Origin of the sequence: Egicoccus halophilus (assembly GCF_004300825.1) — a bacterium.
Classification (GTDB): domain Bacteria; phylum Actinomycetota; class Nitriliruptoria; order Nitriliruptorales; family Nitriliruptoraceae; genus Egicoccus; species Egicoccus halophilus.
In genome coordinates this window covers 57,672-114,266 of sequence record NZ_CP036250.1, presented here as the reverse complement: position 1 = coordinate 114,266, position 56,595 = coordinate 57,672, and the positions used below count along the sequence as shown (strand labels likewise).

At 67.7% G+C, this 56,595-nt stretch carries 53 protein-coding genes and 2 pseudogenes (2 of these 55 running past the window's edge); 39 read left to right on the top strand and 16 right to left on the bottom strand.

Going from position 1 to position 56,595, the window contains the following annotated elements:
* Positions 1 to 656: pseudogene (locus ELR47_RS19295) on the bottom strand (helix-turn-helix domain-containing protein) (it extends 318 nt beyond the left edge of the window).
* Between the two features lie 123 nt (positions 657 to 779).
* Between ELR47_RS19295 and ELR47_RS00565 the strand changes: the two are divergent.
* Positions 780 to 1,802: an LLM class flavin-dependent oxidoreductase gene (locus ELR47_RS00565; protein WP_130648122.1), complete on the top strand. Its 1,023-nt coding sequence runs from the start codon at positions 780 to 782 to the stop codon at positions 1,800 to 1,802.
* Here the strand turns inward: ELR47_RS00565 and ELR47_RS00560 are convergent.
* Positions 1,768 to 2,247, bottom strand: a complete 480-nt coding sequence (locus ELR47_RS00560; RefSeq protein WP_165403750.1) for a transposase — start codon at positions 2,245 to 2,247, stop codon at positions 1,768 to 1,770. The genes ELR47_RS00565 and ELR47_RS00560 overlap by 35 nt on opposite strands.
* Positions 2,248 to 2,588: 341 nt before the next feature.
* Here ELR47_RS00560 and ELR47_RS00555 point away from each other — a divergent pair, with 341 nt between their 5' ends.
* From ELR47_RS00555 to ELR47_RS00540, 5 genes and pseudogenes are all read left to right on the top strand, one after another.
* Entirely contained in the window at positions 2,589 to 2,969 is a 381-nt protein-coding gene (locus tag ELR47_RS00555; protein ID WP_130648120.1) for a transposase family protein, read from the top strand.
* 166 nt (positions 2,970 to 3,135) lie between these two features.
* Positions 3,136 to 3,792: a transposase gene (locus ELR47_RS19290; protein ID WP_165403749.1), complete on the top strand. Its 657-nt coding sequence runs from the start codon at positions 3,136 to 3,138 to the stop codon at positions 3,790 to 3,792.
* Positions 3,704 to 4,024, top strand: a pseudogene (locus ELR47_RS19285) (site-specific integrase); the annotation flags it as partial. The gene ELR47_RS19290 and the pseudogene ELR47_RS19285, both read left to right, overlap by 89 nt.
* A gap of 256 nt (positions 4,025 to 4,280) precedes the next feature.
* A complete protein-coding gene (locus ELR47_RS18565; RefSeq protein WP_205745366.1) occupies positions 4,281 to 4,823 on the top strand; it encodes a tyrosine-type recombinase/integrase in 543 nt (180 codons plus the stop codon).
* Entirely contained in the window at positions 4,820 to 5,392 is a 573-nt protein-coding gene (locus tag ELR47_RS00540) for a hypothetical protein (RefSeq protein ID WP_130648119.1), read from the top strand. The genes ELR47_RS18565 and ELR47_RS00540 overlap by 4 nt, the downstream gene beginning before the upstream one ends.
* Before the next feature lie 337 nt (positions 5,393 to 5,729).
* Here ELR47_RS00540 and ELR47_RS00535 read toward each other — a convergent pair whose 3' ends face one another.
* From ELR47_RS00535 to ELR47_RS19280, 4 genes are read right to left on the bottom strand one after another with little or no spacing between them, the layout of a single operon-like run.
* Positions 5,730 to 6,338, bottom strand: coding sequence for an IS3 family transposase (locus tag ELR47_RS00535; RefSeq protein WP_229730417.1), 609 nt, complete (start codon positions 6,336 to 6,338; stop codon positions 5,730 to 5,732).
* The gene (locus ELR47_RS18780; RefSeq protein ID WP_229730415.1) at positions 6,308 to 6,559 is read right to left on the bottom strand and encodes an IS3 family transposase; all 252 of its coding nucleotides are present in this window, start codon (positions 6,557 to 6,559) and stop codon (positions 6,308 to 6,310) included. The genes ELR47_RS00535 and ELR47_RS18780 overlap by 31 nt, the downstream gene beginning before the upstream one ends.
* Positions 6,556 to 6,693, bottom strand: a complete 138-nt coding sequence (locus tag ELR47_RS18060; protein WP_165403747.1) for a hypothetical protein — start codon at positions 6,691 to 6,693, stop codon at positions 6,556 to 6,558. Before ELR47_RS18060 ends, ELR47_RS18780 begins: the two co-directional genes overlap by 4 nt.
* Positions 6,690 to 6,887, bottom strand: a complete 198-nt coding sequence (locus ELR47_RS19280) for a transposase (RefSeq protein ID WP_130648117.1) — start codon at positions 6,885 to 6,887, stop codon at positions 6,690 to 6,692. Before ELR47_RS19280 ends, ELR47_RS18060 begins: the two co-directional genes overlap by 4 nt.
* A gap of 89 nt (positions 6,888 to 6,976) precedes the next feature.
* On the opposite strand from ELR47_RS19280, the gene ELR47_RS19040 reads away from it, so the two are divergent.
* Complete coding sequence (locus ELR47_RS19040; RefSeq protein ID WP_268234427.1) at positions 6,977 to 7,099, top strand: hypothetical protein; 123 nt, start codon at positions 6,977 to 6,979, stop codon at positions 7,097 to 7,099.
* A 149-nt stretch (positions 7,100 to 7,248) separates the two neighbouring features.
* Here ELR47_RS19040 and ELR47_RS19275 read toward each other — a convergent pair whose 3' ends face one another.
* The 3 genes from ELR47_RS19275 to ligA are packed head-to-tail and all read right to left on the bottom strand — an operon-like array spanning position 7,249 to position 8,775.
* Positions 7,249 to 7,557, bottom strand: a complete 309-nt coding sequence (locus ELR47_RS19275; RefSeq protein ID WP_130648116.1) for a DUF2218 domain-containing protein — start codon at positions 7,555 to 7,557, stop codon at positions 7,249 to 7,251.
* An 8-nt stretch (positions 7,558 to 7,565) separates the two neighbouring features.
* Positions 7,566 to 8,411, bottom strand: coding sequence for a class III extradiol dioxygenase subunit beta (locus ELR47_RS00520; RefSeq protein ID WP_130648115.1), 846 nt, complete (start codon positions 8,409 to 8,411; stop codon positions 7,566 to 7,568).
* Positions 8,404 to 8,775 carry a protocatechuate 4,5-dioxygenase subunit alpha gene (gene ligA / locus ELR47_RS00515; RefSeq protein ID WP_130648114.1) on the bottom strand — a complete coding sequence of 124 codons (372 nt, stop codon included), beginning with the start codon at positions 8,773 to 8,775 and terminating at the stop codon, positions 8,404 to 8,406. The genes ELR47_RS00520 and ligA overlap by 8 nt, the downstream gene beginning before the upstream one ends.
* Positions 8,776 to 8,997: 222 nt before the next feature.
* Here ligA and ELR47_RS00510 point away from each other — a divergent pair, with 222 nt between their 5' ends.
* The 5 genes from ELR47_RS00510 to ELR47_RS00490 all read left to right on the top strand — a co-directional run bounded on the left by ELR47_RS00510 (position 8,998) and on the right by ELR47_RS00490 (position 16,654).
* A complete protein-coding gene (locus ELR47_RS00510; protein WP_130648113.1) occupies positions 8,998 to 9,684 on the top strand; it encodes an RraA family protein in 687 nt (228 codons plus the stop codon).
* Positions 9,685 to 9,784: 100 nt separating this feature from the next.
* Complete coding sequence (locus tag ELR47_RS00505) at positions 9,785 to 13,195, top strand: pyruvate carboxylase (protein ID WP_130648112.1); 3,411 nt, start codon at positions 9,785 to 9,787, stop codon at positions 13,193 to 13,195.
* Complete coding sequence (locus ELR47_RS00500) at positions 13,185 to 14,405, top strand: MFS transporter (protein WP_130648111.1); 1,221 nt, start codon at positions 13,185 to 13,187, stop codon at positions 14,403 to 14,405. The genes ELR47_RS00505 and ELR47_RS00500 overlap by 11 nt, the downstream gene beginning before the upstream one ends.
* A 76-nt stretch (positions 14,406 to 14,481) precedes the next feature.
* Positions 14,482 to 15,489: an NAD(P)-dependent oxidoreductase gene (locus tag ELR47_RS00495; protein ID WP_130648110.1), complete on the top strand. Its 1,008-nt coding sequence runs from the start codon at positions 14,482 to 14,484 to the stop codon at positions 15,487 to 15,489.
* A gap of 97 nt (positions 15,490 to 15,586) precedes the next feature.
* Positions 15,587 to 16,654 (top strand): cupin domain-containing protein, encoded by a 1,068-nt coding sequence (locus ELR47_RS00490; protein WP_165403746.1) that lies wholly within the window; start codon positions 15,587 to 15,589, stop codon positions 16,652 to 16,654.
* A gap of 48 nt (positions 16,655 to 16,702) precedes the next feature.
* Here the strand turns inward: ELR47_RS00490 and ELR47_RS00485 are convergent, their stop codons facing one another.
* On the bottom strand, positions 16,703 to 18,880 hold the full coding sequence (locus ELR47_RS00485) for an AAA family ATPase (protein ID WP_130648108.1): 2,178 nt from the start codon (positions 18,878 to 18,880) through the stop codon (positions 16,703 to 16,705).
* A 111-nt stretch (positions 18,881 to 18,991) separates the two neighbouring features.
* The gene (locus ELR47_RS18055; RefSeq protein ID WP_165403745.1) at positions 18,992 to 19,777 is read right to left on the bottom strand and encodes an SDR family oxidoreductase; all 786 of its coding nucleotides are present in this window, start codon (positions 19,775 to 19,777) and stop codon (positions 18,992 to 18,994) included.
* Between the two features lie 207 nt (positions 19,778 to 19,984).
* Here ELR47_RS18055 and ELR47_RS00475 point away from each other — a divergent pair, with 207 nt between their 5' ends.
* The 6 genes from ELR47_RS00475 (at position 19,985) to ELR47_RS00445 (ending at position 27,607) form a co-directional block, all read left to right on the top strand.
* Positions 19,985 to 21,169 carry an ABC transporter ATP-binding protein gene (locus ELR47_RS00475; protein ID WP_130648106.1) on the top strand — a complete coding sequence of 395 codons (1,185 nt, stop codon included), beginning with the start codon at positions 19,985 to 19,987 and terminating at the stop codon, positions 21,167 to 21,169.
* 87 nt (positions 21,170 to 21,256) lie between these two features.
* Positions 21,257 to 22,480, top strand: coding sequence for an ABC transporter substrate-binding protein (locus ELR47_RS00465; protein WP_338031010.1), 1,224 nt, complete (start codon positions 21,257 to 21,259; stop codon positions 22,478 to 22,480).
* A gap of 124 nt (positions 22,481 to 22,604) precedes the next feature.
* Entirely contained in the window at positions 22,605 to 24,395 is a 1,791-nt protein-coding gene (locus ELR47_RS00460; protein WP_130648103.1) for an ABC transporter permease, read from the top strand.
* The gene (locus ELR47_RS00455) at positions 24,392 to 25,729 is read left to right on the top strand and encodes an MFS transporter (RefSeq protein ID WP_130648102.1); all 1,338 of its coding nucleotides are present in this window, start codon (positions 24,392 to 24,394) and stop codon (positions 25,727 to 25,729) included. Before ELR47_RS00460 ends, ELR47_RS00455 begins: the two co-directional genes overlap by 4 nt.
* A gap of 67 nt (positions 25,730 to 25,796) precedes the next feature.
* Complete coding sequence (locus ELR47_RS00450) at positions 25,797 to 26,774, top strand: NAD-dependent epimerase/dehydratase family protein (protein ID WP_130648101.1); 978 nt, start codon at positions 25,797 to 25,799, stop codon at positions 26,772 to 26,774.
* Positions 26,771 to 27,607, top strand: coding sequence for an SDR family NAD(P)-dependent oxidoreductase (locus ELR47_RS00445; protein ID WP_130648100.1), 837 nt, complete (start codon positions 26,771 to 26,773; stop codon positions 27,605 to 27,607). Before ELR47_RS00450 ends, ELR47_RS00445 begins: the two co-directional genes overlap by 4 nt.
* Before the next feature lie 30 nt (positions 27,608 to 27,637).
* Here ELR47_RS00445 and ELR47_RS00440 read toward each other — a convergent pair whose 3' ends face one another.
* Together ELR47_RS00440 and ELR47_RS00435 are read right to left on the bottom strand one after the other, a co-directional pair.
* Complete coding sequence (locus tag ELR47_RS00440; protein ID WP_130648099.1) at positions 27,638 to 28,861, bottom strand: MFS transporter; 1,224 nt, start codon at positions 28,859 to 28,861, stop codon at positions 27,638 to 27,640.
* Between the two features lie 94 nt (positions 28,862 to 28,955).
* Positions 28,956 to 29,768, bottom strand: a complete 813-nt coding sequence (locus tag ELR47_RS00435) for an SDR family NAD(P)-dependent oxidoreductase (protein WP_165403744.1) — start codon at positions 29,766 to 29,768, stop codon at positions 28,956 to 28,958.
* 120 nt (positions 29,769 to 29,888) lie between these two features.
* On the opposite strand from ELR47_RS00435, the gene ELR47_RS00430 reads away from it, so the two are divergent.
* The 4 genes from ELR47_RS00430 (at position 29,889) to ELR47_RS00415 (ending at position 33,045) form a co-directional block, all read left to right on the top strand.
* Positions 29,889 to 31,163, top strand: coding sequence for a Rieske 2Fe-2S domain-containing protein (locus ELR47_RS00430; protein ID WP_130648097.1), 1,275 nt, complete (start codon positions 29,889 to 29,891; stop codon positions 31,161 to 31,163).
* Entirely contained in the window at positions 31,157 to 32,248 is a 1,092-nt protein-coding gene (locus ELR47_RS00425; RefSeq protein WP_130648096.1) for a zinc-dependent alcohol dehydrogenase, read from the top strand. Before ELR47_RS00430 ends, ELR47_RS00425 begins: the two co-directional genes overlap by 7 nt.
* 85 nt (positions 32,249 to 32,333) lie before the next feature.
* Complete coding sequence (locus ELR47_RS00420; protein WP_130648095.1) at positions 32,334 to 32,516, top strand: DUF4177 domain-containing protein; 183 nt, start codon at positions 32,334 to 32,336, stop codon at positions 32,514 to 32,516.
* Positions 32,517 to 32,610: 94 nt separating this feature from the next.
* A complete protein-coding gene (locus ELR47_RS00415; RefSeq protein ID WP_130648094.1) occupies positions 32,611 to 33,045 on the top strand; it encodes a universal stress protein in 435 nt (144 codons plus the stop codon).
* Positions 33,046 to 33,056: 11 nt separating this feature from the next.
* Here ELR47_RS00415 and ELR47_RS00410 read toward each other — a convergent pair whose 3' ends face one another.
* Both ELR47_RS00410 and ELR47_RS00405 read right to left on the bottom strand, forming a co-directional pair.
* Positions 33,057 to 35,924 carry an FAD-binding and (Fe-S)-binding domain-containing protein gene (locus ELR47_RS00410; RefSeq protein ID WP_130648093.1) on the bottom strand — a complete coding sequence of 956 codons (2,868 nt, stop codon included), beginning with the start codon at positions 35,922 to 35,924 and terminating at the stop codon, positions 33,057 to 33,059.
* 50 nt (positions 35,925 to 35,974) lie between these two features.
* Complete coding sequence (locus ELR47_RS00405; protein WP_130648092.1) at positions 35,975 to 36,886, bottom strand: aldo/keto reductase; 912 nt, start codon at positions 36,884 to 36,886, stop codon at positions 35,975 to 35,977.
* A gap of 209 nt (positions 36,887 to 37,095) precedes the next feature.
* On the opposite strand from ELR47_RS00405, the gene ELR47_RS00400 reads away from it, so the two are divergent.
* From ELR47_RS00400 to ELR47_RS00360, 9 genes are all read left to right on the top strand, one after another.
* Positions 37,096 to 38,319 (top strand): MFS transporter, encoded by a 1,224-nt coding sequence (locus tag ELR47_RS00400; protein ID WP_165403743.1) that lies wholly within the window; start codon positions 37,096 to 37,098, stop codon positions 38,317 to 38,319.
* A 101-nt stretch (positions 38,320 to 38,420) separates the two neighbouring features.
* Positions 38,421 to 39,761: a Rieske 2Fe-2S domain-containing protein gene (locus ELR47_RS00395; RefSeq protein WP_130648090.1), complete on the top strand. Its 1,341-nt coding sequence runs from the start codon at positions 38,421 to 38,423 to the stop codon at positions 39,759 to 39,761.
* A 50-nt stretch (positions 39,762 to 39,811) separates the two neighbouring features.
* Entirely contained in the window at positions 39,812 to 40,237 is a 426-nt protein-coding gene (locus ELR47_RS00390) for a hypothetical protein (RefSeq protein WP_130648089.1), read from the top strand.
* Between the two features lie 43 nt (positions 40,238 to 40,280).
* Complete coding sequence (locus tag ELR47_RS00385) at positions 40,281 to 41,615, top strand: Rieske 2Fe-2S domain-containing protein (RefSeq protein WP_130648088.1); 1,335 nt, start codon at positions 40,281 to 40,283, stop codon at positions 41,613 to 41,615.
* 67 nt (positions 41,616 to 41,682) lie between these two features.
* On the top strand, positions 41,683 to 42,741 hold the full coding sequence (locus ELR47_RS00380) for an aldo/keto reductase (RefSeq protein WP_130648087.1): 1,059 nt from the start codon (positions 41,683 to 41,685) through the stop codon (positions 42,739 to 42,741).
* A gap of 64 nt (positions 42,742 to 42,805) precedes the next feature.
* Entirely contained in the window at positions 42,806 to 43,996 is a 1,191-nt protein-coding gene (locus ELR47_RS00375) for a type 2 periplasmic-binding domain-containing protein (RefSeq protein ID WP_165403742.1), read from the top strand.
* 167 nt (positions 43,997 to 44,163) lie between these two features.
* Entirely contained in the window at positions 44,164 to 45,630 is a 1,467-nt protein-coding gene (locus ELR47_RS00370) for a tripartite tricarboxylate transporter permease (protein ID WP_130648085.1), read from the top strand.
* A gap of 43 nt (positions 45,631 to 45,673) precedes the next feature.
* Positions 45,674 to 46,222 carry a hypothetical protein gene (locus ELR47_RS00365; protein WP_130648084.1) on the top strand — a complete coding sequence of 183 codons (549 nt, stop codon included), beginning with the start codon at positions 45,674 to 45,676 and terminating at the stop codon, positions 46,220 to 46,222.
* 51 nt (positions 46,223 to 46,273) lie between these two features.
* On the top strand, positions 46,274 to 47,320 hold the full coding sequence (locus ELR47_RS00360) for a Gfo/Idh/MocA family protein (protein ID WP_130648083.1): 1,047 nt from the start codon (positions 46,274 to 46,276) through the stop codon (positions 47,318 to 47,320).
* Between the two features lie 11 nt (positions 47,321 to 47,331).
* Here the strand turns inward: ELR47_RS00360 and ELR47_RS00355 are convergent, their stop codons facing one another.
* The gene (locus tag ELR47_RS00355; RefSeq protein WP_130648082.1) at positions 47,332 to 48,540 is read right to left on the bottom strand and encodes an MFS transporter; all 1,209 of its coding nucleotides are present in this window, start codon (positions 48,538 to 48,540) and stop codon (positions 47,332 to 47,334) included.
* A 213-nt stretch (positions 48,541 to 48,753) separates the two neighbouring features.
* Between ELR47_RS00355 and ELR47_RS00350 the strand changes: the two genes are divergently transcribed.
* The 8 genes from ELR47_RS00350 to ELR47_RS00315 form a co-directional block, all read left to right on the top strand.
* The gene (locus ELR47_RS00350) at positions 48,754 to 49,527 is read left to right on the top strand and encodes a FadR/GntR family transcriptional regulator (protein ID WP_130648081.1); all 774 of its coding nucleotides are present in this window, start codon (positions 48,754 to 48,756) and stop codon (positions 49,525 to 49,527) included.
* 580 nt (positions 49,528 to 50,107) lie between these two features.
* The gene (locus tag ELR47_RS00345) at positions 50,108 to 50,881 is read left to right on the top strand and encodes a FadR/GntR family transcriptional regulator (protein WP_130648080.1); all 774 of its coding nucleotides are present in this window, start codon (positions 50,108 to 50,110) and stop codon (positions 50,879 to 50,881) included.
* Positions 50,882 to 50,898: 17 nt separating this feature from the next.
* Positions 50,899 to 51,825 carry an NAD(P)-dependent oxidoreductase gene (locus tag ELR47_RS00340; protein WP_205745365.1) on the top strand — a complete coding sequence of 309 codons (927 nt, stop codon included), beginning with the start codon at positions 50,899 to 50,901 and terminating at the stop codon, positions 51,823 to 51,825.
* Positions 51,826 to 51,848: 23 nt separating this feature from the next.
* Positions 51,849 to 52,283 (top strand): (2Fe-2S)-binding protein, encoded by a 435-nt coding sequence (locus ELR47_RS00335; RefSeq protein WP_130648079.1) that lies wholly within the window; start codon positions 51,849 to 51,851, stop codon positions 52,281 to 52,283.
* Positions 52,274 to 53,146: an FAD binding domain-containing protein gene (locus ELR47_RS00330; RefSeq protein WP_130648078.1), complete on the top strand. Its 873-nt coding sequence runs from the start codon at positions 52,274 to 52,276 to the stop codon at positions 53,144 to 53,146. The genes ELR47_RS00335 and ELR47_RS00330 overlap by 10 nt, the downstream gene beginning before the upstream one ends.
* Positions 53,143 to 55,302 (top strand): xanthine dehydrogenase family protein molybdopterin-binding subunit, encoded by a 2,160-nt coding sequence (locus ELR47_RS00325; RefSeq protein ID WP_130648077.1) that lies wholly within the window; start codon positions 53,143 to 53,145, stop codon positions 55,300 to 55,302. Before ELR47_RS00330 ends, ELR47_RS00325 begins: the two co-directional genes overlap by 4 nt.
* Positions 55,295 to 56,482, top strand: a complete 1,188-nt coding sequence (locus ELR47_RS00320; RefSeq protein WP_130648076.1) for a Gfo/Idh/MocA family protein — start codon at positions 55,295 to 55,297, stop codon at positions 56,480 to 56,482. The genes ELR47_RS00325 and ELR47_RS00320 overlap by 8 nt, the downstream gene beginning before the upstream one ends.
* Positions 56,483 to 56,528: 46 nt before the next feature.
* On the top strand, positions 56,529 to 56,595 hold the beginning of the coding sequence (locus ELR47_RS00315) for a class II aldolase/adducin family protein (protein ID WP_165403741.1). The gene runs 671 nt beyond the window's last position; only the first 67 of its 738 coding nucleotides appear in the window; the start codon lies at positions 56,529 to 56,531; its stop codon lies off the right edge, out of view.

The window sequence follows — 56,595 nt, the reverse complement described above, 5'->3', positions numbered from 1 at the left end:
GTCGCGTGGCGGCAGGTCGAGTCCTTCGATCGCGGCGAGCCAGACCTCCTTGGTGAAGACCTGGTGGTCCAGCACCGCCGCGATCGACTCCTCCGGCCCGTCCCAGGACAGCAGGACCGCTCCCGGCGCACGCACGGCGGCAGCTCCGCGTCGGTCAGGCCCTCGGCGATCTCGAGCAGCGTCCGGGTGTCGTCGAGGTCGTGGGCGACGAGCTGTTCCACGAGCGGGTTCATCGGCTGGGCCTCGGCTCGGACCCACAGCGACGTGGGCGGGTGGAAGTGGATGCCGTTGGGGGCCGGGAGCCAGTGGCTCCCGACCGTCGGGCTGGACGGCGGGCGACCGAAGGCGCGGGCGAACGCGCGGCTGAACCCTTCGAGCGACGCGTACCCGGCTGTCCGGGCCGCGTCGGTCACCGACGTGCCGTCGGCCAGCTGCCAGGCGGCGCGCTCGAGCAGTACGCGCCGACGCATGGCGACCGGCGGCTCGCCGGTGGCCTGCGACAGCAACCGGCTGAAGTGGTACGGCGAGCTCGCGGCGTCGTCGGCCATGTCGCCCAGGCGGCGCGGGTCCTCGTCGGCCGCGGCGTCGGCGTCGTCGGTGCCTGCGAGGACCGCGTCGAGCAGTTCGCGCAGACGGTCACGTCCGTTCTCGGTCATGGGGCGAGTGTCGCCCGCCAGCGTCCGACGCGCCTGACCGTTCTTGCGGCGATTCGCTCGCGGCGGCGGACGGAGGGGAGCGGGATGGGAATAGCGCAGGCACGGTTTCCCGTTGTCCCGCCCATGAAGACCATCGGATTCCTCTCGTTCGGGCACTGGACGCCGCAGCCCGGCTCCCACGTGCGTACGGCCGCCGACGCGCTGCTGCAGTCCGTCGAGCTGGCGGTCGCCGCGGAGGAGCTGGGCGCCGACGGCGCCTACTTCCGGGTGCACCACTTCGCCCGGCAGCTCGCCTCGCCGTTCCCGCTGCTGACCGCGGTCGGTGCCCGGACCTCGCGCATCGAGATCGGCACCGGTGTCATCGACATGCGCTACGAGAACCCGCTGTACTTCGCCGAGACGGCCGGCGCCGCCGACCTCATCGCCGGGGGACGGCTGCAGCTGGGCATCAGCCGCGGCTCGCCCGAGCAGGTCGTCGACGGGTGGCGCTACTTCGGCTACGAGCCCGCCGAGGGCGAGACGGACGCCGACCTGGGTCGCCGGCACGCCGAGGTGCTGCTCGAGGCGCTCGAGGGTGAAGGCTTCGCCGAGCTGAACCCGCGGCCGATGTTCCCCAACCCGCCCGGCCTGCTGCGGATCGAACCGCACGCACCCGGTCTACGGGAGCGGATCTGGTGGGGGTCGGGGTCCAACGCGACCGGCGTGTGGGCGGCTCGGCTCGGGATGAACCTGCAGAGCTCCACGCTCAAGGACGACGAGACCGGCGAGCCGTTCCACGTCCAGCAGCGCAAGCAGATCGAGGTCTACCGGCAGGCGTGGGCCGAGGCCGGGCACGAGAGCGAACCGCGGGTGTCGGTCAGCCGCAGCATCTTCGCGTTGACCAGCGACCTCGACCGCGCCTACTTCGGTGCCAGCGGCGCCTCGCGCGACCACGTCGGCATGCTCGACGAGCGCACCCGCGCCATCTTCGGGCGCTCGTACGCCGCGGAGCCGGACGTGCTGGTCGAGCAGCTGCGTGCCGACGAGGCGATCCAGGCCGCCGACACGCTGCTGCTGACGGTGCCCAACCAGCTCGGCGTCGACTACAACGCCCACGTGCTCGAGAGCATCCTCACCCACGTCGCGCCCGCGCTCGGCTGGCGCTGACGGCGGCGCCCGGGCGGTCAGGCGCGTCGCTCACACGCGACCTGGGCTCTGCCGCCCTTGGTGTAGGCGATGTCGGTCCAGGCTCATCGTCGATGGCGTCGATCGCCGCGACGATCTTGGAGGTTCGGCGCACGGTGATGGAGAACTGCGCGTCGTGGTTGGTGCACGCCTCGATGACCTTCGCCGACCAGAACCCCGAGTCGGTCCGGAATACGATCGTGCCCGTGGCTCCGGCACGTCGGACGCGACCGATGGTCTCGCGCACGAACCGCTGCGCCCCCCGGCCGGTGCTCGCCGTCCCTTTGCGCATCCGGGCGTGCAGGACCTCGCCGGTGTCCGCGCGCGTGGCCAGCAGCGGGGGCAGCCCGAGCTGGTGGGTGTAGCCGTAGGCGGCGCCCTGCTTGGCGTAGCCGTGGACCTCACAGACCGTGGAGTCCACGTCCACGATCAGGTCGGCATCACCCGGTCCCGCTCCGGCGGCCCACGCACGGGTAGCATCGTCTCGGTCACACGGTCGAGCTGGCGAATGTGGGGACTTCGCCACGGTGGTGGGTGAGCCGGTCTCGGAGGCTTGGTGAAGACACGTACGGCCTCGATGCTCGAGGTGTCTACCCCACCGAGCTACCGAGGCCGTACGCGTCGCGGGGCAGCTCGACATGGGCGAAGAGCTCGTCGTCACCATCGATGTGAGCGTCGGTCAGGACGAACTCGGGCAGGGCAAGCAGCAGCTCGCTCCACCCTGAACAGGGGTAGCTTGGGAACATCCAGCCGTGCACCCGCTGCGGCGTGCTGGACGAGCACCGCATCCACGACCGGCGACGTCACACCGTCCGTCACCTGCCCGTTGCCTGGCGCGCCACGAGGGTGGTGTGGCACAAGCGGCTGCTGGCCTGCATCGAGGGCTGCGGCACCTTCGCCGAGCGGGCCGCGTCGATCGCGCCCGGCGCAGTCTGGTCGCGAGCGGCGGCGCGGGCAGCCGTGGCGATGTCGGCTGGCAACGTCCCCGTGGACCAGATCCGCAAGGAGTTCGGGGTCGGGTGGTGGACGGTGATGCGGGCCGTGCTCGCTGCCGCCGACCTGGTCGTGCCGGTCAACCCGACGCGGGTGGGAATCGACGAGACGGTGATGACCACTGGTCGACTCACCGACGCCACCGTCAGTTTCTGACCGCGCTGGTGCCTGGAGACCAGCCTGGTCGTCGCCGTCACCCAGGGCCGCGACCAGGCCTTTGCGGCCGCGTTGCTGGCCGAACACGCCCCCGACGCGACCGTGGTCGCCTGCGATCTGTTCATCGGGGTTCAAGTCAGCCGCCGACACCCTCGAGGCCGCGGTCGTGGTCGCCGACGCGTTCCATCTGGTGCGGTTGGCGTTGAAGATGATGGACGAGGTCCGTCGACGTCGCCAGCAGCAGATCCACGGCCACCGCGGCCGCAAGGACGATACGCTGTTCAAGCTCCGGTGTGTGTTGCGCGTCGGCCGTGAACGCCTCGACGAGGACCGCCTCGCCAAGATCTCGACCGGCTGCGTGCCGCGGACACCGACGACGAGGTCGGCTCCGCGTGGATCGCGGTCGACCTGCTCCGCCAGATGTACGCCGCACCCGCGACACCGCCCACCGCCGACTGATCGCCTTCTACGAGTGGGCCGTGGAGGCGAGATCGACGAGATCCTGCGGCTGGCCCGCACGCTCGACACCTGGCAGGAAGAGGTGCTCGCGGTCTTCGACACCCGCGCCACCAACGCGGCGACCGAGTCCGCGATTATCGGGAGTCCTGTTCGGGGTGTCGTCGACGTGGCTGACGGAGCGGTGCGGCCCCGTCGACGACGCGTTATCTGGAGCGCGTGTTCGACGTCCCCCACGTGGCGGCGGCGCGGGTGTAGACCTCGTCAACTCGACCACCATGTGGGCCGGGCCAGAAGGCACGGACGTGCGGGTGCAGCGGGTGGTGATGCCGGTCACCGGGGTCGAGTCGTGGACGGTGCTCGATGACGAGCTGACCACGGTCGCCCTGGCCGAGCGGTTCCTCGCGCACCTGGCAGCGTTGGAGCGTTCCCCGAACACGGTGCGGGCCTACGCCCACTCGTTGGCGCTGTGGTTTGAGTGGCTCGCGCTGCGCGCCTGGGATGTCGCCGAGGTCGAGGACGTGGCGGAGTTCGTCCGCTGGCTTCGTGCCCCGGCGGAGAACGTGATCGTGCTGGATGCCTCGGCCGCGCGCCGTTCGGAGTCCACGGTCAACCGGCATCTGGTCGCGGTGTTCGGCTTCTACGACTTCCACGCCCGTAGCGGCGTGGTGCTCGCCGAGAGCCTGGTGGCGTGGCGGCGGGTCCCACGCGGGTCCTACAAGCCGTTCCTCCATCACGTCACCGCGGGGCGGCCGATCCCGACTCGGCCGGTAAAGCTCAAAGCGCCGAGGCGGCTGCCGGGGAGCCTCACGATCGAGGAGGTCACCACGATCCTGGCCGCGTGCGTGCGGCTGCGTGACCGGCCGGTTCTTGTTCGCGTTGCTGGCCGAGACCGGGATGCGGATCGGGCAGGCGCTGGGGCTACGTCACGGCGACTTCGTCTCGCGACGGCGCGAGGTCACGATCGTTCAGCGGTCCGACAACGCCAACGGCGCGCGAGCCAAGACCCGCACGGCGGTCACGCTGCCGGTTTCCGCGCCGCTGGTCGGTCTCTACTCGAGCTATCTGCACACCGAGTACGGCGACCTCGACTCCGACTACGTGTTCGTCAACCTGTGGGCCGGACCGGCGGGGCGTCCGCTCCGCTACCAGACGGTCGCCAAGCTGGTCGGCTGGCTGCGGACGACCACGGGGATCGCGTTCACCCCGCACCTGCTGCGTCACACGCGGGCGACCGAGCTGATCCGGGCTGGGGTCCCGATCGAGATCGTCTCGAAGATGCTCACCCACCGTTCGGTGACCACGACCTGCGACACGTACCTGCACCTGTCGGTCGAGGACGTCCGCGCCGAACTCGTCCGCGTCGGCATCTGGGATCAGGCCGAGGAGCCCCGATGAGCAGCGTGGTCCATCCGCTCCGACCCGCCGCCCCTTCACCGCTGTTGGGCAAGCTTCTGGCTGCGGTCCGCCCCGAGTTCCAGCTCGAGTTGATCCGCATCGACCCTGACCATCCGGTGTTCGCCCGCGGCCGCTGCACGGTCGTCGGCTGTGAGCGGGGCGGCTGGTCCAAGCAGCTGTGCGACGCTCACTACAACCGCTGGCGGCTGGCGGGCCGGCCGTCGCTGGCCGGCTACTGCGCCACGACCGGCCCCATCCGCAGCGGCAAGACGTTGAACCGCACCGATGCGTTCGATCTTCGTGCGCTGCCCCTGCAGCTGCGGCTCGAGGTCGCCTACTCGATCCAACGCCGCCACGACGAACGGCGGGTGCGGCTGATCCCGGTGCTGGTCTACCAGCTGGTCGCACTGCTGTCCAACGGCGGGGTCGAGTCGCTGCTGGACCGCCCGATCCAGGACTGGGTGGCCGAAGCCAACGAGACCGGCCGAGCACGGGCCGGGTCTCGCACCATCGGCCGGCCGGCTCCGCTACGCCTACCGGCATCTGCAAGACCTGGCCGAGGGCGCTGACGCGGAGAGCGAGTTCGCCCGCGACCTCTGGCGCGCGTCGATGCTCGGCCTAGACGACACCCGCCCGCCACGCGCGGTCTCGTTCGCTGAGATCTCCCAGCTCTGGCTGCAGGGCGAGCACGCCGCAACGGGTGCAGGGACGCTCGCTGCGGGGCATCACGATGCGGACGATGGTCTCCTCGACGACTCCCAGACGTCGGCGATCTCGAACTCGGGCAGGGCAAGCAGACAGGTAGCGTGGGTCACGTAGGGCCTCGTGGATGGGTGGCGTAGACACCTCCATCCTCGCGGGCCCTACACCCCTCTCACGGCATCCCCGGCAGCGGCCCACCCACGTTCATCTCGAAGGGCCCCCAATGGTGGTGTGCCGTCGTCGGTGGTTGTAGCGGTGGACCCAGGCGAAGATCGCCCGGCGGGCTTCAGCCCGTGAGGCGAAGTGCAGCCGGTGGACCAGCTTGACCTTCAAGGCCGCGAAGAACGACTCGGCGACCGCGTTGTCGAGGCACGACCCGGTCCGAGACGACGACTGGGTGACCCCCAGCTGCCGGCAGGTGGTGCGGAACGCGTCCGAGGTGTACTCCGAGCCGCGGTCGTGGTGGAAGATCGTGCCGTCCATCGCGCTGCGGCCGCGGGCAGCGACGGCCATCTGCAGCGCGTCGACGACCAAGGTCGCGTCGTGCCGGTCGCCCATCGACCAGCCGATCAGCCGACGTGAGGCGAGATCGATCACGGTGGCCAGGTAGAGCCACCCCTGACCGGTGCGGATGTAGGTGATGTCGCCGCACCACACGGTGTCGAGCAGCGACGGTTGGAACCGGCGACCGACCAGATCCTCGATCGGTGCCGCGCCCTGGTCGGGGCGGGTCAGCGACCGACGACGGCGAGGACGATGCCCCTCAAGGCCCTCCTGGCGCATCAGCCGGGCGGTGCGCTTGCGGTTGACCACCCACCCCTTGCGACCAGTTCGGCGGTGATTCGCGGCTCGCCGTAGGTCCCGTCCGATGCGGCGTGGATGTCGCGGATCTGGTTGGTCAGGTGGGCCTCGTCCCACTCGGCCTCGGTCGGCCCGGCGGGCCGCTCGAGCCAGGCGTAGAACGCCGAACGGGAGACCCCCGCGGCATCGCAGGCAGCGTTGACGTTGAACCCTTCGGCCTTCCGGGCGGTCACGCAGCGATAGCGCGTAACTGCGGCGACTCCTTCACCCAGAAGGCCACGGTTCGTTTGAGCAGATCACGCTCCATACAGAGCTTGGCGTTCTCCGCCTCGAGCTCCTTGAGCCGGGCCCGCTCGTCAGCGCTCACGCCGACGCCGTCGGCCTGCTCGTCGTGGTGGCGGCGGACCCAATTGCCGAGCGTGGAGTCGTAGACCCCAGCTCGGCAGCGACCTCAGCGACCGGCCTGCCGGTGGTCGCCACCAGGTCGACCGCGTCACGCTTGAACTCCTCGGAGAACTTCCGGCGCGGTCGTGGTTGTCGTCGTTCGTTGTCGTGTCCCATGCGGACATCCTGTCATCCAGGCTGTCCGGCCGCAGGGGGGAGGCCCATCGGTCGCCTGCTCGAGACGGAACTGTGCCATCGTCGTGCCCGTGAGCAGCAGCCCCGCATCGGCCACCGCACGCTCGTCGTCGAACCTCACCGCGATGCTGTCGATGCTCTGCGAGGACTGGCATCCTGAAGGTGCCTCCGTTGCGGTGGACTGGTTGGCGTAGGAACCGCCATTCTGACCGCTTCGGAGGCACTTTCGCGTCAACCGCGGCCGTCATATCGGTGGATTCAGGCTGAGCTGCTACCGGCGACAAGAACGACAGGCACGGCTGTCTCCATGAAGACGGCTGCAGGCTTAAGCGCCACAAGTTTGCTATCCGCTGTTGCTCATTGGATCTCCGCGCCACGTGACGGAAAGGTCGTCATGGCGACCGAAACGTTCCAAGTGGTTGCCCATGACACGTTGCACGTGTTCGAGGTCTTCGCTGGTAGCCGCGGACGCGACGAGGGTCAGCAAACCGGTTCCGGACTGGACCTGCATGGAACACCGCCCATAGGGAAAGACGAGATCCCAGCGGTCATCATACTCTCGGATTTCATTCTTGCGTCCGAGGTGTGATGCGAGTTGCTTGCGGTACCGCGCCCCAGCTGCGGTCTCTACGTGTGCGTGTGAAATCAACATGGTGACGCCTATCGATCGGAATTCTCGTAGGCGATCAGCCCGACGGCGCTGTTCGAGGCGGGGACGTGGTAATGCCGGTGGACTTCCCGAACCTCAGGGTCTAGGGCGCCCCGCATGATGAACCACATGACGAGTTCGATGCCTTCCGAGCCGGCTTCGCGGATGTACTCCGTCGGCGAGATCGATAGCAGTTCCTCCGGCTGGGGGCCTAAGAGGTCGAGGAACTTCTTGTCGAAGTCTGGATTGGTCCAACCTGCACGTTGGCCCTGCAGTTGGTGGGACATGCCCCCGGTGCCGAAGACGGCGACCTTGAGATCTTCATCATAGGATTCAACGGCTCGGCGGATCGCTCGGCCGAGGTCGTAGCAGCGCTTTCCGCTTGGTGGCGGAAACTGAATAACGTTCACCGCGATCGGAATGACCGTAACCGGCCACTCGTCCGGTTGCCCGAACATGATGGAGAGCGGAACTGAACAACCGTGATCGACCGGCATCTTATTGCAGATGGTCATGTCGAATTCGTCATCGATCAGGGACTCAGTGAGATGCCAGGCGAGGTCGGGATGCCCTTTGATCATGGGGATCTTTCGCGGGCCGTATCCCTCGTCGGCTGGAGGGAACTCTGGGGCTACGCCGATGGCGAATGTTGGAATAATATCGAGATCGAAGGCGGAGGCGTGGTCGTTGTAGATCAGGATTACGACATCGGGCTTGACGTCGTCGATCCACTCTCTTGCCGGTTCGAAGCCTGCGAAGAGCGGCTGCCAGTACGGCTCATCCGTCTTGCCATTGTCCATGGCTGCGCCGATGGCGGGAACGTGTGAGCTCCCGACGCCTGCAATGATCCTAGCCATCCGTCTCCCTTCGGCCACCGCGTAGCATCATTTCGCGAAATTCTTCTTCGGTCATCCCCGACATCTCCCCACCGACGTGCTGCATGGATTTGCCGTCAAAGATGGCCAACTTGAACGTGAAGTACATGTTGCCGCCGAGTTCGAGTAGTCGCAGCCACTGTCGTTCCAGAACGGCTTCTCGTTGTTCATCGGTGAGATCAAAGCTCGAGAGATATCGCGCTTCGTCGCGCCGGAACTGTTCTCGGTTCTCGGCCACATCGAGTGATTTGCAGAACATGTTGAGGGCATAGCCCTGTTTGGCTCGGCGTGCGTCGAACACGAACGTGCCGGGAATGTCGTCATAGTCACGCTTGGGTTTCGCCATGGCGCTCTCCCTCGGTCGACTGCGGGCCAGTTCACGTACTCCGCCGGCACGCAACCGCGCGTGACGCGATTGGACTAACCATAGCAGCGGGTTGGCGTGACGTGAAATGGTGGCGACGTGCATCCCAGCCGCATCCCGGCGCCGAGCCGCCGGGAGTGGGGTTGAGTTTTGGTAGGACCAAATATTAGACTGGCCTTCCGGTCCGTCAAGGAGCATCAGTGCATGGACGTCACTGAAGTACTTTCGAACTTCGGTCGACCCGGCGGGCTCGACCTCGAGGCCATCTCCGATGCGTGCGACGCGTTGGGAGTTGGAAGTGTCGTCACGGGGCTCGGCCCCCTGTGGGCGGACGCACCGCCGTTCGCCGGTCCTGCGGTGACGATGGAGTTGGTCTGCGGGGACTTTCCGGTCGACTCCACCTACCACCTGGGCGTCGACCCCATCCTGCAGGCACGGCCGGGGGCCGTGATCGTGATCGACCACCGGGGGCGAGAGCACGCGGCGGGCTGGGGCGGTCTGCTCAGCCGCGCGGCCAAGCGCGCTGGAGTACGCGGCGTCGTCATCGATGGTGCCGCGCGTGATGTCCTTGAGGCGGGCGAGATCGGGTTGCCGATCTACGGCACGGCCACCGTGTCACGGACCGCGCGCACCCGGGTGGTGCAGCGCGCGACGCAGCAGCCGATCGATTTCCGCGGAGTTGCCGTGCGTCCGGACGACGTCGTGTTCGCGGCTCCCGGTGGGGTCGCGGTCGTCCCCGCCGAGGCGCTCGAGCGTGTGCTCCAGCAGGCGCTCGACAACGCGGCCGTCGAGGCCACCATGGCGCAGGGGATCGATGAGGGCCAGGATCTCACGCGGGTCCTGGGTTCCCGCTACGAGCTGATGCTGGAGCGCTCACGCGCGAACGAGTAGGGCTGAGCCGACTGAGCCCGACGCCACGCTGCGTCGAGGTCCGCACGTACGGGACATCGCGAGCCCCCCAAACTTGCCGCGGGAAATTTCGGAGGTCACGATGGACAAGCTCTTGGTCGCCAATCGTGGCGAGATCGCGGTGCGCATCATGCGAGCGGCGAACGAGCTGGACATCCGTACCGTCGCCGTCTATTCACACGAAGACCGTTCCTCGCTCCACCGGCTGAAGGCCGACGAGTCCTACGCAATCGGCGACGCGGGTCACCCCGTGCGGTCGTACCTCGACATCGAGGCCATCGTCGGGCTTGCGGAGCGGGTTGGCGCGGACGCGCTGCACCCCGGGTATGGGTTCCTCTCGGAGAGCGCCGACCTCGCCGAAGCGTGCGCACGGGCGGGTGTCACCTTCGTCGGGCCGACGCCGGCGACGCTGCGCTTGACCGGCGACAAGACCCGGGCCCGGGACTCCGCCGCGGCTGCCGGCCTGCCGGTGCTGCGCGCCTCGGCTCCCGTCGCCGGCGGCTCCGACGCGGTGGACGCCGCCGCCGACCTCGGCTATCCCGTGTTCGTCAAAGCAGCGGCGGGCGGTGGCGGACGGGGCCTTCGTCGGGTGACCGATCCTGGAGAGCTCGTCTCCGCGGTCGAGACCGCCATCCGCGAGGCGGAAGGCGCCTTCGGCGACCCGACCGTCTTTCTGGAACAGGCGATGATCAGGCCTCGTCACATCGAGGTTCAGATCCTCGGCGACGCGGCGGGCAACATCATCCACCTGTTCGAGCGGGATTGCTCCGTCCAGCGCCGCCACCAGAAGGTCATCGAGGTCGCTCCGGCACCGGCACTGGCCGCGGAGCTGCGAGAGCGGCTCTGGCAGGACGCGGTCACCTTCGGGCGTGCGACGAGCTACGAGAACGCCGGCACCGTCGAGTTCTTGGTCGACGAGGCGGGCGACCACCGCTTCATCGAGATGAACCCCCGCATCCAGGTCGAACACACCGTGACCGAGGAGGTCACCGACGTCGACCTGGTGCAGACACAACTGCGACTGGCCGATGGCGCGAGTCTCCCGGAGCTCGGCCTCGAGCAGGAGGCGGTGCGGTGTCGCGGAACCGCGATCCAGTGTCGGATCACCACGGAGGATCCCGCCAACGATTTCCGTCCCGACCTGGGTCGGGTCTCGGCGGTCCGTGACGTCGGGGGCGCCGGGATCCGGGTCGACAGTGCCTCGGTCGAGGTTGGCATGGAGGTCACCCCGTATTTCGACCCCCTGCTCGTCAAGTTGACCGCGCGAGGTCCCGACTTGGCGTCGGCGGCCCGGCGTGCGCGTCGAGCGGTGACGGAGTTCCGGGTCCGCGGCGTGCGCAGCAACACCGCGTTCCTCGCCGCGGTGCTCTCCGAGCCTGACTTCCTCGAAGGCCGCGCCACGACCGCGTTCATCGATGAGCATCCGGCGCTGGTCCGTACAGCCGCCTCCGGGGACCGCACCTCGCGGCTCCTGGAATTCCTCGGCTGGGTCACGGTCAACCATCCGAACGGCGCACGGCCGGCCGGGGTGACCGACCCCGTGCCGAAGCTTCCGGTCGTCACCAGCCGCGGAACGGACGCCGGCCCTGCCGAGGACGCGGGCAGCCGGGTGTTGCTCGACCGCCTCGGGCCGGATGCCTTCGCCGCCCACCTCCGGGAACGGCAGTCACTCGCGGTGACCGACACCACCTACCGCGACGCACACCAATCCCTTCTGGCCACGCGCGTCCGCACCTTCGATCTGGTGACGGCCGCTCGGGTCCAGGCCGGGCTGCTGCCGGGATTGTTCAGTCACGAAGTCTGGGGGGGCGCGACGTACGACGTCGCGCTGCGGTTCTTGCACGAGGACCCGTGGGAGCGCCTTCGCCAGCTTCGACAGGCGTCACCGGACATCTGCCTGCAGATGCTTCTGCGCGGCCAGAACACGGTCGGGTACGGCACCTATCCCACTCCGGTCGTCGAAGCGTTCGTAGACGAGGCTGTGGCGAGCGGCATCGACATCTTCCGGGTGTTCGACGCGCTCAACGACGCCGACCGCATGGCGCCGGCCATCGCGGCGGTCGTGGCCGCCGGACGGGTCGCCGAGGGGACGCTCTGCTACACGGGCGACATGCTCGATCCCGCCGAGACGACCTACGATCTCGATCACTACCTCGGCGTGGCCGACAAGCTGACAGTGGCCGGGGCGCAGGTGCTTTGCGTCAAGGACATGGCCGGGCTCCTGCGACCGCCGGCGGCACAGGTGCTGGTCGAGGCCTTGCGTGAGCGTTTCGCGGCGCCGGTCCACCTGCACACCCACGACACCGCCGGTGGCCAACTCGCGACCTACCTTGCGGCGATCGACGCAGGAGTGGACGCCGTCGACGGCGCCATCGCGTCGATGGCCGGAGGAACGAGCCAGCCCAGCCTGGCCGGCATCGTCGCCGCCACGGACCACACCCGCCGCGCCACAGGCCTCGATCTGGCGACGGTCGGCGCTCTGGAGCCGTACTGGGAAGCCGTGCGGGCCCTGTATGCGCCGTTCGAGGCCGGCCTGGTCGCGCCGACCGGCCGCGTCTACACGCACGAGATCCCGGGGGGACAGCTGTCGAACCTGCGCCAGCAGGCTGCGGCGATGGGCCTGGCCGACCGGTTCGAGGAGATCGAGGAGCTCTACGCGCGCTGCAGCCGGCTTCTCGGGCGCCCAATCAAAGTCACCCCCACCAGCAAGGTGGTCGGCGATCTCGCCCTCTACCTTGCGTCCGCCAACATCGACCCCGACCTGTTGCAGGACCAACCGGAGCGGTTCGACCTTCCCGAGTCCGTGTTGAACTACCTGCGCGGTGATCTCGGAGAACCGCCAGGTGGGTGGCCCGAGCCGTTCCGGTCACGAGTGCTCGATGCACACGGGCGATCGGTCACGGGCCAGCAACCGGACGCGGACGTGCTGCGCAAGGTCAAGGCTGGCAGCGAACGTCAGTCCGCGCTCAGCCACCTGCTGTTCCCCGGCCCGGCGACCGAGTACGTCCGGCATCTCGAGGCCTACGGCGACGTCTCGGTGCTGCCGACGGCGGCGTTCCTCTACGGCCTCGAGGTCGGCGAGGAGGTCGGCGTCGATCTCGGTGCAGGCGTTCGGCTGTACGTCGAACTCGAAGCGGTCACGTCGGCAGACGAACGGGGCATCCGAACGGTCGTCCTGCGGGTGAACGGGCAGACGCGTTTCGTGGAGGTGCTCGACGAGGCGGTCGGCGGCCAGCGGCCCAGCGTCGTGAGGGCCGATCCGAGCGACGCCAGTCAGGTCGCCGCCCCGGTCACCGGTGTGGTGACGGTCGACGTCGGCGAAGGGGATCGCGTCGATCGGGGGCAACGGCTCGCGACGATCGAGGCCATGAAGATGGAATCGGCCGTCGGCGCGCAGATCACGGGCACCGTCGTGACGCTGGCGGCATCGAGCGGCGATCATGTCGAGGCCGGCGACCTGCTCATGATCCTGGGGCCAACCGATGACGGTTGAGACGAATCCAGCCGAAGCCTTCCGTGATGACGGAAATTTCGGCTGGCAGTCGGGCCGCGTGGCGACGATCGCCACGTTGGCGACCGTGGTCAGCGTGCTCCCGATCTTCCTGCTTGGCGGTCTGGCATCGCTCGTTCGGCGAGACCTCGGATTCGACGAAGCCGTCCTCGGCCTGATCACGAGTAGCTTCTTCGCTGCCTGTGCGGTGTTCTCCACCGCTGCTGGCAGTCTGGCCGACCGGATCGGTTCACGCCGTGCGGTTCCGTTCGCCCTCGGACTGAGCATCATCGCGCTCCTCGGCATCGCCACCGTGGCACGATCGTGGGCGGCGCTGGCCGGCTTCATGCTCGTCGGCGGCGCGGGCAACGCCCTCATGCAACCGGCGGCGAACCTCGCCTTGGCGCGTGGCGTGCGGGTCAGGCGTCAAGGCGTGGCCTTCGGCGCGAAGCAGGCCGCGATCCCGGTCGCCACGTTGGTCGCTGGCCTCGCGGTCCCCGTCGTCGGGCTCACCGTGGGCTGGAGATGGGCGTTCGGGGTACTCGCGCTGGCCGCTCTCCCGCTCGCGCCCGTCGCCGCCCGTGGCCTGGCCCCGGAGCCCAAACCCGTCAGGACCAGACGACGTCGAGGTTCCAACCGTCCGCATCGAGGCGACCACCGGCCCCGCGGGCTCCTGGCCGTCGCCGTGGCCGGTGGCTGTGGCGCCGCGGCAGCGAACTCGCTCGGCGCCTTCACCGTCGAGTCGGTCGCCGCTGCCGGTCAACCTCTGGCACGCGCGGGTTTGCTCCTGAGCCTGGGCAGCGTGTTCGCGATCCTGACGAGAGTGTTCGTGGGCTGGTATGCGGATCGCAGCATGGTCGACCAGTTCCGTGTGCTCGCGTCGATGATGATCGTCGGGAGCTTCGCCATGTTCGCGCTCGGCGGTGTGACTGCGATTGGTGTCTTGACGATCGCCGTCATCGCGGCATTCGGCGCGGGCTGGGGGTGGCCAGGGCTGATGCACTTCGCCGTGGTCCGCGAGCATCGTGAGCGTCCGGCCGCAGCGATCGGGATCAGCCAAACTGGTGTCTACATCGGAGGGATCGTCGGTCCCGTGTCCTTCGGATGGTTGGTGAGGACCTCCGGTTACCGGACGGCCTGGACCGTCGCGGCCATCGTCCTGTTACTCGGCGGGACGCTTCTGCACCTCCACCGATGGCTGGCGAGTCGTTGAGCGGCGCCGGTCACGTCTGCGCCTGTCGTCCCGGCATGCCCTCCGCGCCTCGTCGGGGAGAGGGGCTCGTGTGTCCATGACCGGTCCGACCCCCGTGCTCGGGGTGACCTGGAACCCGCACGAGCTCGAACGTGCGGAACTCGACCGTCTCCCCGAGTGGCGGGTCCTCGAGGCGGCCGGTGAGCGCTCGCCTGTGTGGGACCGCGTCGATGCGCTCGCGGCGCTCGCCCGTCACATCAGCCCGGACCTGCTCGATGCACTCCCCGCGCTGCGGCTCGTGCATCTGCCCAATCATGGTGTCGACGGTCTCGAGCGGCCGGACATCGTCCGGCGGCTGCGGGATCGCGGCGTGCAGGTCGCCGCTGCCGCCCAGGCTGGGCCGCCGATCGCCGAGTTCGTCATGATGTGCCTCGTCGCGCTGACGCGACGCCTGGCACTCACCCACGCCGCGATGATCCTTCAGGGGGGCGACCGGTCCGCGGGGTTGCGTCGCCAGCGAATGGACGGGGCCTGGGGCGGTGAACTCCAGAATTCCCATCTCGTCGTGCTCGGCTACGGCACGATCGGGCGGGAGGTGGCTCGCCGGGCGTCGGCCTTCGGGATGCGGGTCACGGCGGTCAAGCGGCGGCCACTCGGGGACCTGCGGGACGAGCCGATCGACGCGTGTCTGCCGAGCGGGCAGATCGAGGTGGCGCTCGAGCAGGCGGACCATCTGGTGGTCTGCGTGCCCCTGAGTCGAGAGACCGAACGACTCCTCGACGCCAGGCGTCTGCGCCTGCTGCCACGGGGCGCCTGCCTCGTGAACGTGGCGCGAGGACGGGTCATCGACGAACGGGCGGCGTTCCAGCTCGTCGCCGACGGCCACCTGGGTGGTGCGGCGTTCGACGTCTGGGCCAACGACGAGGGCGCCGACGGCCTGCAGCCAGACCCGGCGTGGCAGCACCTCAACGTCCTGGCCACGCCCCATTACGCCGCTTCCACCAGGGAAGCGCGGGTGCGTTCGATCCGCTTCATCGCCGACAACGTGCAGCGGTTCCGGGCGGGCGCGACGCTGAGGAATCCCGTGGAACTGGGCACCAGGTGAGGGGAGAGAACACGAGGAGGCCCGGGTGGCGTCCCTCTCGGGACGGCAATCATCGAACGCTGACGAAACGACAAGACGACGGTAAGGAGACATGATCGTGGATGCCGAGCGAACGAAGTCACTGAGCAAGGAACAGACGAAACAGAACGTCCACGTCTACACCGAGCACTACGAGAAGGAACGGATCTACGTCCGCCAGGTGGGCAGCAACCGCTACAGCCTCGCCGCGGAGCGGCGTGAGCGACTGGAGGCCGTGCCGCGAGTCATCACGACGCAGCTCGGCGACGGGCTGCACGACAACTGGCACATCATCGAGCCTGGCGACGACGTCTTCCGCTCGCAGACGCTGCACCTGCACTTCGTCACCATCCAGCCCAACGGTCGCAACGACGGGCATGGGCACCAGAACGAAGCCTTGTTCTACGTGCTCGACGGTCATGGCTACGAGATCCACGACGGCAAGCGCTACGACTGGAAGAAGGGAGACGCGGTCGCCGTCCACAACGACTGTGTGCATTGGCACAACAACCCCGATACGGAGAAGCGCGCCGTCTGCCTGGTGATGAAGCCCAAGCCGCTGTCGCTGTTCCTCGGTCTGTCCTATCAGGGAAAAATCGGCTACAAGCCGGAGAACGATCACCTGTGGGAGCCCCGCTCGGAGTGGCTCACTGCCCGGCCGGAGGGCGATGCCGAGGTTCCGAAGGTCTTTCCAGCGGAGGCCACCCCGTTCGAGTGGGGGCCTTTCGGGTACACGCGACAGATTGCCGGCGAAGGCGTGCCCCTGCGCATCAAGGGCACCGACGCCTACCTGCAGCACATCCCGGCGGGGAGCCGCTCCGGGCGGCGCTGGCGGATGCCCGACGAGATGCTGCTCGTGCTCGAAGGCGAAGGGTACGACCTCCACTGGGACGTCGAGGTTGAGATCGACGACCAGTTCTACGCGCGCATCGCCAAGAAGCCGACCAGATGGGAGTGGAAGGCCGGCGATGTGATCTGGGTACCGCAGAACACGGTGGTGCAGCGGTTCAACACCGGCGAGGGGACTGCCGAGCTCGTCGGCGCGTCCAACCGCGTGTTCAACCAGCTGGGGTACTCGCGCATCCACTACTTCGAGAATGCGCCGGAGTACGACGAATCGCAGGCCGGCGCGGACGCGTCGCGCTGAGACCGACCGTCGTTGTTGCGGAACCCGTTCCTCAGCGGTCTGTGCGGGCTACGGGCTCCGCAACTCCTCGAGGGCCTGCGCGAAGTGCGTGAGCTTGACCGGCGTGTTTCGTTGGAAACCCGCCTCCTGCAAGGCCAGCAACGTCGCGTTCTGGCAGAGGAATGCCAGGTCGGCACCCACCAGTCCGTCCGTACGCGCCACGAGCTCGTCGACCACGGCCGCGACGCCACGGGGATGATCGACGTCGGCCTTGGCGAGGTGGCGTGCCAGGATCTCCGCACGGTCTTGCGCGTCAGGCGGATCGACCCGGAGGTGGACGCCGAAGCGGCCCGGTCGCAGGGCCGCCGGATCCACCTGCGACAGCCGGTTTGTGGCACCGATCACGATGACCTGTTCGCGGTCTTCCATCCCATCGAGCTCTGCAAGCACTTGGTTGACGACACGCTGGGGTGCACGGGTTCCTTCGTGCTCGAGATCGCTACGCATAGGAAGAACGGCGTCGAGTTGGTCGATGAAGATCACGGACGGCGCCGCCCGCCGCGCGACCCCGAACACGTGCCGCACGCTCTCCTCGGATTCGCCCAACCACTGGGAGAATAACTCCGGCCCTTGGATCGGGATGAAGTTGGCGCCGGACTCCCGCGCGATCGCCTGAGCCAGCATGGTCTTGCCGGTGCCGGGGGGGCCGTGGAGCACGACACCGACATTCGCGGACAGACCGGCCTCGGCGAACAGTTCAGGATGCTGGAGCGGCGTTTCCACCAGCTCGCGTAGGCGCTGCTTGACGCGATGCAGTCCGCCGATGTCGTCCCAGGTCATCTCCGGGTACGCGAGAAGCGACTCGCGCATCGCCGAGGGCCGCACCTGCTCGAGCGCGTGCTGGAAGTCGCCGGAGGTCACCACGAGTTCGTCGGGCTCGGGATAGCTCGCGACCGATGGCGCTTCCACGAATCGCGAGGCCGCGCGTCGAAGCGCGTTGAGGCCGGCTTCCCGTCCGAGCTCCATCAGGTCGGCGCCGACGTAGCCGTATGCGCGCCGTGCGACATCGGGAAGCGAGTCGATCGCATCGTCACTGAGCGGCATCTCGCGCGTCTTGACGCGCAGGATCTGCTCTCGGGCAGCGGTGCTCGGGGTCGGGAAATATACCTCCCGGTCAAATCGTCCCGCGCGCCGCAACGCCGGATCGATGGTGTCGATCCGGTTGGTGGTCCCGATCACGATCACGCCCTCGACCCTCGTGAGACCGTCCAGCAGCGCCAGCAACTGGGTCACCGAGCGGGCGTCGGACTGCGTGGACGCCATTCGTCGAAACGGCGCAATCGCATCCAACTCGTCGATGAAGATGATCGACGGCGGATTCAGGCTCGCTTCGGCGAAGACCTTGCGTAGGTTCGCCTCGGTCTCTCCGGAGAATGTCCCGACGATCTCGGGGCCGTTGATGTAGAAGAGCTGGGCATTGATCTCGTTGGCCACGCTGCGTGCGAGCAGCGTCTTGCCCGTCCCCGGCGCACCGTAGAAGATCACGCCCCTCGGCGGGTCGATGCCCAGCTGACGGTAGACCTGCGGGAACACCAAGGGCAGCTCGACGAACTCCCGGACCTCCCGGATCTGCTGGTCGAGCCCGCCCACGTCCTCGAACGTGGTGTCGATGACCGTCTCGGCCGCTGCGTCGTGGTCGTGGTCGTGGTCCGAGTCGCCGTGATGGTGGTGGTCCTGATCGATCAGCCAGATCGTGGTCTGATCGGTGACGACCCCCTCGTTGTGCTCGTCTCCCTGGACGAAATGGACGTGGAAGTTGATGCCGGCCAAAGCGTCGCTGGTCGGCACGTAGAGCATCATTCCCGAGCGCACGGCGATGCGTTGCTCGACGAGTTCGCGCTTCAACGCGCTGACGATGTTCGAATCACCGTGCGCGCTGAGGTCGACACCGGGGATCAGGCCGAGTTCGGTCGCCGAGCCGGGCTCGACCACCTCCAACGCGATCTGCTCGTGGGGGAACGCCTTGAGCGCCTGACGGGTGAAGCGGTCGATCCGTAGCGACCGGCCGTGCGCGGTGGTCTCGTCGGCCACGCGGCAGAGCGCCTGGCGGCCGCGCTCGGTCGTGATCCTCACCACCTCCCCGTCCGCGTTCCCCAGTTCGGCGCGTACGGAGGTTCCGAGCGCCGCGCGGCACAGCAGATTGCTGCGGTAGTCGAGCGGTCGCGGGTCCACGATGGCGGAGATCATTTTCTGTTCGGCCTTCGTTACTCGGCACCCCGGGCGTCAGGACTGCGGCCAGACGTCCCGGGGCCTGGTCAGGCGGCGTCCACGCGGCGGAGGTGCGGGCGGTTCGGTCGATCACGCCCAGGGTCGACCCCGGGTCAATCCTCCGTCGACGAGGATCGTCTGCCCGGTGATGTAGCCGGCCTCGGGGGACGCCAGGAACGCGACCAGGGCCCCTATCTCCTCGGGTCGAGCGATCCGGCCCATGGGGATGGCCGCAGCGGACGAGCGCCGGATCTCCTCCAAGGTCGCACCACGTCGATCGGCGGTCGCCTCGTCCGTGGCGCGCAGACGCTCGGTGTCGGTTCTTCCGGGCCCGACCAGATTGAACGTGATTCCCGCCGGGCCCAGTTCCACGGCCAGCGAGGCGACGAGGCCCTTGAGGGCGGGTCGTAGTGCGTTCGAAATCGAGAGGCGCTCGATCGGTCGTTCGACGCTGGACGAGCCGATGACGATGAAGCGTGGCTGGGCCGAGTCGCGGAGTCGATCGAGAAAGGCGCGCAGGTAACGCAAGGGCCCGAGCAGCAGTTCCTCGAACCCGTCCTGCCATTCGGCGTCGGTCAGATCCTGGACGAGTCCCTTCGGTGGTCCGCCCGAGTTGATGACGATGGCATCGAGGCGCCCGAGCTGGTCGTCGACGGTGGTCACCAGCTGGTTGAGGTCGTCGACCGACGTCACGTCGGCGACGACGGGGACGACCCGACCGTCGTGACGTCGGAGCTCTTCGGCTGCGGCCTCGAGCGAACCTGCGCTTCGCCCCGTTATGCAGAGATCGAAGCCATCGGCCGCCAGCGCTTCGGCGCAGGCTCGGCCGATCCCTTTGCTCGCGCCGGTTACCAACGCGACTGATCGGGCACCCAACGGACCATCCTCTGCCTCGGCGACACGGAGCGGCTTGCCAGCGCAGGCCGCGTTGGTTGACGGTAGTCGATGGTTAGACCATAATCCATTGCCCCGGGAGTGGACTGCTGCTCGACGGGACCGCACGGGAGGCCGGAGGGACACGGCGCACGCGCCCGAGACCGCGTCAGATGCTTCCCGCAGTATCCGCGCCAGAGGGAGAAGTGGATGCCACAGCCAGATCAAACCGATCGAGCCGACGCGGCCCGGACACCAGTGCTGCGCCTGCGCAACGTGGAGAAGGCGTTCGGTGACGTCCGTGCCGTCAACGACGTCAGCTTCGATGTGCACGAGGGCGAGATCCTCACCCTTCTGGGTCCGAGCGGCTGCGGAAAGAGCACCACACTGCGGCTCGTCATGGGTCTGGAACGTGCCACCGGTGGGCAGATCGAGTACCAGGGCAAGGTCTTGGATTCCGACGATGGTTTCGTCCCGCCGCACAAGCGGTCGATGGGGATGGTGTTCCAGAGCTACGCCATCTGGCCGCACATGACGGTCGCCAAGAACATCGCGTACCCGCTCAAACTGCGCAAGCGTCCGAAGAAGGAGATCGACGCGGCCATCGAGCGGGTGCTCGCGCTCGTGGGCATGGAGGGCATGCAGGACCGCCCTGGGACGAAGCTCAGTGGCGGTCAGATGCAACGCGTCGCGCTCGCCCGCGCCCTCGTCTACGAACCCAAACTGCTGCTGCTCGACGAGCCGTTCAGCAATCTGGACGCCCAGCTACGAGAACACATGCGCGCCGAGGTGAAATCGCTGCAGCGGCGCCTCGGACTGACGGTCCTGTTCGTCACCCACGACCAGACCGAGGCCCTCAGCATGTCCAACTCGATCGTGCTGATGCGTACGGGGAGGATCATCCAGGTGGCCGATCCCAAGACGATGTACAACGAACCGACCGAACAGTTCGTTCGCGACTTCGTCGGCCACACCATCATCCTCGCCGGAGAACTGGTCGGCGTCGGTGAGCAGACCGCTCGTGTGCGGTTCCCCAGCGGGGACGAGGTCTCCGGGCAGATCCGCCACCGTGAGACGCTCGAGGTGGGCAACCGCGCCGAAGTGGCCATCCGACCCGAGAAGGTCCAGATCCACCCATGCGACAGCGGCGCGTCCGGCGTGCCGGCCGAGGTCGAGGTCGTGCTGTTCATCGGCAACCACTACGAACTGCAACTCAAGACCTCGTGGGGCCTGGAGTTCTTGGTGGTCGTCGGTGTGGAGCGGGAGTGGCACGAAGGCGAACGCGTCATCGTGGAATTGCCACCCGAGTGGACGCAGGTGTGGTCGGTGACCGACATCGACGGCACGGAGCAGTCGAGCGCGCAGCGCCAGGCAGCAATGGAGGGAGTCGTCTGACGATCGCGATCGTCGGACGACCACACCAGTGGTACGCACGTCGGATCGCCCGACGCGTTGTCGGCAACAGGGAGAGACCCCGTGAGCATGGCCAAAACTGCAGCACCCATTCGCCGAGTGCGCCGGGCGACGGTGGGCCTTGTCGCCCTGGCGCTGGCGCTCGCCGCCTGTGGCGGTGACGACGCCTTCGAGGAAGAGATCGGAGGCGACACCGGTGTTACCGACACCGACACCGACACCGACACCGACACCGACACCGACACCGACGAAGCCGCTGCAGGGACGAACGATCTCGGCGTCGCTGGAAGCTGGGACGAGATCGTCGCAGCCGCTGCGGACGAAGGGGAGTTGGTCATCTCCGTGCACCGCGGTTCCGGTTACGAGGACTGGTGCCAGGAAGTCATCGCCGCGATGGCGGACTATGACATCGACGTCGACTGCACCGCCAACTCCCCGAGCGACTACGTCGGACGCGTGATCGCTGAACAGCAGGCGGGCGAGTTCCTTTGGGACCTCGTGGTGGCCGCCACCGGCAACATCCAGGCCTCGCTCGTGCCCATCGCGGGGGTCCAGGAGCTCGGGCCTTGGCTGGACGTCCTAGAGGATGAATCCATCCGCGAGGAGGACAACTGGGTCGGTGGCCTGGTCTACAGCGACGAGTCGAACCGGGTTTTCCTCCACGAGTACGTCCTCAGTGGGGGTGCCTACGTCAACACCGACCTCCTGGGCGAGGATGCCCAGCCAACCGACTTGTACGACGAGTCTCTGCAGGGGCAGATCGTCTCGCGGGACCCCACGAACGTCAACGGGGGCAGCATGAGCCTCGCGTGGTTCCTCGCGCAGCCGGAATTCGGTGAGGAGTCCTTGCGTGAACTCGTCCACGACCAGCGAATGGTCTTCGTGGAGGATCCGAGCACGATGCTGCAGTGGGTCGCCGATGGTCGCGCGGCCGTGGGCTTCGGTGCCAACGTTGACGACCTCGAGGATCTGCAGGACGCGGGACTCGCCGAGAACGTCATCCAAACCGATTGGGCCCAGTACGTCGTGGCGTACGGTACTGCCGTGCTCGCCGACAATCCCAATCCGAACGCCACCGCGGTCTTCCTCAACTGGCACCTCAGCCAGGAGGGCCAGCAAGTTTGGACCGACGTGACGCGCTTCAACTCGTCGAGCCGTCGGGTGGGTGTGGAGTTCCCCGCCCCCGACGCCTCGCCGCAGTACGACGACATGTCCCAGTACCCGCCCGTCATCGGGACCGCCGAGGGGACCGAGAGTGTCGAGCGGGTGAACGAAATCGCCCTGGACGGCTGAAGCCGTCCCGCTGCCCCCGCCATCCAACGCGACGGCGGGGGCAGCCAGGGCCAGATGTCGCACGAGACGTCGTGGCGTCGGCGCATCGCGAGGCGCACCCCGCCGTCACGGAAAGAGACCGAGGATGTCGCAAGTCACGCCAGAGACGGTGGCTGAAATCGAGGAGCTCACGCCGCACGATGGTATCGGCTCGCCCAAGCGCGGCTGGCGTCAGCGGCTGTTCGGGCGCGTGACCCGAGGCGCAGGCCAGCACTGGTCGGTGCCGTTCCTGGTCCTTGTCGCCTTCATCGCCTTGCTCGTCATCGGGCCCATCCTCATCATGCTGCAGATCTCGCTGCAGGAGGGAGCTTTCGGTGCCAGCACGGGCTATGGCTTCGAGGCTTGGCGGGAGGTCATGGCCAACTCCCGCATCCGCTCGTCCTTGTTGACGACGATCAACATCTCGCTGACGCGACAAACGATCGCGATGATCGTCGGGGTCTGGCTGTCGTGGGTGATCGCCCGCACCGATCTGCCGTACGCGAAGGTGCTCGAGTATGGCTTCTGGGTGGCCGTATTCCTGCCCGGGCTGACCGTCACGCTGTCGTGGATCATGGTCTTCGACCCCTTCTACGGCGTCGCCAACCGCGCACTGGAAGCACTGCCCTTCATCCAGAACGGACCGTTCGACATCTACTCCTGGTGGGGCATCGTCTGGGTTCACCTGGTCTCGGGGACCCTGCCGGTGAAGGTCATGCTGTTGACCCCGGCGTTCCGCAACCTCGACGCGGCGCTGGAGGAGGCATCGCGCTCCTCGGGGGCCACGAGCGGGCAGACGATGCGGCATGTCGTCATCCCATTGGTGGCGCCCACGCTGCTCGTGGCGCTTGTGCTCGGGACGATTCGCTCACTCGAAGCATTCGAGATCGAACTCATCCTCGGGACACCACGTCGGATCGACGTCCTGAGCACCGAGATCTACCGCCTCGTCCGGCGTTCGACTCCGCAGTACTCGACCGCCACCGTCGTCGGCATGATCTCGCTCGTCCTCATGCTCCCCGCCGTGGTGTTCCAACGCATCTACACGGCACGTCGCGGGCACGCCACGCTGACAGGAAAGTCGACCAACGTCCCCCGGCCGCTGGGCAAGTGGAAGTGGCCGACCTTCGCGCTGATCGCGAGCATGGTTTTCATCATGACCATCTTTCCCATGGCGATGGTCATCATGGGGACGTTCATGAACATTTTCGGCCGTTTCGACGCGACGCCGACCTGGACGCTCGACAACTGGACGACGATCCTCAACAACCGCGCGTTCACCGGCGCGCTGTGGAACTCCACCGTGCTGTCGTTCGGCACGGCCTTCGTGGCGATGGTGATCTTCTCCGTGATCGCCTACACGGTCGTGCGGACGCAACTCAAGGGACGTGTCTTCCTCGACTACATGGTGTGGTTGCCATCGATGCTTCCGGGCATCGTGATCAGCCTCGGCTACCTGATCCTGTTCATCAACGTGCCCTTTCTGCGACCGATGTTCGGCACGATGTCGATCCTGATCGTCGTAGCCGCGCTCGGTGCGATGACGCTGACCACCCAGATGGTCAAGGCCAGCCTGATCCAGATCGGCGCAGAACTCGAAGAGGCATCGCGCGCGTCCGGCGGAAACTGGTTCTACACCTTCCGTCGCGTGGTGCTGCCGCTGATCGCGCCCACCTTGGCGGTGGTCGGCGTCTTGGCGTTCTCCACCGCGGTCAAGACGACCGGCCACGTCGCCCTGCTCTCGACCAGTCGGAACCAGCCACTGTCGATCCTGCAGCTCAACCAGATGGCTGACTTCAACCTCGAGGCCGCCTCGGTGGTGGGTGTCTTCATCCTGATCGGCACCGTGGGCGTCGCCCTGGTCGCACGCTTGCTCGGCTTCAAGGCCCGAGGTTGACCAACCCCTGCCCAACCGAAGCGGAGGGAGCGGGAAAGCGCCCCCTCGACGCGAAGTCCTCCGGCACGCCACCCGCGTCGCGCCGGGCGGACGGCGAAGACGACCGCCCGAGCACATCAGCCGCGACCGAGCCGCGTAGTGCCTGGCAGCTTGTGTTCGACCGGGCTTACGGGCCATTCTTCGCCAGCAAGCTCGTGACCTCCACGGCGATCTGGCTCACCAACGTCGTGTCCGCCATCCTGATGTACGAGTTGACGCGATCGGCCATAATGGTCGGTGCGGTCAGCATGGCGCAGTTCCTCCCGCAGACGCTGCTGGCACCGTGGGCAGGCGCCCTCAGCGACCGCCACCCGAGGCGCGCGGTGCTTGGCGCGAGCAAGCTGCTGACCTCGGGGAGCTTGTTGACGCTGGCGGCCCTCATCCGGTTCGACGGTGTCGAGGCGCTCGCTGGGGGACTGCTCATACTCGTGGCGACGGCCATCATCGGCGTCGGTCTGGCCTTGGCGAATCCTGCCATGCAGGCCATCATCCCGAGCCTGGTGAGCGCCCGCGACCTTCCGGTCGCTGTGGCACTCAACTCCACCACGGCGGCAATCGCCCGTGCGGTCGGGCCCGCGCTCGGGGCGCTGCTCTACGCCGGTCTCGGGCCGGCGGCCGGCTATACCGTGGCGGCGGCCGGTCACGTCCTCTTCGTCATCACCGTGCTGTGGATCATCCATATCCCGAGCGTCGATGCAGCCACCGAACGCTCGGTCTGGGCGGGGCTCCGCTACGCCTGGTCCCATCGGGAGATGCGCGCGTTGCTGCTGGGCGTGGCGGTCATCGGGATCGTGGTCGACCCGGTCATCACCCTGACACCGCCACTGGCCGATGCCCTGGGTGCGTCCGAGGTACTGGTCGGCGTCATGGCCTCCGCATTCGGCATCGGCTCGTTCCTGTCTATCACCGTCTTCGCCGCGATCCGCCGGCGCGTCGGGATCGCGGGTGTCGGCGCGACCGGGTTCTTTCTCCTGGCCAGCGGCAACGCCGTGCTCGTCGTGATCGCGTCTCCGGCGTTGTCGGTGCTGGGGATGTTCATCGCCGGAACCGGCTTCCTGCTCGCGACGAGTTCGCTGACGACGCGGATCCAACTCATCGTCCCTGAACAGCTTCGCGGCCGCGTGATGGCCCTGTGGGGCGTCGCGTTCCTGGGGACCCGGCCGTTCGCCGCTGCGGTGAACGGGCTCGTCGCGGACGTCGCGTCGCTGCACGTCGGGTTCGGACTCACGGCGGCACTCGCCCTGGGGGCGGCGGTCACCCTCGTGCGTCATACGGCGCGGACGTCGACATCGTGAGTGGACCTGCACGGACTCGCCCGGGTGCCTGCGAGGCAGCCGTGCGCGCAACTCGAGGGAGAACGACATGACGGCAGAGAAGATTCTCGTCACGGGCGGTTTCGGCGCCATCGGCTCGTGGGTGACACGGTTGCTGGTCGAGGACGGCCATGACGTGACGGTGTTCAGCCGGCGTCGTGACCTTCGTCTCCTTCCAGAGATGGGGGACGCGGTCCAGCACGTCGCGGGCAGCATCCTGGACCGGGAGACGATCGACCGAGCACTCGCCACCAGCTCGATCGACCGGGTCATCCACTGCGCGGCTGCACTCTCGTCCAGTGCCGAGAAGGACCCGCGTCTGGCCTACGAGACCAACGTCATCGGGAGCCTGAACATCTTCGAGGCCGCGCGGGATGCGGGCATCGGCCGCGTCGTCTACACGTCCACGAAGGGCGTCTACGGACGGCTGCCTGCCGAGCATGGCCCGCCGCAGTTCGCCCCGATCCATGAGGGGGTCGAGGGGACGCCGATGCACGTGTACGGCGCCTCGAAGAAGGCACTCGAGGCGGCTGCGGATCACTGTCGCAGGCTGTGGGGCCTGGAGATCATCGCGCTACGACTCGGTTCCACGTTCGGTCCGGGAAAGGGGGGGCAGCACGCGGGGTACGCCGGCCTGAAGGCACAGATCGTCGATGCCGCCCTCGCCGGCCGTCACCTGAGGATCGACAATGCCGACGTCGCAGATGACGTCGTGTACAACGCCGACGTCGGTCGCGGCCATGTGCTCGCGGCCTTCGCGCCGCCATCGACCGATGGGGTTTTCAACATCGCGAGTGGTCAACTCACGACCCTACGGGCGTGGGCCGAGGAGGTGATGCGACAGTGTCCCGATCATCGACTGGAGTTCGGTGACCACGACGAGACGAAGATCGCGAGTGCGACGCAAGGCGTGATGGACATTCAGCGCGCACGGCGTGAACTCGGGTATGAGCCGGCGTTTCCCGGGGTGAGCGGGGTCGCCGACTACGTGACGCGTGAACGCGCCGTCCGTGGAGGGCTGGTATGAGTCGCACCGACGATGCGTTGGAGATCGACTGGCACCGTGTCGTCCTGCCTGGCCTCGGCGCGGAATCGACGGTGTTGGTGGCCGGGGCTGGGGGCGCGATCGGTCGGCGGGTGGCCTTCGCTCTGGGGGCGCTCGGTGGGAACGTCGTCCTCATGGGACGGACCGAACCCGGACTCGAGGAGACTGCCGATCTGATCGCTGCGCCGGACCGCGTCGCGATCGTTGCGGGGGATATCGCCGCGGAGGCGGATGGCCGCCGTGCCGTCGAGGCCGCGGTGGCGAGGTTCGGTGGTCTGACGGGCGTCGTCAACGCTGCCGCCGTCAGTGACGCCGGCCTGCCGTTCGGGTCCATCGATCGCGCGGCGATCGACCAGGTCATGGGGCCGAACCTCTTCGGCGCGATCTTCCTGAGCCAGGCGGCGTTCCCGGCCCTGCGAGAGAGCGGGGGCGGCAGCATCGTGCACGTCGGCTCCGTCGAGGCGTACCGGGCCCAACCCGGCAAGCTCCTCTACGGGACCAGCAAGGCGGCGCTCCTGCGGGTCGCGTCGCAGCTGGCGATCGAGGGCGGCCCGGACGGCATTCGTGTGAACTGCGTGAGTGCTGGCCAGACCCCGACGCCACTCATCGCGCACGACGCCACGCCGGGCTCGCCGCGTCTGCGCCCCGCGTCGAACGCGGCTTCGCTCGGAGCCGAGTCGATCCCGATCGGGCGGCGGGGGGTGCTCGACGACTATGTCGGGGTCACCTTCTTCCTGCTGTCCGATCTGGCGGCGTACGTGACCGGCAAGGATGTGCCCGCGGAGGGCGGCGTCCTGAATCGGCGCCTGCGCTGACCGACACGGCGTCGTCGCGCCTCGCCGGGACTACGCACTCGTCGGGACGTCGTAGGCCGGCAGGGTCCGGGTGAACTTGGCCACGGCTCCGGCCACGAGCACGGGCACCACGCCACCCAGGGTCAGGGCGAGCGTCGGCCCGAGGACCCCGGCGACGGCCCCGATGTGCAGGGTCCCCAAGGCCGGGCCGCCGCGCGTCGCCATCTGCTGGATGGATGACACCCGGCCCCGGAGTTCGTCGGGGATCTCGACCTGTACCGCCGCCTGCCTGACGGTCGAGCCCATCGCGTCGAACGCCCCGATGGCGAGGGCCGCCGCGATCGCCAGCAGCAACCCCCGGGACTGCGCCAACATGATGCACGCGAGCCCGTACGCAGCGACGGACCAGATGACGACGTGCCCGCCTCGCAACCGGTGCATCGACCGGAAGATGAACCAGGACCCGAGGAGCGCTCCCGCGGGGACGGCCGACATCAACAACCCGTAGCCGGTGGGGCCGACACCGAGGATGTCCTCGGCGATCGCGGGGATCACCGCCATGTAGGCCCCGAACAACATGGCGACGACGTCCATGCCCAAAAGTTGCCACACGATCGGCCGACGACGTACGTACCCGAAGCCGTCGAGGATGCTCCGCGCCAGAGTCGGATGATCACTGCGACGTGGTGCCGGCGTGATCTTCAGCACCGCGAGACTCACGATGAGTACGAGGTAGGTCCCGGCATCGACGGCATACATCAGCCCCGGCCCGCCAATCGCGACGAGCACGCCGCCGAGGGCGGGGCCGACCATGAACGCGAGTTCGCGACCCGGGGTGACGAGCGCGAAGGCCTTGACAAGCTGGTGTCGGGGGACGATGCCGGGTATGAGCGCCCGACGGGCCGGCATGTCGAACGTCGACGCCCCGGTGTTGAGCAGGACGGCCACGTAGATGTGTAGCGGGGTGACCACGCCCAGGTAGGTGGCCGCGGCCAGTCCAGCGCTGGTCAGGAGCGACACGCCCTGCATGACCTGGACGAGGGTGCGGCGATCGACACGGTCGGCGATGGCACCGCCCAGGGGACCGAGCGAGATGACGGCCACGAACTGGAACAGACCGACCAGGCCGACGAAGAGACTCGACTCGGTGAGCAGGTAGACATGGTAGAGGTTGATGGCAAGCGTGCCACGGACGCCGACCTCCGAGAGCGTGACACCCGCGAAATACAGCAGGAAGTCGCGGTCTCGGACCGGGCTGTCGCTGACTCGTGACATGTGCACCCCCTGCTGCTCGACGGGTTGGCGGCACCCGGTCCGGGTGACCGCCGACGTCGGCTCGCCCCCAGGCCGTGATGGCCCCGGCGACGAGTCAACGGCCGGATCCGGCCCGCCCGGTCGGTGACGACGAATTCGCGTGGGAGCCCCCGACGCGTGGGCCGGGGAAGCCGTCGACGGCGGCGGCGTGCATGCGCCCGCCGTCGACGGTGACGAACGAATTGGTGAGATAGCTCGCGTCGTCCGACGCCAGGAACCGGACGACGCTCGCGATCTCTTCGGGGCGGCCGATCCGACCCAGCGGGATCGTTGGTGTCGACGTTGACCGGCGACCGAGCTCGCGCTGCCCGACAGGACTCCCGACCTGGCCCGACACGACGGCGTTCACGCGGATGCCCCGACCCGCCAGGTCCAGTGCCGCCTGACGAGTGAGTGCGTCCATTGCGGCCTTCGACGCCGCATATGCGCCGCGCCCGATGGCTGGTTGGGGGACGAGAGAGGTCGTGATATTGACGATGGCGCCGCCGTCGGGCATCAAGGGCACGGCCTGCTGGATGGTGCGCAGGACGGCGGTGGCGTTGATGGCCATGGCGCGCGTCCACTCCTCCAGTTCGAGCTCGAGCAGGTGAGTGCGCGACGTGGTGGCCGCGGAGTTCACGAGAATGTCGAGACGTCCATGGCGCCGCCCGATTTGCTCGAACATGGCGTCGATCTCGTCGAGGTTCGCGAGATCCCCGGTGACGACGTCGCCGTCGAGCTCCGCGGCAACGGGCTCGGCACGCGCCGGGTCGCGTCCGTGAACGACGACGAGGGCGCCGTGTGCGGCCAGCTCACGCGCTGTGGCAAGACCGATGTTGCTCGTGGAGCCGGTGACGAGCGCGATCCTTCCCGCCAGCAGTTCTGTCACGATGCCCTCCTCTGTCCACGGTCTGACCTTTACACCACACCAAAGGTACGGTACACAGGCAGTCGGTGGGTGGAAGCCGCGTACGACCGCTGGACTGTCGCGACTGAAAGGGAGCGAGCGATGCTGAAGGCCGAACAGAACGAAGCAATCACCCGCGTCGGGCCCGGCACGCCGATGGGTGAGGTGATGCGGCGGTACTGGCAGCCCGCACTGCTAGCCCAGGAGGTGGCCGAGCCCGACTCGCCTCCCGTCCGCGTCCAGTTGCTTGGCGAGTCGCTCGTCGCGTTTCGAGACAGCCGCGGCGAGGTCGGGCTGATCGACTCGAAGTGTCCGCACCGTCGTGCACCGATGTTCTTCGGTCGAAACGAGGAAGCGGGTCTGCGTTGCGTCTACCACGGCTGGAAGTTCGACACCGCGGGCAACTGTGTCGACCTCCCGTCCGAGCCGCCGGACAGCCCGCTGAAGGCCAAGATCAACATGACGGCCTACCCCACGCATGAGGCCGCCGGGGTGGTCTGGGCCTACCTGGGGCCGCGGGCCGAGATGCCGGAGGCGCCCGATTACGAGTGGATGCGTGCCTTCAAAGGCGGGGGTGGCGTCTCGCGTACCAACGAGCGCGCCAACTGGCTGCAAGCTCTCGAAGGTGGGATCGATACGACCCACTCGTCATTCGCGCACAACAACGACCTTTCGACGACGTCCCTGCTCCGTCAGCAGGACACGCATCCAAAACTCGAGGTCGAGGTCACCGACTACGGCTTCCGCTACGCCAGCATCCGCCGCATCAGCGAGAACCGCCGCTACATCCGGGTTTATCAGTTCGTGATGCCCTTCCAGCAGATTCGGCCAGCCACGGTGGCGTGGGACGGGCAGCCAAACGACATGCCGACCATGCACGGGCATCTGTGGGCGCCGATGGACGACTACACCACGGCCGTCTACAACTTCATGGCTCCGACCGACCTCGACATCCCTCTCTCTCGCGAAGACTTCGAACGGTCGGAGTCGCGCGCCGGGCGCGGGCCCGAGCACTTCATCGGTGAGACGTACTGGCTGCAGCGGAATGCCTCGAACGACTACCTGATCGACCGTGAAGTCCAGCGGACGCAGACCTACACTGGCATCGAAGGCATCAACACCCAGGACTTCGCTCTGCAGGAGGGGATGGATCCCATCTGCGACCGGAGCCGGGAACACCTCGGAACTTCGGATCGAGCGATCATCGCCGCCCGGCGCCTGCTGCTCGACGCCATAGAGGACGTGCAGGCCGGCCGCCCGCTGCGGGGTACCGACCGTCAGATCACCAGCCAGATCCGTCCGGCGGAGGCCATCCTCACCGAGGAAGACGGTGACTGGCGGGATTACTTCAAGGGCGAGTTGGTGGCCCGATGGTGAGGCCGCGGTCGACGCTGGCCGCCGTCACGCAGGCGTCCAGACACAGTGAGGTCCGGGAGTTCACGGTTCCCGATCCGGATGACGGAGCCATCTTTGAGATCGACGCCTCGGGCATCTGTGGCGCGGATATACCCAAGTTCTTCGGTGACCTCCCGGCGCCGGTGATCCTCGGCCACGAAACGGTTGGACGGGTCATCGATGGCGACGAGGCAACCATCGCGCGGTGGGGTGTGAATTCCGAGCGGCGTTACCTCATGGAGGAGTATGTCCCCTGTGGCGCATGCCGACCGTGCCGGATCGGCCGCTATCGCGCCTGCGCCCAGACGAACAGCCGCGATCCGAAGGCGTTGCGCTACGGCACGACGTCGATCACCCGGTCCCCGCAGCTGTGGGGCGGCTTCGCGCAGCATCAATACCTGCACCCGAACACGGTGCTCCACGAGGTACCCGAAGGTGTGCCGGCGGATGTCGCGACGTTCGCGTTGCCATTGAGCAACGGGGTCCAGTGGATGACGATCGATGCCGGTGTTCGGGCGGGGGAATCGGTGTTGATCCAAGGGCCTGGCCAGCAGGGGCTGGCCTGCTTGATGGCGGCGAAGGCCGCCGGGTGCGGCCCGATCATCGTGTCGGGGCTGGCTCAGGATCGCCATCGGCTGGAGTTGGCCTCGGTCCTCGGGGCCGACGAGGTGCTGGTGGCGGACGAGCAGGACGTCACGGATGCGGTCCTGAAGCGCCTGCCAGATGGCGTCGACGTCGTGGCCGATATCTCCGGGGCGGGAACCCTGACGATGTCGGTGGCACTCGACGTGGTCCGACGTGGCGGGCGGGTCGTGATGGCGGCGACCGGCGCGGCCGACGAGTTGCCCGGACTGAAGACGATCCTGGCAAAGGAAGTGACGGTCAGGGGTGTCCGCGGGCACGGCTTTGAGGCCGTCGAGACGGCACTCGCCTGGCTGGGGTCGGGCCGCATCGACATCGCGCCGCTGCACGAGCCCACCTATGGCTTGCAGAACGTCGCCGAAGCGTTCGAGCGGTTGCAGGCGCGTGACGCGGTCCATCTGGTGATAGAACCGCAGAAGTCGTAACACCCGGGGCCGTCCCCGCCGGGGCCGCCTCGGACGCGCCGGATCAAGGGCGTGCCGGTACGGAGCAAGCGAGAGGAGGCCATCGATGGCCGAGTACAAGGTCGTTGACGTGCGTGCGACGGGTGTGATGCCGAACGTGGTTGCAGATCGCCTTACGGAAGTACTCAACGAGTTCGAGGCCGACGGGTGGCGTCAAGAGGGGATCCAACCCATCATCTACAACTCCTCGACCACGGGGTATCTGCTGGTGATCTTTGCCCGCGACTGACGATCTGTGCGTGACCGGTTCCTCGCGTCCGTGCAGGTGCCGTCGCCGCCGACACTCGAGCGGAACACGGTCCGAGGCGTAGCAAGGTGAGAAGATGACACAGCAAGCCAAGACCGTCGTGGTCGGCGCCCTCCTGACGCCGGCGGGGCGGGCCGCGATCGACGAGGCCACGGAATTGGTTCGCGAGGCTGGCGGTCGGGTCGTGCTAGTCGGTCACGTCGCACGGCCTCGGGGAGAGGACGAGGCCGGCCACTATCTGAATGATCTACGCAAACGCGAAGAGGAGCTCGAGCGGCTCGCCGAAGAGTTCCGTGCGCGCGACGTCACCGTCGCGGTTTCCGTCCCGGCAGCGGCGGGCACGCCGGCCGATGCGGTTCTGGGCGCCGCTGCCGAGTACGAGGCGGACCTCATCGTCGTTGGCATTCGCCGGCGATCACGCGTGGGCAAGCTGATCCTGGGCAGCAACTCGCAGGACATCCTGCTCGGAGCCGAGTGTTCGGTGCTCGCCGTGAAGGCGGACGAGGAGTAGGACCTCGCGGACTAGGACCCCGGGCCGGGCTGCCCGGCGCTCTCCCCGAGATGATCTGCGAGCAGTTCCGCCAGATGTCGCCCGGGGCGGTCGCCGAACTCGGCCAGCTGCGTCCGGCAGGAGAATCCGTCCGCGAGGACCGTGGCGTGGGGGAACCGGTTCACCGCGGGGAGAAGGGCGGTCTCGGCGATGGTCTGGGACACGGCGTAGTTGCCCTGTTCCATCCCGAAGTTGCCGGCGAGGCCACAACATCCGCCGACGATCTCCACGGACGCACCCGCCGCACGCAGCAGCCGTTCGTCGGCGGCCCAACCCATTACCGCATGGTGGTGGCAATGTGGCTGGGCGACCACCTGCACGCCGGTGAGGTCCGGCGGCCGCCAGTGGGGTCGGCGGGCAGTCAACGCTTCGGACAACGTACGCGTCGCCGCAGCGACACGTCGTGCGGCGTCGGTCCCCACCAGATCCGGAGCTTCGCCGCGGAGCACGGCGGTGCACGAGGGTTCGAGCCCGACGATCACGCCGCCGTCCGCAGCGGTTCGATGCAGTCGAGTGATGGTCCGGCTGAGCCGGCGCCGCGCCGCATCCAGTTGGCCGGTGGAGATCAGCGGCACCCCGCAACACAGGTCTTCGGCGACCTCGACGGCATAGCCCGCGTCCCTCAGGACTCGCAAGGCTGCGACTCCGGTTTCGGGTGAGAACCGATGGGTGAAGGTGTCGATCCACAGGAGTGCGGTGGGGGAGCCACGTGGCGGTGAGGGCAGGGCTCGCGCAGCAGCGTCCCGCAGGCGCCGTTGTCGGGCGCGGCTGGCCAACTCCGGGAGACCGCGGCGTTCATCGACCCCGGCCAGGGTTCGCAGCAGCCCGCCGATGAATGGGGTACGGGCGATGGCATTCGCGATCGTGGGCGCGGCCGACGCGATGCGAGCGAGCAGCGGGATCCGACCGAGCGTGTAATGCGTACGCGGTCGCAGTCGCCCTCGGAAGGTGCGGTGGAGAACTTCGGCCTTGTACGTGGCCATATCGACACCCGTTGGGCAATCGGAGAGGCAGCCCTTGCAGGCGAGGCAAAGCTTCAGTGCGTCGTGAACCGCCGGATCCGAGGCACCACCCTCCAGGAGTCGACCGTCCACCATCTCCTGCAACACGCGGGCGCGTCCACGAGTCGAGTCGCGCTCGTCACCAGTCGCCAAGTACGAGGGGCACATGACCCGGCCCGGCCCGTGCTGCGTACTGACGCACTTGCCGACGCCGGTGCATCGGTGGACCGCCCGGGCGAACGAACCCTGGTCGTGTCCGAATCCGAAGCCGTCGACGTCAGCATCATCGATCGTCGGAAGGGAACGCAGATTGGCGTCCACCGGTTGGGGGCGGGTCAGCACGCCGGGGTTGAGGATCTCGTCGGGATCGAAGACGCCCTTGAAGACCGCGAATGCTTCGAGTATGTGCGGCGGATACATCTCTGCCAGCAGTTCACTGCGGGCGCGGCCGTCCCCATGCTCGCCGGAGATGGATCCTCCATGACTCGCGACGAGACGGGCGGCGTCGAAGAGGAAGCGCCGGAAGGTCGCGGGCCCCACCGCCTCATCCAGGGGAAAATCGATCCGGACGTGCACGCAACCGTCGCCGAAGTGGCCGTACGGGACGCCGATCAGATCATGTGATAGCAACAGTGCATCGAAGTCGCGCAGGTAATCACCGAGTCGCTCTGGTGGGACGGCCGCGTCCTCCCAACCGGCGTGCGCGGGCCGCGGTCCGCTCCGGGCGACCAGTCCCGATCCATCCTCGCGGATGCGCCACAGCGCCTTCATCTCGGCCGGATCGGTCACGACCCGGTGGCCGCGGCACTGGGCGCCATCCGCAAGGCGCCGTGCGCGGGCGGTGACCTCCGCTGCATCCTCACCGGCCACCTCGGCGAAGAGCCACCCGCCACCCGGTGGCAAGTCGGGCAGTGCAGATGTGCCGCGCCGTTGCCTTACGACGTCGACGATCCGGGAGTCGAGGCCTTCCAACGCACTCAGCATGTGGTCGAGGAGCGGCGGGACGGCGTCGGCTGCTGCCGCCATGTCCTCGTATCCGAGCACCGCAAGCGCTCGGACCGGCGGATCGGGAACCAGGGAGAGTTCGGCCTCGACCGTGATGGCGCAGGTGCCCTCGCTGCCGACCAACGCCTTGGCGGGGGCGTCGCGAAAGATTTCGTGGAGAGCATATCCGGACACCTGGCGCGTGAAACGGTCGAGTTCGTGCTCGATCGCGTGCCGATACCCGCTGAGAGCGTGGGTCACGGTCTCGATGATCGCCGGCGACGACTGCGACGGACGCGACTCGAGTCGAACGCGTTCGCCCGTTCCGGTCACGACGTCCAGGGCAAGGACGTGATCGACGGTGCGCCCGTATCCCAGGGCTCGCGAGCCGCATGCGTTGTTGCCGATCATGCCACCCAGGGTGCAGCGGTCATGTGACGAGGGGTCGGGGCCGAAACGCAATCCGTGTCTTCCGGCGGCGACCTGCAGATCGTCGAGAACGACGCCCGGTTCGACGCGGGCCGTACGACTCGTCGGGTCGACCTCGAGGATCTTCGACATGTGGCGTCGCGTGTCGAGGACTATCCCAGGCCCCACGGCGTTCCCGGCAATGGAGGTGCCGGCGCCGCGCGGGGTGATCGGCACCCCCATGGTGCGTGCCACCTCGACAGCCGCTTCGATGTCCGAGCCGTCCCGGGGAAAGGCGACGGCGCGTGGCGGGACACGGTAGAGGGAGGCGTCGGAGGAGTATTCGGCTCGCCGCCGAGCGTCCGTGTCGACCTCGTCGATGCCGGAACGCCGAAGACAGTGCTCGAGTTCGCTCGTGAGGTCGGAACCGCCCTGGGTGGCTGACACAGGGTCCCCTTGGGGTCTACGGGGCACCGGGGATGCCGGGGTGTCGTGTGCTACTCGCGGACCTCGAGAGCTCGCCGGACCGCCTCCCGACGGACGTCATCGGGGAGTGGGCCCCGCGCGGCCGCCTCGGCATTGGCGACGAGGTGATCGTCGTTCAACGTGCCGATGATGGCCGTCGACAGTCCCGGAAGGCCGATGGTGGCCCGCAGAAGGAACTCGGTCCGGTCCATGCCATCGGCGAGTTCGTCGAGCTCGGCCTGCTCCCAGATCGGCAGGAGCGCTTGACCGCGGCGGCCAGGGCCGGTGGGCGCTACCGCACCCATTGCGACGGCCCCACGAACGACGATGCCGGCGCCCTCTTCGGCAGCGCGCGCGATCAACGGCTCGTGTTCGGGCTCGAGCACGGAGTACGGGACCTGGAACACGTCGAACACGCCGAGCGCGATGTGGTCCGCCAGGTGGGGGAGTTCCCCGGACATGCCGAGGAACCGAATCTTGCCGGCGGCGCGAAGCCGTTGCAGAGTCTTGATCGTGGCGGCCGCCTCCAGTTCCGCGACCGAAGGAGACATGTGCACCTGCAACAGGTCGAGGTGGTCGGTCCGCATCCGCCGCAGGCTCTGCTCGACACCTGCCTCGATATTGGCTGCGCCGTAGTCGTGCGGCGTTCCCCCACCGGCTGTGGCCGGGTCGGCATCATGCGGACAGCCGCACTTGGTGGCGAGGAAGAACTCGTCCCGCCGCGCTGCCAGGTGTCGACCGATCCGCTCCTCCGCCACGCCGTAGTCGATGGAGGTGTCGATGAGATCGATCCCGAGATCGAGGGTCTGATTCAGCAGGCGGCCGACGTGGCGTTCATCGACGGGGCGACCCTTGGGCTCACCCCGTAGCTCCATGGCGCCGAAGCCGAGCGCGCTGATCTCCACACCCGTGTTTCCGAGCATGCGGCGGGGGAGGTCGCTCATGAGGTCTCCGTGACGCACCGGACGTCCGGTGCGGTCAGGTCTGTGGCCTGGCTGGGCGCATCGCGGACGTCGGCCCGGGCGTAGTATAGGGTCAATGGTCCGACAATCATCACCCGATGTTCTTGATCCGTCGTCGAAAGCGTCTCAGGGGACCGCTGCGTCCATTGCGGGCACAGGCGCATGCCCCACGCGAACCGAAGGGGCGTGGCGTGCATCTCTCGCGGGCGAGTGGCTGGCTCGACGGCGCGCTCGGCGGCCTGGTCGCCTTCGCCATCGTCGGTGTCAGTAACCACGCGATCCGCCCCGCCGCCACCTATCGGACGCTCGAGCTCGGCGGCACGGTCGTTGCCGTCGGTCTGGTCGCTGCCTCGTATGGCGCGGTGGCCATGTTTCTCGCGGTGCCGATCGGGCGGGCCGTCGATCGCGCTGACCCGCGGTTCTTTTTCTTGACGGGCACCTTCTCGACCGGCCTGGGGGCAGCCGCATGTGCCTTCGCGCCGGGGCTCGCTTGGCTTGCCCTCGGTCAGGTGCTCGTCGGGAGCGGGTGGGTCATGGCCGCGATCGGTTTTCAGACCATGACCGCCAATCGCCGCCACAGCGACCGGGACCGAGGCTTCGCGCGGCTGGCCGTCGCGGCTTCCGTCGGCCAGTTGCTGGGTCCGTATCTCGCCGGTGTCGTGCTGGACGGTGGTCTCGTCGGGATCTTCGCCACACGTGCGTCTCTGGCCGCGTTCCTCATGGCGGCAGCGTTTGCGTTCGGTGGGACGGTCATCGCGTGGTTCGTCATTCCTGTGGACGTCGAACTGCGGTCGAATCGCTCGTCGGCCGATGGGGCCGCCAACCAGAGCAGCATCCCGACGTTGCTGCGGCGTCCCGGGGTCCCCCAGGCGCTGCTCGTCGGCATCGCGACCCTCTCGACCGTGGATCTCTCCATCATCTATCTGCCGGTCATCGGTGAGGCCCGGGGGATCGGACCGTCGGCCGTGGGAGCTTTGCTCGCCGTCCGCGCCGGTGCCGGGCTCGCATCCCGGCTCGCCTTGCCGGCCCTGATCACCCGGTTGCGGCGTCGGACCCTGCTCGTGGGGGCGATGCTCTCCGCCGCGGTCTCGCTCGCCGGCATCGCAACGCTCGGCTCGGTCGTCGGCCTCGGCATCTGTCTCGCGGTGATGGGATTCGGCCTTGGGATCGCTACGCCGTTGACGATGGCGTGGCTGACGCAGACGACGCCACGCGCGGAGCGCGGGACGGTGCTTGCGGTGCGCATGAGCGGAAACCGGTTCAGCCAGGTCGTGGTCCCGGCCACGTTCGGGGGCGTGGCCGCCGTGCTCGGGCCGGGGGCGATCTTCCTCGTGCTCTCGGCCGCGTTGTTGATGAGTGCTGCCGCGCTGCGGACTGCTCCGCTCAATTCACGGGCGGCCGCGGCAGATCCGTGACGGTTGACACGCGGAGAGAATAAAGGTACGACCATTGCGGGCCGAGGGCTTCGCCGCCCCAGGCTGGCGCGTCCGGCCCCGTACGGGAGACAGGAGTTCAGATGTTGAGGCAAGAGCAGAACGAGGTGTTGTCCGGGACCGGGCCGGGGACCCCGATGGGGGAGGTGTTCCGTCGCTTCTGGATTCCGGCGCTGCTGTCGGAAGAGTTGCCCGCGCCGGACTGCGCGCCGGTGCGGGTGCGGTTGTTGGGTGAGGATCTGGTGGCGTTTCGTGACTCGACCGGCAAGGTGGGGTTGGTCGACGAGGCGTGTCCTCACCGGGGGGCGTCGTTGTTCTTCGGTCGCAACGAGGACTGCGGTCTGCGGTGCACGTATCACGGGTGGAAGTTCGATCGTGATGGGCAGTGTGTCGACATGCCCAACGAGCCGCCGGACACCCAGTTCAAGGAGAAGGTGACCATCAAGGCCTATCCCACTGTGGAGCAGGGTGGGGCGGTCTGGACCTACATGGGGCCGGAGGAGCACGAGCCGCAGATGCCGGCGATGGAGTGGAGCCTGGTCCCTGAGGAGCATCGGTTCCTGGCCAAGATCGAGGTCGACTGCAACTACGCGCAGGCGATGGAAGGCGACATCGATTCGAGCCACACCGCCTTCCTGCACGGGCGTGTCGGCGAGGACTCCCTGGACAACGGCAGCGGCGCGCGCTTCTGGAAGGAGCGTCTGCGTCGGTTCTCGTTCATCGATCGGGCGCCGAAGTTCTTCCTGATCGACACCGACTACGGGTTCATGGCCGCGGCGCGCCGGTATGGCGGAGACGAGCACTACTACTGGCGGATCACCCAGTGGTTGTTCCCGGCCTTCTCGATCACGCCGCGTGAGGCGGGTTCGGTGTTGCAGTGCAACATGCGGATCCCGATCGACGACCACCGCCACATGTTCTACCGGACCCAGTACCGCCCGCAGAAGCCGTTGACCGACGAAGAGGTCTACGAGTACCGCCATGGCGGCAACCTCTTCCAGCAGACGGTGCCGGGCACGTATCGGCCGGTGCAGACGCTGGAGAACGACTTCCTGATCGACCGCAGCCTGCAGCGCAGCGGGACCTACAGCGGCATCAAGGGCATCCCTGCCCAGGATCAGTCCGTGACCGTGTCGATGGGGCCAATCGTGGAGCGGAGCAAGGAGCGTCTGGCGACGTCGGATGCCGCGATCATCCATTCGCGACGGTTGCTGCTCAAGCAGGCCCAGGAGGTTCAGAAGAACGGCCAACTGTCGGTGCCTGGTGGCGGTGACCCGTACTTCGTCCGCGGGGTCGGGTTGCTCGTCGACCGTGACACACCCTTCGACGTCGGCGCTGCAGAAGCGATGGATGCGAACAATCCGTGGCACGAGGACGTCGCCTGGGCGCAGGTCGAACCCGTCGGCGTCGACCACGCCGGATGACCGATGGAGGAGCCGGACCTCGACAGCGCGGCCGTGCTCCCTTCGATCGAATGACCCTCTTGGAGTCAGGTATGGCAGTGACCCTGCGACAGTTGCTCGCGACGCCGTACGTCATGCACGTACGTCCGGTCCAGGACGAGCAAGGCACGTGGCTTCGCCGGGCGGAGTACCCCGAACTCGAGGACTGTTACGCCATCGATGCGTCGCCGTGGACCGCGATGGACGCTCTCGACGAGCACTTGATGGGGTATCTGGTCGACCGACTCGCTGCCGGAGGCGACGTCCGCGTCCCGCGACCGGCCAGGCGCGGGGTCGATGTCGAGCGGCACGTGGACGAGGCCGGCTTCGGCCCGCTCCGGAAATTTCTCGACGTGGAGGTCGATCGACTTCGTGGCGACGAGGAGTTCGCCGCACGGGTGCGTGAGCTCCGGTCGAGGCAAGCATCGGTTGACACGCAGGAAGGCATGAAGGTATAACCATTGAGGTGGGGTCGGGAACGCCTGATCGTGAGGAGTTCAGATGTTGAGGCAAGAGCAGAACGAGGTGTTGTCCGGGACCGGGCCGGGGACCCCGATGGGGGAGGTGTTCCGTCGCTTCTGGATTCCGGCGCTGCTGTCGGAAGAGTTGCCCGCGCCGGACTGCGCGCCGGTGCGGGTGCGGTTGTTGGGTGAGGATCTGGTGGCGTTTCGTGACTCGACCGGCAAGGTGGGGTTGGTCGACGAGGCGTGTCCTCACCGGGGGGCGTCGTTGTTCTTCGGTCGCAACGAGGACTGCGGTCTGCGGTGCACGTATCACGGGTGGAAGTTCGATCGTGATGGGCAGTGTGTCGACATGCCCAACGAGCCGCCGGACACCCAGTTCAAGGAGAAGGTGACCATCAAGGCCTATCCCACTGTGGAGCAGGGTGGGGCGGTCTGGACCTACATGGGGCCGGAGGAGCACGAGCCGCAGATGCCGGCGATGGAGTGGAGCCTGGTCCCTGAGGAGCATCGGTTCCTGGCCAAGATCGAGGTCGACTGCAACTACGCGCAGGCGATGGAAGGCGACATCGATTCGAGCCACACCGCCTTCCTGCACGGGCGTGTCGGCGAGGACTCGGTGGACCGGGGCAGCGCGAACAAGACACGCAAGGAGCGTCTGCGTCGGTTCTCGTTCATCGATCGGGCGCCGAAGTTCTTCCTGATCGACACCGACTACGGGTTCATGGCCGCGGCGCGCCGGTATGGCGGAGACGAGCACTACTACTGGCGGATCACCCAGTGGTTGTTCCCGGCCTTCTCGATCACGCCGCGTGAGGCGGGTTCGGTGTTGCAGTGCAACATGCGGATCCCGATCGACGACCACCGCCACATGTTCTACCGGACCCAGTACCGCCCGCAGAAGCCGTTGACCGACGAAGAGGTCTACGAGTACCGCCATGGCGGCAACATCTTCCCGCAGACGGTGCCGGGCACGTATCGGCCGGTGCAGACGCTGGAGAACGACTTCCTGATCGACCGCAGCCTGCAGCGCAGCGGGACCTACAGCGGCATCAAGGGCATCCCAACCCAGGATCAGTCCGTGACCGTGTCGATGGGGCCAATCGTGGACCGGAGCAAGGAGCGTCTGGCGACGTCGGATGCCGCGATCATCCATTCGCGACGGTTGCTGCTCAAGCAGGCCCAGGAGGTTCAGAAGAACGGCCAACTGTCGGTGCCTGGTGGCGGTGACCCGTACTTCGTCCGCGGGGTCGGGTTGCTCGTCGACCGTGACACACCCTTCGACGTCGGCGCTGCAGAAGCGATGGATGCGAACAATCCGTGGCACGAGGACGTCGCCTGGGCGCAGGTCGAACCCGTCGGCGTCGACGAGTAGAAAAACCTGGCTGTCACCGGCTCGGTTGGTCGAGCCGGCGACAGTGCCACGGTGAACAGGGAGAGCGGTGCCGACCATTGGGCGCAGCGGTGTGGTGGTTTCGTCCGTCATCTTCGGGTGTGGTGACAACGCAGGCCTGATGGTCGCGGGCGATGAGCAGCAGCAGACACAGGTGATCGCGCAGGCGATCGAGGCCGGGATCACGACTTTCGACACCGCCGCGAAGTACGGCGACGGCGCCTCGGAGGAGGCGCTCGGTCGGGTACTGCACAAACTCCGCCCAGCCGACGTGACCGTCGCCTCGAAGGTGAGCGTTCAGGCGGATGCAGCCGACCCCGGCGGTGTACTCCGTGCGTGCGAACAAAGCCTGCGTCGACTTGGCCGCGACCACATCGATCTCTACCAGGTGCACAACCGGATCGCCCCCTCTGGCGTGAGGATCGCACTCGACGGGCGTCTTCCGACGCTCGCTCTCGACGATTTCTCGATGCCCGGCGGGGTTGGCGACCAACTGCGTGAGCTGCGGGACAGCGGCAAGGTGCGAGCGATCGGGGTCACCACCTATGGCGGTGCTTCGGCCGAGATCCGCCGCGTCATCGACCTGGGACTGCTCGACGCGATCAATGCGTCCTTCCATCTACTGAACCCGACCGTCGCCCGAGCCGGCGGCCCCGACTGGGACGCGTACGACTACGAGGGTGTCGGGGCCTTCGCCCAGACGCGGGGGCTGGCCGTCCTGGGCATCCGGCCGTTGGCCGGCGGGTATCTCTCGGCACGGTCGGGTGATGGCACCTCGCCTCCACCGGGCGCCCGCGTCCCGGACAACGACGTCCAGTGGACGCCTGCCGTGACCGCGCTCCTCGACGACTGGTGCGGCTCGAAGGGCTGCCGGATCCCCGAACTCGCGACGGCGTTCTCGCTCGCGGCGGAGACCATCACCAGCCCCGTCATCGGGATATCCGAAGTCGCTCATGTGAGCGCCGTCGCCGGCGAACTCGCGAAGAACCGACTGACAACGCATGACGTCGAGGCCTGGATGGAGGCCCTCTTGTCGACCGCGAGGGCCGGGCAGGAGAAACCGACCACATCCGAGGGCAGCAGCGGTCCGATGGATTGTCTGCGGTAGCCGCCGGACCGGGGGAGCACCCGACCCGCTGACGGCAGGTCGCGGATCACACACGACACCACGAATGGGAGAAGAGCACAAGATGATGCCGACCCGCACGTCCCGTTGGCTGGCCGCGCTCGGCGCGATCGCCCTGTTGGTGTCGGCCTGCGGCACCGAGGCCGACACGCAGCCGGAGACGGGCCCGACCGAGCCCGCAGCCGGCAGTGATGACGCCGACGGTGGCGCCGATGAGACCGAGGCACAAGACGACATCGCCGCGTACTTCGAGGGCGAGACGATCGAGCTGATCGTGCCGTACTCGACGGGCGGTGGGACCGACACCCTTGCCCGGCTGATGGCAGCCAACGTGGGGCAGTACATCCCGGGGAACCCGAACGTGCAGGTCGTGAACGTCGAAGGCGGTGGCGGGATCGTCGGCTCCAACCAGTTCGCTCGGGCGGAAGCCGACGGCTACACCTGGCTGCTCACTTCGAGCCCGGTCGTGTTCAACGCCCTGATCGGCAACGAGCTGGTCGAGTACGACTTCCGGGAGTGGGAGGTGTTGGCGGCCCTGCAGACCGCTGGCATGTACGTCACCGTGCCCGGCACCGGCTACGACCCCGACGACCTCACGTCCATTCAAGACGCCACGTTCCTCGGCGGCGCGACCGACTACGTCTCCGCGCCGACCGCGGTCTACTACCTGCTCGACCAGCTCGGGGCGGACCTTAACTTCCTGCCCGGCTTCGACGGGACGGGGGCGATCGGCACGGCGTTCGAGCAGGGGGAGTTGAATCTCTACAACCCTCCGACGGCGCAGTTCCTCGATTCTCCTATGCAGGGCCAGATCGAGGCCGGTGAGGTCATCCCCGTCGTGAACCCTGGCCTGCTCGAAGGCGGCGACCTCGTTCGGCCCGAGCGGATACCCGACGTACCGTCGGCGCAGGAACTGTGGGAGGCCGTCTATGGTGAGGACGGCACCGACATGTTCGAATGGGAGGTCTTCCGAGGTCTGCATGCCGTCGCATACGGCCTGCAGAAGGGCCTGTTCGCACCGGCCGGGACGCCTCCGGAGGTCCTGGATGCGATCCGGGATGGCTTCCAGGCCCTCGAACAGGACGAGGACTTCGGTGCCGAGTTGTTCGAGGCGACCGGGGACGAGGTGCCAAGCGCTGGGGACGAAGCACAGGAACTGTTTGCCCTGCTGGACGTCCCGGACGAGGCTCTCGAGGCTTGGCTGACGTGGCTGGAGGGCTACGGTTTCGAGCGATAACAGCGCCGGACGAACGGTGGCCGGAGCCGGCGGGACGCTTTCGTGCCGCACCGGCTCCGGCCGTTGACTGGGCGCGTCCAGACCTCCGGGCGTGACCGCGAAGGCGTGGGTGCTGGTCGACGGGAGTGGTCACGAGCATTCAGGCGGAAGCTGGGAGACGAGAAGCAATGCTCGAAGCATCCGTCGAGGCGCTGCAGTACATCGCGACGCCCGGCTATCTGGGATTCCTGCTGCTCGGGGTGAGCCTCGGGCTCACCATCGGACTCATTCCGGGCCTCGGCGGCATCGTCGGTATGTCGATGATCCTGCCGTTCATCTTCGGCATGGATCCGGTCAACGGGCTGGCGCTGCTTACCGGCGCGGTCGCGGTCGGGTCCACCAGCGACACGTTCCCCGCCGTGCTCATCGGTGTCCCAGGGTCTGCTGGCGCCCAAGCCACGATCATGGACGGCTACCCCTTGGCCCGGCAGGGCCGCGCCAAGGAGGCCCTGGCCGCCGCGTTCACGGCCTCGGTCCTTGGCGGCTTGTTCGGAGCCTTTGCCCTTCTGGCGGTGCTCGGCGTCGCGCGGCCGCTGTTGTTGCAGTTGCGGTCCCCACAACTGCTCATGCTCACGTTGCTCGGACTGAGCCTCGTCGGCGTGCTCAGCCAGAAGGCGCCCGGACTGGGTCTGCTGTCCGCGCTGCTGGGCGCCCTGCTCGGGGTCGTCGGTGTCGCACCCGTGGATGGTTTCCCCCGCTACACGTTCGGGACGGCCTACCTCACGGACGGCATACCACTGGCCGTCCTCGCACTGGGCCTGTTCGGCATGCCGGAGATCATCAACCTCCTGGCCAAGGGGTCTTCGGTCGCGAGCCAAGGACGGCTCGAAGGCAGCATCGCTGCCGGAGTACGCGCCGCTCTGCAGCACCGTTGGCTGATCCTGCGCAGTTCCGTCATGGGAATGGCGGTCGGAGCGGTTCCGGGCTTGGGCGGGGCGGTCGTCGACTGGCTCGTCTACGGCGTCGCGCAACAGACCTATCGGGACAGCGAAAACTTCGGCAAGGGCGACATCCGAGGGGTCATCGCCCCCGAGAGCGCCAACAATGCCAAGGAGGGCGGGTCATTCCTACCGACGCTCGTGTTCGGCATCCCCGGCAGCGGGGTCATGGCCGTCATGATCGGCGGCCTGACCCTTCTTGGGCTTCAGGTCGGGCCCGGCATGCTTGAACGAGACCTGTCCTTCACGATTAGTGTGGCCTGGACGCTCGCCCTCGCCAATGTCGTCGGTGTTCTGGCCTGCTTCATCTTCATCCGGCCCATCGCTCGATTGACGACAATCCGAGCGTCCCGGTTGATGCCGTTCATCCTGGTGCTGGTGGCAATGGCGGCCTACCAGAGCAGTGGCCGCATCGGCGACATCATCGCCCTGCTCGTCATCGGCCTGCTCGGCTGGGTGCTCAACCACGTAGGAATCCCACGCCCACCCATGCTGATCGGTTTTGTGCTCTCCGTCAGTGCGGAGCGGTACCTGTTCCTCACGCGCGGCCTGTATCAGTGGGGATTCCTCAGAGAGCCGAGTGTCATCGGTCTCGGCCTCGTGATCGTGGTCCTGACCGTCGGCATTCCGCTCGTTCGTCGGCGCAACCGTGTCTAGCGTCGGACGACGCGTGATTCGAGACAACAGCCAGGAGACCCAGATGGCGCACGGTGACAAGCGTGATGCAGCTCAGGCCGTGGTCCTGTGGGCACTGCTCCTGCTGTTCATCCTTGCGGGGCTCCAAGCCGGCGGCTTCCGGTCTCAGTCACGGCCGTTACCACTCTTCTTGGGCGGCTCCGGCGTCTTCGTCACGTCGACCCTCCTGATCGGACGAGGCATGCAGTGGTGGCGTCGCCGACCGATCCGTGACGTTCCGGGACGGGAGGCGACAGCCGATCACATCGACATCTCGGGCGTCGCGCACGAACCAGGGCCACCCGGCGGCCAATCCGACGAAGGCACAGACCCCCTCTCATCCGGAGAGCTGGGCGCATCGCTGGCCTATTGGGGCGTCTTCGCCGGCTACCTCCTCATGATCTTCCTGGTGGGTTTCCACCTCGCCAGCTTCGGGTTCGTCGCTGGCTTTCTCCTGCTCCGTGGCGAGCTCCGCTGGCCCTTCGCCATCGCCGGAGCCGGCGCGCTCGTCGTGGTCTTCGTCACACTCGAACGCCTCTACAACCTGCGTCTGCCGGCCGCCTTCTGGGCTTGACATGTCCGGCGGCGTCTTGACGCCATCCATCGACCGGTACGGGGATACTGCATGCTTCGCATAGGCGTCATCGGTGCAGGACGCAACGCTCGGGAGAAGCACCTCCCCGACATCGTGGCGGACGGCCGTGCCGAACTCGTGGCGGTCGCGAACCGCAGTCTCGAGTCCGGTCGAGCGGTAGGCGACCGGTTCGATGTGCCGGAGGTCTACGCGAACTGGCGCGAATTTCTCGAGCGCGCGCACCTCGATGCTGTCGTCATCGGTACGTGGCCGGACCAGCATGTGGAGATCGCTATCGCTGCGCTGCAGGCCGGCGCACACGTCCTGGTCGAGGCGCGACTGGCCTCCAGCCTCGCTGACGCGCTCGCCCTACGCGACGCCGTCCGAGCCCACCCGCAACAGGTCGTCCAGGTCGTGCCAGCCGGCTTCAGCCTCGAGCAGGACCTGACCATGAAGCGCCTGGTCGAGGACGAGCTCGGCGAACTCATCAGCGTCGAGGGCACGTTTCACGACGGCGACTTCGCTGACGAGTCGGCACCGCTGCATTGGCGGCAGGACGCACGCCGTGTCGGGATCAACATGATGACGCTCGGTCGTCGCTACGAGGTGTTGCTGCGCTGGCTGCCCCACGTCCGTGAGGTTGTTGCCGCCGGCGAGGTCGTGGTGCGCGAGCGCCGCGATCCGTCGACGAACGAAATGCACGCGTTGAGGCTTCCGGACGTGCTGTCTGTGCTCGGGCGCTATCCCGGCCGGGCTCAGCTGACGCTGACGATGAGTACGGTGACGGGACATGGGCCAGCGCCGACGGTGCGCATCTTCGGCCGTGATGCAACGGTGCTGTTCGACGGGGCATCAAAGCAGATCTACCTCGGTCGCAAGGACGCGGGAGAACTGGTCGAGGTGGTGGTGCCCGACCATGAGCGCCACCCACGGCGAGTCATCGGCGAGTTCCTCGACTCCATCGTCGATCAGGCGCCCGTCCGGCGCACGACCCTTGAGGACGCGCTGCGGTACACGGCATTCACGGATGCGGTCCACCGCAGCCTGCACTCCGGAGGTTGGGAAACCGTCGAGGGTGATGGATCGCATCCGAACTGAGACCGGGCCTGTCATCCCGTGAGAACGGGCCGTGCTCGTCGCCGACCGTGGGCCGCGGTGAGAATGGCAAGCACGTACACGATGATCAGAAACGCCCAGCTCGGGACATAGGAGGCACGGAGATCGGCGATCAGTCCGAAGAGCAGGGGGCCGGAGGTGAAGCCGACGTACATGCCGATGGACAGGACACCGGAGGCCCGACCGAGGTCTCCCGCTCGGATGCGCCGTACGAGCGTCATCATGATGACGACGTTTGCTGCGAGCGCGGTGAAGGAATGGACGGAAACACCCACCCAGATGAGCCACCACGTGTGACGCGCGCCCAGAAGGGCAAGCACCCCGACGAGCGCACCGCAGGCGATGAAGAGCAGCGAACTCGGTGCGTCGAGTTGCTCCGACCATCGCCCCCAGACGACGCGAGCCGCCATCCCCAGACCGCCGAGTGCGCCAGCGGTCGCACCGGCTGCGACCGGGTCGAAACCGATGTCGCTGAAGGCGTAGAGTGGGAGATACGCATTGGTGGCTTGCACACCGCATCCGATCAGGAGCGCGTAGGCGGTCAGCCAGCGCACGAAGTCGGGCAGTGGGGTGGGCGGCGGCCGATCACGGCGCGGCAACCGGCGAGAACTCTCGGTACGCGGCGTCGCGGGCAGGACCCGGATCGTCAGCACCGCGCCGATGCCCGCGAGAACGGCACTGCTCATGATGGCGGTCCGCCAGCCGTACCACACGGCGACGCTCGGCAGGCACGCGCCGACCAGGAACTGACACAGTTGCACGCCCGACTGTTTGATCCCGAGGGTATGTCCGCGTTGACCGGCGGGTAGATAGCTCACCACCGCATGGTTGGTGGCAGGGTTCGACAGCGACTGGGCAGCTCCGGAGAGGCTCAGTGCGACCGCCATCCAGAGAAACGTCGGCGCCAGTCCGGTTGCGAGCACGGCGCCGCCACCGAACGCGAACAGGACGAGGAGGCTGTGCCGCGGCCCCCATCGATCCGTCAGCCGACCCCCCTGGGCGGCGATCGTGGCCGTGAACAGGTGGGGAATGACGAGCAGCAGGCCAACCTGCGCCGTCGAGATCCCGAGGTCCGTGACGATCAGCGGACTGAGCGCGGCAATGCTCAGATTGGCGAGCGGAGCCACGCCCATGGCGAGCGCGAGGCTGCCCGCCAGGGCGCCCCGACCACCGCCACCGCCCTGCAGAACAGGTGCAGGCATGGCCGGTCCTCCGGTGCCGACTAGCGTTGGCGTCCGCCTCCGCTGCGGGCAGCCGCCGATGGCATGGGTGCAAACTTCATACCAGAGTGGTTGAATGGTCGAAACTCAGCGGCGTTCGCGCAGCACCGGCTGAAGCGACGACCGATAGAGGCCTGGATGCAGGTGGCTCCTTCCTCGGTCGGAGCACGACGCAGTTCGACACAGGGGCCGAGCATGGTCAACAAGAATGAAGTTCAGGCTCCACCGGCGCAGGCGAGCGAAGTGATCTTCCAGCCGGTGCAGACGGGTCGCGTCTCTGGCGCGATCGTCCGACAGGCCGAGTCGGCGATCATCTCTGGCCGTTTGCAGGTGGGCGAGCGTCTGCCGCCGGAACGCGAACTCGCCGAACAGTTCGGCGTGAGTCGGGTCACCGTGCGTGACGCGTTGCGGGTGCTGGAGGCCAAGGGGCTGATCCGCATCCGCGCAGGCGCGAAGGGCGGGGCGTTCGTGACGACGCCGCCCCCGACGATGCTGCGCGAAGGCCTGGCGAACCTGTTGATCCTGTCGGATGTCACCGCCATGGATGTGACCGAGGTGCGACTCGCCTTGGAGGTGGAGGCCGTCCGGCTCGCCTGTACCCGGGCCACCGACGACGACATCCGGGCGCTCCTGGACATCTGCACGCGTACGGAGTCCGCCCTCCAGACCGGTGACTACGACATCCGGTTGTCGGCGGAGTTCCATGTTCGGTTGGCCGCGGCAAGCCACAACCCGGCATTCGCCCTGGTCGTGGAGGCGCTGTACGGGCCGATGCTCGTTTCGCTCGCGGAGGCCAAGGAAGGGTCGCAGGACTACGGGATCGGGCCCGACCGGAACGAGCACCGCGACATCGTCACCGCGATCTCCTCGCGGGACGAGGGCCAGGCGGTCGAGATCATGCAGCACCACCTGAAACGGCAGACGCAGCGCCTGAACCGACGGCTCAACGGCCTGAAGGGCGGTTCGTGACCTCGGAGGCGATGCGCCTCGCAACATGCTGCTGATGCGGTCGTCCTCGTGTGGGCCACAGCGTGTGTTGGCCGACGACGGTCATGGTTTGTCGACGGACGTGCGCGACAGCATGTTCGTCACTCGGGGCGCGTCAAGGTGAGGTGGCCTGATCGGGATCACCTGCCGCGGCGCCGCCCAGGTCCTCGAGAACGATCCCGACGGCAAGCCCGCCGAGAAGAGCAAGGCAAGCGATAGCCCGCGGGGCACGGACGGCGTCGGCTAATGTCGCGCCACGCTGACCCGGCAGCTTGAGAGTCGCACCGCGCCCCCTGGTCACCGACTCGCGGTGGCGGCAGGGGCGTCGACGCGTGGCCGCGGTCGAGTTCGGCTGCCCTCGATCCATTCTTCCGCTCGCCTGCCTGACGCCGGAGGGTGCGGCAACCCCGCCAGGGTGTAACTTTCAGACCAAACTGGTTGAATGGTCGAAACTCAGCGGCGTTCGCGCAGCACCGGCTGAAGCGACGACCGATAGAGGCCTGGATGCAGGTGGCTCCTTCCTCGGTCGGAGCACGACGCAGTTCGACACAAGGGGCCGAGCATGGTCAACAAGAATGAAGTTCAGGCTCCACCGGCGCAGGCGAGCGAAGTGATCTTCCAGCCGGTGCAGACGGGTCGCGTCTCTGGCGCGATCGTCCGACAGGCCGAGTCGGCGATCATCTCTGGCCGTTTGCAGGTGGGCGAGCGTCTGCCGCCGGAACGCGAACTCGCCGAACAGTCCGGCGTGAGTCGGGTCACCGTGCGTGACGCGTTGCGGGTGCTGGAGGCCAAGGGGCTGATCCGCATCCGCGCAGGCGCGAAGGGCGGGGCGTTCGTGACGACGCCGCCCCCGACGATGCTGCGCGAAGGCCTGGCGAACCTGTTGATCCTGTCGGATGTCACCGCCATGGATGTGACCGAGGTGCGACTCGCCTTGGAGGTGGAGGCCGTCCGGCTCGCCTGTACCCGGGCCACCGACGACGACATCGACGAACTGTTCGACATCTGTGCGCGCCGGGACGCCGCAATCGAGAGTGGCGACTACGACATCCGTTTGTCGGCAGAGTTCCATGTTCGGTTGGCCGCGGCAAGCCACAACCCGGCATTCGCCCTGGTCGTGGAGGCGCTCTACTGGCCGATGCTCGTTTCGCTCGCGGAGGCCAAGGAAGGGTCGCAGGACTACGGGATCGGGCCCGACCGGAACGAGCACCGCGACATCGTCACCGCGATCTCCTCGCGGGACGAGGGCCAGGCGGTCGAGATCATGCAGCACCACCTGAAACGGCAGACGCAGCGTCTGAACCGGCGGCTCGAGGATCTGAAGGGTCGCTCGTGACCTCAGGAGTCATCGCCTTGCCGGCGAATGTGCCGCCACGGGTGTATCTGCAGCCCGGCGCGCCACCGGAACTCGTCGAGGCCGTCACCTCGGAGGCGACGCTCGTCGCGGACGCCGCTGACGCGAACGTCATCGTCTGGGCCAACATCGACGGCGACGGGTTCCTCGATGCACGCCACGACGACATCGCCCTGGTCCAGTTGCCATTCGCCGGCATCGACCGGTGGGTGGCCGAGGGCAGTATCGATGCTCGCTGGACCTACGCGGCTGCCGCTGGTGTCTATGCCGCCCCGGTGGCAGAGCACGCCCTGGCGCTGCTGCTTGCCGCCTGCCGACGCCTCCATGAGTGCGCCCGTGCCTCGGACTGGGGGAAGCGGTGGGAGCGGGCGGGGACCTCTCTCGACGGCTCGGTCGTCGGCATCGTCGGTTGTGGCGGGATCGGCGAACGTCTCCTCGCGCTGCTGCGGCCGCTCGGGGCGAGTGTCGTTGCGGTCACCCGCAGCGGAAGGACCGTGGAGGGAGCGACACGCAGTCTGGCTGCGTCACAACTGAACGAGCTCTGGCCCATCGTCGATCACGTGGTCCTGCTCGCACCGGCGACGGACGCGACGCGCTCCTTGGTGGGCGCGGCGGAACTCGAGGCGATGCGCTCCACCGCGTGGCTGCACAACCTGGCGCGTGGCTCCCTGGTCGATACCGGCGCCCTCCTCGCCGCCCTCGACGACGGTCGCATCGCTGGCGCAGCGCTTGACGTCACCGATCCGGAGCCGTTGCCCGAAGACCATCCCCTGTGGTCGCACGCACGGGTGTTGATCACACCGCACGTCGCCTGCCCACCACCCGTCCTGTTGCCCCACTACGCCAGCCGGGTACGGGAGAACCTGCGCCGGTTGCGCCAGGGCGAACGTCCACTTGGGGTCATCGATCTCGACCGCGGGTACTGAGCCGCCCGCCAGAGGAGCCAGGCATGGTCACCTTCGACCTCAACGGTCAGGACACGAGCTATTCCGGACCGCCGGATCGTTCGCTCCTCACCGTGCTGCGGGAGGAGTTCGATCTCACCGCGGCCAAGCCGTCTTGCGAGATCGGGGTCTGCGGCGCGTGCAGTGTCCTCGTCGATGGCGAACTCGTCAGCTCGTGCTGCCTGCTGATCGGTCAGCTCGATGGGAGGGCGGTGCAGACGCTTGAAGGGATGCTCGAGGAACCGCAGATGTGTGATCTGCGTCGAGCCTTCGCAGAACACGGTGGCTTCCAATGCGGCTTCTGTACCCCGGGACATCTGGTCGCGGCGTACTGGCGGCTGCGAAACGGTCGCGAGACCGAGGACGTGGACAATCTCTGCCGGTGCACGGGCTACTACGGCATCCGACGGGCGATCGAGGCGGTCGCGTCGTGCCGTTGACGTTCCACCACCCCACGTCGCTGATGGCTGCATGTGAACTGCTCGCGGAACTCGACGACGCGCACCTCATCGCCGGGGGGGTCAGTCTCTCCCTGATGGTTCGTGAGGGGTTCGTCGAGACGGACCACCTCGTGGGCCTCGGTCGCGTCGATGGGCTTGGGGAAATGGCCCGGGTCGACGGGGCACTCGTGCTCGGAGCCCGTGTCACCCACGACCGGTTGGCACACTCCGAGTCCGTGAGGGAGGTGATTGGCTGCGCCCCTCGGGTGTTCGGGGGGATCGGGAACAGCAGGGTCCGAAACGCCGGCACGCTGGGCGGGAATCTTGCGCACGCGGATCCGGCGCAGGATCCGCCCCTGCTGTTGGCTGCCGCTCGGGCGGTCGCCGAGGTCAGATCCGTGCGCGGTACACGGGACGTGGCCGTCGCGGAACTCGCCACCGGCGTCTTCGAGACGGCGCTCGAAGCCGACGAGGTGATCGCGCGCGTGCGCGTGCCGGTCCCGGCCACGTCGCGGCGCTTCGGGTACTGCAAGCTGACACCGAACTCGCATGACGACTACGGAACGGCGAACGCCGCGGTTGCGCTCGAGTCGACCCCCGACGGCTCCGGGTGGTCGCTGCGGATCGTCGTCGGGGCGGTTGTCGCGACGCCGTTCGTTCTCGATGTCCCGGATGTGGATGTCGATTCGTTGGAGGCAGGGCTGCCCAGCGCCGTCACCGAAGCCCTGGCGACCATCCGCCCGCAGCACGACCGGAAAGGCACGCCGGCCTACAAGGCCGCACTGGCTCAGGTGGCCGTGCGACGTGCAGTGGACGCTGCCCTGCGGGACGACGCGTCGGCCGGACCGAGGAGTTCGGCGTGAACGACGACTCGGTCCTGACCACCCTACGCAGCCCCGACGACGCCCGCCTCACTGGAGCGCTGCGGTACACGGTCGAGGAAAGCCATGACGGTGCCCTGCATGCCGCCTTCGTGCTCTCACCGTCGGCACGCGCCCGCGTCGTCGACGTGGCTCTCGCGCCCGCGCTGGCGGTTCCGGGGGTCGTCGATGCGTTCAGCGGGCGCGACCTCGAGCCGCGGTACTTCGGCCGTTCACTGGAGGACTATCCGGTGCTCGCCAGGGACGAGGTGCGTTTCGTCGGGCAGCGGATCGCGGTCGTCGTCGCCGAGACGCCCGAGGCGGCTGCGCAAGGGGTGGATCTCGTCGAATTGCAGCTCGTCGAGGAGGACCCGGTCCTCACCGTGGACGAGGCGCTGGCGTACGGCCCCGCGCGTGCTGTGCATCGCAACGTTCGCGCGTACTCCGGCAGTGACCCCGATCACCCCGACGGCAATTATCAGGGCGGCGACATGAGGGCGGACCCGCGAGCGCAGGCGGTGATCGACCGCGCGCCAGCGGTTGCAGAGGCGACCTACCGCTGGGAACGCTCGCATGCAGCCCCGCTCGAACCCCACGCCTGCGTCGTCGATGCGACTGCCTCCAGGATCGACGTCCGCTCGACCACGAAGGAGCCGTTCCGTCTGCGCGAAACCCTGGCTCGGCTGGCGGATGTCCCGGTCGAGCGGGTTGTTGTCCGCCCTCTCCCGGTCGGGGGAGATTTCGGTTCGAAGGCCTCGCCGTTCTTGGACGCGCCGTGCATGATCGCCTCCCTTCGCAACGGCCGGCCGGTTCGAGCCACGATGTCGTACGTCGAGGAACTCACCACGACTTCCGCTCGCCACCCTGGTCGCATGACGATCCGCGTGGCGACCGATGACGACGGCATGCCCAGCGCGGTCGAGGTGGAGACACTGCTCGATGGCGGCGCCTTCGCCGCGATCAAGCCGCAGCCGACCCGCGTCATCTCCATCATCGGCATGCCGTTCGCTCCCTACCGGTTGCCAGCCCTGGACGAACGTGTCGCCGTCACCTACTCGAACACCCTCCCCGGTGGGCACGTGCGGGCGCCTGGAGAGATGCAGAGCACTTTTGCGGGCGAGTCGCATGTCGACGTCCTGGCTCGACGTGCCGGGATCGATCCCCTCGACTATCGGGTGCGCCTGGTCTCCGGTGTCGCATACAAGGACATTCTTGAGCGACTCCGCGTGGTCCGGGATCGCTGGCGGCGGGAGGCTGCGGCCGGCGATGAACGCACCCGTCGACGCGGGCTGGGCCTTGCAATCTTCCAACGAGCCGGTGGGAGGGGGCACACTGAAGCCGTGGCGTCCGTCGATCGCGACGGGGTGCTGATTCGTCTCTCGGTCCCAGAGCAGGGATCCGGGATGTACGAGGTCTTCCGTCGCATCGCCGCGGACGTGTTGCGGCTGCCGGCTGACCGGATCCGCGTCGAGACGGCGCCGACCAGCGATGAACTGCCCGATCGCGGCGCCGGCGCCAGCCGGGTCACCGTCGTCGCGGGCCAGGCGGTCCGTGACGCCTGCGTAGCCGTCCGCGATCTCCTCGGGGGCCGCCCTGTCGAAGTGACCGGCGACTATTGGCCGGGTGCCGTGTTGGGAGAGGGGGCCGCGCCGGTGACGGCGCGCGGTACCTACGGCGCCAGCGGGAAGGCGAAGCCCACCTACGGGGGGTTGCTGGTCGACCTCGCGGTGGACTCGGAGAGCGGCCATCTCGAGCTGCAGCGCGCCCATCTGGTGGTCGACGGAGGCCCGGTGCTCGACGCCGTGTCGTATCGCGGCCAACTCGAAGGTGGGTTCGCGTTCGGGCTCAGCCAGGCGCTGTACGAATCGCTCGTGTCGGAAGGCGGCCAGATCGTGACGGGCAACCTCGGCGACTACAAGTGTGCCGTCGCCGCCGACATGCCCCCGCTGACCATGGAGTTGCTCCCGGATTCCCGACAGGGCGGTTCGTCAGAGGTTCGGGGTGGGGTCGGTGAGCTCGTCAACCTCGGTGTGGCGCCGGCCATCGCGAACGCCTTGGCCGATGCGACCGGCATCCGGCTGCGGCACCTGCCGATGACTGCCAACGACGTCTGGGACGCGCTGCGGTCCGGACCTGCAGAGGAGAACCTTGATGGGTGACGCACTGCGCGTCGCGATCGTGGGGTACGGGCTCGCCGTGGCCCCCGTCGAGCGCGCCTTCCTCGCGCACGGCGGCTTCGACATCCGCGCGTGTGTCGACCCGTCCCAGCTGGCACGGCACCAGTTCGAGGAGAAGTTCGGCAGCGGCGCCTACGATTCGATGGATCGCATGCTAGACGACGTCGAACCCGACGTCGTCTATGTCGCGACGCCGACGAGGACACACCACGACCTGTCGGTGCAGGCGCTAGCGACTGGCGCCAGCGTCCTCGTCGAGAAGCCGATCGCTCTCGATTTGGACGAGGCCGTCCACATGATCGCCGAGGCCCGTCGGCACGATGGTGTCCTGATGGTGAACCACAAGCGCAGCGCGGATCGTGAGGTCCTCGCCATGCGTGCGGCCATTCGCCGGGGGGACATCGGAACGCCTCGATGGACGAGCCGGTTGCACTTCTCGGACTGGATGTACCGCTGGCGGGCAGCCGAGGAACGCGATCCGGCCGTCGGTGGTGTCGTATTGCGGCAGGGCGCCCACGAGTTCGACATCCTGCGCGGCCTGCTGCCGAGTGCGCCGGTCCGGCTGCGCGGCTGGGTCGGCGACCTGGCCGATGAGCTTCCCGGCGAGGGGGCCTACTCGGCGTGGATCGAGTGTAGTGACGGCTCGATGGCCACCTCGGTGTACAGCGGGTACGACCGCTTTCGGTCGGACGAACTCACGGCCGGCCTGCTTCCCCCAGGCTTGATCGGCGCCACGCACCGCACCTACCGACAGCACATGCAGGCCGGTGCGGATGAGTACCGGCTCAAGCAGACGGTCGGCCACCCGCGCGCGCCGGAGTTGCTCGAGGACCTGTACGGGTTCTCCTTCGCGATGTGTGGAGCTGGTGACGTCCGGACCGCGCCGAACGGATCGGCCTGGGTCTACGGACGTTCCGGGCGTCGGCGCGTGACGGTCGACGGGCCTGCGGGCACCGATTTGATCGTGGCCGAACTGCATGAGGCGATCCGGCACGGCACGGCACCCGCGCACGACGGATCATGGGGGCTGGCGTGCCTGGAACTCTGCGTGGCGGTCCGCGAGTCCGCAATGGTGGGCGAAGCAGTGCAGTTACAGCACCAAGCGTTCACCGCAGATGGGTTTCTCACGGACGATGCGCCCTTACGCAGCCTGGAGCACTAAGTCTCAGACAGACCGAATCGAACGCTCCAAACGGCGAGGACTTCTCATGGATCCGGATCAGATCGAACGCGTCGCGACGGCCTGCCGCGTGTTGGGAAAACTCGACGCGACAC

What these genes read in the sequence shown, in the direction of transcription:
- ELR47_RS00360 (WP_130648083.1), top strand. Translation starts at nt 46,274, where the DNA reads ATGCTTCGCATAGGCGTCATCGGTGCAGGACGCAACGCTCGGGAGAAG.
- ELR47_RS00405 (WP_130648092.1), bottom strand. Translation starts at nt 36,886, where the DNA reads ATGAGCGACCTCCCCCGCCGCATGCTCGGAAACACGGGTGTGGAGATC.
- ELR47_RS00485 (WP_130648108.1), bottom strand. Translation starts at nt 18,880, where the DNA reads ATGATCTCCGCCATCGTGGACCCGCGACCGCTCGACTACCGCAGCAAT.
- ELR47_RS00375 (WP_165403742.1), top strand. Translation starts at nt 42,806, where the DNA reads ATGGGAGAAGAGCACAAGATGATGCCGACCCGCACGTCCCGTTGGCTG.
- ELR47_RS00415 (WP_130648094.1), top strand. Translation starts at nt 32,611, where the DNA reads ATGACACAGCAAGCCAAGACCGTCGTGGTCGGCGCCCTCCTGACGCCG.
- ELR47_RS00365 (WP_130648084.1), top strand. Translation starts at nt 45,674, where the DNA reads ATGGCGCACGGTGACAAGCGTGATGCAGCTCAGGCCGTGGTCCTGTGG.
- ELR47_RS00335 (WP_130648079.1), top strand. Translation starts at nt 51,849, where the DNA reads ATGGTCACCTTCGACCTCAACGGTCAGGACACGAGCTATTCCGGACCG.
- ligA (WP_130648114.1), bottom strand. Translation starts at nt 8,775, where the DNA reads ATGGCGAAACCCAAGCGTGACTATGACGACATTCCCGGCACGTTCGTG.
- ELR47_RS00540 (WP_130648119.1), top strand. Translation starts at nt 4,820, where the DNA reads ATGAGCAGCGTGGTCCATCCGCTCCGACCCGCCGCCCCTTCACCGCTG.
- ELR47_RS00345 (WP_130648080.1), top strand. Translation starts at nt 50,108, where the DNA reads ATGGTCAACAAGAATGAAGTTCAGGCTCCACCGGCGCAGGCGAGCGAA.
- ELR47_RS00520 (WP_130648115.1), bottom strand. Translation starts at nt 8,411, where the DNA reads ATGGCTAGGATCATTGCAGGCGTCGGGAGCTCACACGTTCCCGCCATC.
- ELR47_RS00445 (WP_130648100.1), top strand. Translation starts at nt 26,771, where the DNA reads ATGAGTCGCACCGACGATGCGTTGGAGATCGACTGGCACCGTGTCGTC.
- ELR47_RS00465 (WP_338031010.1), top strand. Translation starts at nt 21,257, where the DNA reads ATGGCCAAAACTGCAGCACCCATTCGCCGAGTGCGCCGGGCGACGGTG.
- ELR47_RS00350 (WP_130648081.1), top strand. Translation starts at nt 48,754, where the DNA reads ATGGTCAACAAGAATGAAGTTCAGGCTCCACCGGCGCAGGCGAGCGAA.
- ELR47_RS00460 (WP_130648103.1), top strand. Translation starts at nt 22,605, where the DNA reads ATGTCGCAAGTCACGCCAGAGACGGTGGCTGAAATCGAGGAGCTCACG.
- ELR47_RS00500 (WP_130648111.1), top strand. Translation starts at nt 13,185, where the DNA reads ATGACGGTTGAGACGAATCCAGCCGAAGCCTTCCGTGATGACGGAAAT.
- ELR47_RS19280 (WP_130648117.1), bottom strand. Translation starts at nt 6,887, where the DNA reads ATGGGACACGACAACGAACGACGACAACCACGACCGCGCCGGAAGTTC.
- ELR47_RS00450 (WP_130648101.1), top strand. Translation starts at nt 25,797, where the DNA reads ATGACGGCAGAGAAGATTCTCGTCACGGGCGGTTTCGGCGCCATCGGC.
- ELR47_RS00320 (WP_130648076.1), top strand. Translation starts at nt 55,295, where the DNA reads ATGGGTGACGCACTGCGCGTCGCGATCGTGGGGTACGGGCTCGCCGTG.
- ELR47_RS00440 (WP_130648099.1), bottom strand. Translation starts at nt 28,861, where the DNA reads ATGTCACGAGTCAGCGACAGCCCGGTCCGAGACCGCGACTTCCTGCTG.
- ELR47_RS00420 (WP_130648095.1), top strand. Translation starts at nt 32,334, where the DNA reads ATGGCCGAGTACAAGGTCGTTGACGTGCGTGCGACGGGTGTGATGCCG.
- ELR47_RS00430 (WP_130648097.1), top strand. Translation starts at nt 29,889, where the DNA reads ATGCTGAAGGCCGAACAGAACGAAGCAATCACCCGCGTCGGGCCCGGC.
- ELR47_RS00565 (WP_130648122.1), top strand. Translation starts at nt 780, where the DNA reads ATGAAGACCATCGGATTCCTCTCGTTCGGGCACTGGACGCCGCAGCCC.
- ELR47_RS00495 (WP_130648110.1), top strand. Translation starts at nt 14,482, where the DNA reads ATGACCGGTCCGACCCCCGTGCTCGGGGTGACCTGGAACCCGCACGAG.
- ELR47_RS00425 (WP_130648096.1), top strand. Translation starts at nt 31,157, where the DNA reads ATGGTGAGGCCGCGGTCGACGCTGGCCGCCGTCACGCAGGCGTCCAGA.
- ELR47_RS00370 (WP_130648085.1), top strand. Translation starts at nt 44,164, where the DNA reads ATGCTCGAAGCATCCGTCGAGGCGCTGCAGTACATCGCGACGCCCGGC.
- ELR47_RS00355 (WP_130648082.1), bottom strand. Translation starts at nt 48,540, where the DNA reads ATGCCTGCACCTGTTCTGCAGGGCGGTGGCGGTGGTCGGGGCGCCCTG.
- ELR47_RS19275 (WP_130648116.1), bottom strand. Translation starts at nt 7,557, where the DNA reads ATGTTGATTTCACACGCACACGTAGAGACCGCAGCTGGGGCGCGGTAC.
- ELR47_RS00505 (WP_130648112.1), top strand. Translation starts at nt 9,785, where the DNA reads ATGGACAAGCTCTTGGTCGCCAATCGTGGCGAGATCGCGGTGCGCATC.
- ELR47_RS00390 (WP_130648089.1), top strand. Translation starts at nt 39,812, where the DNA reads ATGACCCTCTTGGAGTCAGGTATGGCAGTGACCCTGCGACAGTTGCTC.
- ELR47_RS00395 (WP_130648090.1), top strand. Translation starts at nt 38,421, where the DNA reads ATGTTGAGGCAAGAGCAGAACGAGGTGTTGTCCGGGACCGGGCCGGGG.
- ELR47_RS00510 (WP_130648113.1), top strand. Translation starts at nt 8,998, where the DNA reads ATGGACGTCACTGAAGTACTTTCGAACTTCGGTCGACCCGGCGGGCTC.
- ELR47_RS00475 (WP_130648106.1), top strand. Translation starts at nt 19,985, where the DNA reads ATGCCACAGCCAGATCAAACCGATCGAGCCGACGCGGCCCGGACACCA.
- ELR47_RS00385 (WP_130648088.1), top strand. Translation starts at nt 40,281, where the DNA reads ATGTTGAGGCAAGAGCAGAACGAGGTGTTGTCCGGGACCGGGCCGGGG.